The organism is Paraburkholderia sp. RL17-373-BIF-A (genome assembly GCF_046030175.1).
Taxonomy (GTDB): Bacteria; Pseudomonadota; Gammaproteobacteria; order Burkholderiales; family Burkholderiaceae; genus Paraburkholderia.
Genome location: NZ_JARESO010000059.1, coordinates 1 through 50,807, shown reverse-complemented (window position 1 = coordinate 50,807; position 50,807 = coordinate 1). Strand labels below are relative to the sequence as shown.

Genomic DNA, 50,807 nt, shown 5'->3' with positions numbered 1-50,807 from the left:
CAGAACGGTACCGCCAGGAAGATCGTGTCGGACGAGATTGCATCCTGCAGCGTCCCGGGGACAACGGTGCGGCCAATCGCTTGTGCCTGCTGCATCAACGTCTCGGGAGAGCGCCGGCTGGCGACGGTCACATCGATGTTCTTTCTTGCAAACGCTCGGGCGAGTGCCTGACCTACCGCGCCAAAGCCAATAATTGAATAGCTCATGCGAACTCTCCATTCCGTATTGACAAGGAATCCATATTTATCGACAAAAATCGGATCATCTTCGTCGAGTTGACAGGTCCATCTACACGCTTTTCGGCGCGATTTCAGATGGCCGAGAAGCCGCCGTCGACAGACAACTCCACCCCATTCACGAAGCTCGAATCGTCTGAAGCAAGAAACAGCGCGACCGTCGCAATTTCCTCAGGACGACCCATCTTTCCCCGCGGAATCAGGGATTCGAACATCCGCTTCGCCTCCTCGGTGAGAACCTGGTCCTGCATCGGTGTGGCGATCGGCCCCGGGCTCAGCACGTTCACCCGGATATTCCTACCCTTCAGTTCGTTAAGCCAGGTGCGTGCGAATGAGCGCAACGCCGCCTTGCTCGCCGAATACACGCCATAACCAGGAAAGCCTTTCACCGAAGCAACGGACCCGGTCATGAAGATCGATCCGCCATCGTTGAACAGCGGCAACGCCTTCTGAACCGCAAACAGCGTTCCGCGCGTATTCAGACCGAAGATCGCATCGAAGTGCTGCTCGGTAATCTCGCCCAGAGGGACAGCTTCGCCCGTGCCTGCGCTCGCGAACAGGATGTCGATCTTGCTCTTTTCCCGCTTGACTGTATCGAACAGGCGGTCGAGGTCGTCCAGATTGGCCGCGTCGCCGCGCACGCCGGTCACGTTCCGGCCAATCAGCTTGACGGCCTCGTCGAGCGCCTCCTGCCTGCGGCCCGTGATGAAAACATAGGCGCCTTCTTCAACGAACCGCTTGGCGCTCGCCAGCGCCATGCCGCTCGATCCACCCGTGACGACTGCAACCTTACCCTCAAGCTTTCCCATGACATCTCCTTTCGTGGTGTCGGACAGCGTCTCTGTTCCAATTTGCACAAATGCGCTGTATCTTATGGATCAGTGATCCATATCCTGATTCAAATATATGGATCACTGATCCATTTGTCAAGGAAAGTTATGCGGGCCGACGCCAGAAAAAATTACAATCACCTGCTTGCAGTCGCGCGTGACGTCGTCACTGAGAATGGCGCCGATGCGTCCATGCGTGACATCGCCCGCCGGGCCGAGGTCGGGTTGGCCACAGTGTTGCGTCATTTCCCGACGCGAGAAGCCTTGTTCGAAGCGTTGCTGCGTGCGAATCTGGACGCACTGACGCAAAAGGCAGGCGAACTCGAAACGTCGAATCCGCCGGGCGAAGCGCTCGTGTCCTGGTTTCGCGAAGGGGTCGCATTCGTTCATAGCTATAGCGGCGTTGTCGCCTTGATGGCGAGCGCCCACGCGGACCCGGACTCCGCGCTTTACGCTTCTTGCACAGCGGTGCATGAAGCGGGCGAGCGACTACTGCGCCGCGCTCAGGGCGACGGAACGGCACGCGCCGATATGGATGGGGTAGATCTGTTCGCCCTGATGTCGGCGCTCGGCTGGCTCGTTGACCAACCCTCATTCGCGTCACGGGCCGATCATCTCCTTCACGTTATTACGAGCGCCATCCTGACAAATCGGCCTGGCAACGATATCAAGAAGGCAACGTAACAGAGCGCAACGAATTGTTGTCTGCATTGAGTCGGATGGCGTCCTCTATGACCGGCGCCGGAGACTCTATGCACAAACGTCCTGGCAAAGGTGACGAATGCACTGATCGTGTCGGGCGTTTTGAGCGGCTGTTATCCGCCGGGCTGGACAGCAGGACCACGCGGGACTCAACCAGGCACGGCGTGTATAGGGGCCGACACAGCGTTGGCGTGCCCGGGACCGCCCGTGATCGCGGCCACGCCTACTCTGCCGGTCATCCGCGCCAGTGAGTCGGCCATGTGAACGGTGGCGGCCTTGTGCCTCGTATGTATCAGCTTGATTCCTGTCTCGAAGGACGCGCCGAAGACCGGCATGATGTGATTGCGCTAGACCGTGAGGATCAGCCTGACTCCATCCCGAAGCATAGTCTGCGGACTCAGGTCTGCGCCACGAGTCTCTGTCATTGATTACTCTCAAGTCACCCGGACCGGCGGCGTCGAAAATGTAGCATCCTCCTCCCGGATCACCGTTTCACCGGGCTTCACGATGACAAACTCCACTGGTTGCCTCGCGATCTTCACAGTTCCTCCTAAGAGCTTCGCCGTCGTAAAGACCGAAGATTCGAGATTCCCCGCCGCTGGGAAGTCTTCGCGGAAGTGAGCCCCGCGGGAATTTTCGCGCGCGAGCGCTGCTTCCGTGATCACGCGGCTGACGGAGATGAGATTTCTCAGGTTCAACCAGTCATGCCACTGAGCATTCAACGCGCGATCGCCATCGACGACGCCAGTATCCATCAGCTTCGCCTGCATATCAGAGAGGCTGTCTCGTGCTTTCACGAGCCCCTCTTCATTTCTGATGATCCCGACATCCTTCCACATGCATTCGAAGAGTGACTCGCGGATCGACTCAAGGTCCTTGCCCTTTCTGGCAAACGGTCGCTCTGCCTCGTTGATCGCGGCGAGAATCGACTGCTCGTCGGGTGCACGATAGCTAGTATTGACCTGCACCCAGCGCGCCATGCTGTCGCCCGCGATGCCTCCAAACACAGTCGAATTCGCAACACCATTACCGCCGAGACGATTCGCCCCATGCACGCCGCCCGTGTCCTCGCCTGCGGCAAAAAGCCCGGACAAGTCCGTCTGACAGTCCGCCTTGAACACCACGCCACCCATCATGTAGTGCGCGGTTGGAACGACTTCGACTTCGCCGCCTGCCAGATCGAATCCACAGTCAGCGCAGCGTTCTACCATGCCTTTAAATTGTTTGCGAACCTTTTCAGGGCCAAGATGATTCATCTTGATATACACACCGCCGTTGGGCGACGTACGGCCCGCACGCAACTCCGAATAGATCCCGCGCGAGACGATGTCACGCGTCGCGCGCTCGCCCCTGGAATCGTACGATTGCATGAAGCGCTCATGCTGACCGTTGAGAAGATGCCCTCCAGCCCCTCGCAGCCCTTCTTCGAGAACAGTGCCGGTCATTCGAGTATGGCTTCCTGCGAGAAGTCCGGTCGGATGAAACTGCACCATCTCCATGTCCCGCAGCGTCAGCCCCGCACGCAGTGCCATTGCGAGCCCGTCGCAACTCTTGTCACCGGACGGCGTGTGATATTTGTACATGGTCGGCCCACCGCCGGTCGCAAGCAATACCGCTTTGGCCTGCACGAACACGAACTCGCCGCTTCGCATATCAATCATGAGCACACCGGCTAAGCCATCGCCGCTCGGCGTCTTGATCAGTTCGATCGCGCGATGTTCTTCCAGTCGGTTGATCCCCCGACTCCAAACTTGTTCGGCCAGGCGATTGATGATCTCGATGCCGGTCAAGTCGCCCTTGTGAACAGTCCGATCGAAGGTCTGTCCAGCAAACGCCTTCTGATGTATAGACCCGTCGGGATTACGATCGAAGAAACAGCCGAGTTCGTTTTCCAACTCGCGCACTCGCTCGACCGCTGTGCTCACCAACGTCCACGCCAGTTCCTGATTCGACAGCCACTTGCTGCCTTCAATCGTGTCCATGAAATGACGTTCGATGGAGTCTCCGGGCGCCAGCGCGACGTTGTACCCGCCCTGAACCATCCGGGTGCAGCCGCACTTGCCCAAAAGACCTTTCACAGCGACGGTAATTGAACATTTTGGCGCGTTCTGATGCGCGTGCAGCGCGGCAAAGAGGCCAGCACCGCCCGAGCCCAGAATGAGGATATCGGTCTGGATTCGTTTGACGTTCATGATGCACGCACTCCGAGGCTTTCGAGGGCAGCCGCTCGACGCTTGGCGGTATCGTCCTTGACGGCATCATAGAGACTGGTGCCCTCACTATCCATCGCGACGAGCAAAGGCCCGAACTCCTTGATTTTGAATCGCCACAGCGATTCGGGGTTGAGATCGTCGAGATCCACCGCTTCGATGCTCTCGATCCAGGTCGTCTCGAGCGCCGCCGTACCGCCGATGATGGCAAGGTAGACACCGCCCAGCTCTTTGAAAGCGGCCTTCGATCCGTCGCGCAGGCCGCCTTTCCCGACGATCACCCTAACGCCGTACTGTTCCATGAGCGGCCTTGTAAAGCGCTCCATGCGATCCGAGGTGGTCGTCCCAATGCAGATAGGTTGATAGCCTGCGGGGTACTCCGGGCTTGGGGGGACCTTTCGAACATTGGGCGCCGTGTGAATGACCGCATGTCCGCGCAGGTCAAAGTCCGTCGTTCGCCCCTTGTCGAACAGGTGAATCTGCGTTGCGTCCCGGATGCCGTAAAGCGTTGTTTCAAGCGTGACCGTGTCGTTGACGCGCAGCTTGCGGATCGTGGCTTCGTCAACCGGAGTGGCGAGTTCATAATGGGCCATGGCGTCAGAATCCGTAAGTGATGCCTTCGTTCGAGAAAACCGCTTTTGCGCGGCGAGCCGAGTGACATTGCATGTTCACCGCGATTGGATTCATCGTGATATGCGTGGAAGCAAGTTCGATATGCACCGCGAACGCAGTGCTGTCGCCGCCCAGTCCCTGCGGTCCGATGCCAAGCTTGTTGACCGCCGCAGAGAGCTCTTTTTCGAGGGCCGCGCCCTCAGGATCCTCGCAATGGGTGCCCAGCTCTCGTGTCGCAGCGCGCTTGGCGAGCGCGACAGAAAGGTCGGACGTCCCACCAAGACCCACACCAACGATCGTCGGCGGGCAGGTCTTTCCGCCGGCCGAGACCGCACAGTCGATCACAAAGGTCTTGATCGCGTCGATACCGTCAGCGGGAACCGCCATCTTGAGAAACGAGTTGTTCTCGGAGCCGCTTCCCTTTGGCACCATTTCCAGCGACACATGGTCCGGCTCGGCCGAGAAATCGATATGAATCACCGGCACCTCTATGCCGCACGACGTATGGTTGTTTTTTCGTGAGAGAGGATGAACCACGGACGAGCGTAGCGGATGTTCTCTTGTCGCTCGCTCACAGCCACGGCGGATAGCTGCTTTCAACTCGAAGCCTTCGAATTCGACATTGCGGCCGATACTCACGTTGTAGATCGGAATTCCCGTGTCCTGACACAAGAGATTTTCAGTTTCTTCCGCCACCCGAATATTCGTTTTCATCGTCCCGAGCACGCGTTGAGCGATGGGCGACGTTTCATTCGATGCCAGCGTTTCGATTCCAGCCTTTACATCCGGAGGAAGGATCTTCAGCGCACGGATGTAAAGCTCCTTTGCCGTCTCCTCGACAGCGTTCAGGTCGAGCCTCATTTTCTCGTCTCCTACTCTGATTGTGGGGTGTAGTGTGTTGGACGAACTTCAATGAACCAGCGCCAAGAGAAAAGCCAAGCCGGTGCAGGCACTCGCTCCGGCGCCCAGTGCGAGCCAGTTCTTTCGCAGACCGCTCCAGGGCAGAAACTCGATGGCGAGCAAGCGCAAGCCGCCCATCAGATGAAGCGAAAGTAGGATGACCAGCCCCCATTCGGCGAACTTGAACAGTGGTCTGTCGGTGAAACGCAGAAAACCATCCAGTGAGCGGTCATGTGAAAGCGTTTTGCCGAGCGCCCAGAAATGCACTGGAATAAAGAAGGCAAGCGCAAGTCCTGACAAACGATGGACAATGAAGGCCCAGTACGCGGGGTGGGATTTCGCCCGGAAGTCGTTCTTTCTCATCACAGGATCACCCCCGTCACTGCTCGCATGCCGAGCGTGAGCAAGCCAAGCGTCACCACCGAACAGGCAAAATGAGCAGAACGACCACGCCATGCGAGCCACTCTTCCGCGATCCTTAAGAGGCCAATCGGCACATGAACTGCACATGCCAGGACAAAAAGCGTATAAAAGCCGGCAAAGAACCAATTCTTGTGTGTGCGTCCGAGGATCGCATGCTCGCTGAGCCCGCTGTGGACGGCATAAATAATGACGACGATGTGCAACACCACGCAGGCGGCGAGCACCATCGCGCTCATCCGCTGCCAGTACCACAAGCGAGCCTGCATTTTTAAAGAGAGTGTTTGCATCACAGTTTTCCCTCGATCGCGGCCTTCATCACGAGCCGCTTCAAACCTGCGATGCCTGCTGTCGGCGACAGCTGCTTTGGGCAACGCTCCGTGCAGGAGCCTTGCGTGTGACAAGAGTGACACCCGGCATCACCTGCGACAGCCCGCAGCCGCTCGACGCCTTCGACATCCCGTTCGTCGTTCATCAGCGTCCAAGCACGGTTCATCGCTGCAGGTCCAAGATAGTCACGCCTCCACGTCACGACGTCGCAGGACGAGTAACACACTCCGCAACCGATACATTCGATGCCGGCGTCGGCCGATGCGCGCTCCTTGCTTTGTGGCGACACCTTGCTAAAGTCGTCGGACCGTGTTCGTTCGCCTTTGAACCGTCCCTTCGCTTCCGCCCATTTATCGAAGAATTGCTCCATGTTCGTCGCCAGATCCTTGATCACGGGCAAATTGGACAGCGGCGCGATCTCCAGTTCTTCTTCGACTGCAACCTTCGATACGTGGGTCCTGCAAGTCCACCGAGCCTTGCCGTTTACGTTCATTGCGCATGATCCGCACATGCCGACCCGGCACGCATATCGGAAGGCCAGATCGGGCTGGAGATTGCGCTGGATGTACATGACCACATCCAGCACAGTCTGGTTTTCGAACCGTGGCACGTCGTAAGAAACCAACTCGCCGGAGGTCCGCCCCCTCCAAACCTTCACGCGGAATGTCTTGTTGCTCATGTCGTCTCTGGTGTAGTTGTGCATCGGCTAGAAAAAGTCTGCGCCCGCGCAATGCAAAGAAAAAGCGAATAATTCCTCGTTTTAGATAAAGCTCTTATCTACGTTTCCGCAGCGCGTCGCTTTTGTACGAATGCCATCTTTGTCTCGTCGCGCTCTTTCTCCAAGCCAGAGATGACAAGCGTCGCCACCGCATTGCCGATCATGTTCGTAACCGCCCGGATCTCCGAAATGAAGCGATCAACGCCGAGAATTAGTGCCGCCCCTTCTATTGGTATATGTTTGAATGCGGTCAATGTTGCGAGCAAGGTTACGAAACCCGCCCCTGACACGCCGGCGGCCCCCTTCGAACTGATCATGGAGAGAACCATGAGCGCAATCTGTTGTTCCCAGGACATCGGTACGCCATACGCCTGTGCGATGAACATTGCGCAAATCACCTGAGCGACGCAGGTACCGTCGAGATTGAAGGAGTATCCCATCGGCATCACAATACCCACGACCTGTTTCGGACAGCCGAGCGCTTCCAGCTTCCTGATGAGTTGAGGAAAGACGGATTCCGATGAGGTGGTCGCAAGCACCAACAATATCTCGCCCTTCAGATGACCCATCAGCCTCCAGAGACTGAAGCCGCTCATCCGACAGATCGTTCCAATGACTACAACTAAAAAGAAGATCGTTGCAACATAGACTGTGATCAACAACATGCCCAACGAGTGCAGTGCGGACAGCCCGTATTTTCCGACAGCGAATCCCATCGCACCGAGCGCACCGAGAGGCGCAAGACGCATGATTAGCGCGACAATGCGAAACAGGACATCGGAGACAGATTCAAAAAAGGAAAGCAGCAATTCGCCTTTCGGACCTAGATATGACAGCCCTATTGCAAATAGACACGCAATCACGACGATCTGCAGCATGTCCCCGGAAGCGAACGGACTCATAAAGCTGCTGGGAATCATGTGCAGCAAAAAGTCGACGAGACCACCGCTCCCGTGTTGCACCGAAGTCTGGTACTGGGCCAAGACGTGCGTATCGGTCGTACCGACCTGCAAGTTCAACCCCTCGCCCGGCGCAAGCAGGTTCACCATGAGCATGCCGACCAGCAGCGCCAACGTGGTGACCACCTCGAAGTAAATGAAAGTCTTTCCTGCGACTTTCCCCAACGACCGGAGGTCACCAATCTGCGACGCGCCACAAACGATCGTTGTAAAAATGAGCGGGGGCGTGATCATCTTCACGAGTCGGATAAAGGCATCCGACATCGGCTTCAACGACTGTCCGAAGGTGGGAAAGAAATGACCAATTAGAACGCCGATTACGATCGCGATAAGCACCTGCACGTAGATGTGTCTCAAGCTGCGGCCAAGCATGGTGTCTCCTTTGTCTCATCGCTCTCAATGCTTCCCAAGAGCCGATGAGATCGTTCTTTGGTGCCGCGCCTCATTCGCCTCTTTTAGGGCGGTGCAATACGTAGGCGCGCAGCCTTACCTGGGATGGTCCTCGTGAACAAGGTTGGTTACGCGCTTTCAAACAGACGCGTCAGTACGAACTCGCGATGGCCGAGCGCTTCCGCCGCGGTAAAGCGGCCGTTGATCGTGGCCAACATGCATTCGAGCAGTTTGTCGCCGCTCTGATCGAGATTCTGTTCGCGCTGCAGGATGCCCGACACGTCGACGTCGATGTGTTCGCTCATCGTGCGCACCGTGCGCGGGTTCGCGCAGATCTTGATGACTGGCACGATCGCGTTGCCGATCACGTTGCCTTGTCCCGTCGGGAAGAAGTGCACGGCGAAGCCCGAGGCCGCGCAGAGCGTGACCATCTCCGCCGCCGCCGATGACGAATCCATGAACCAGAGACCAGGGTGCGTCGGCGTTTCGGCCTTGTCCAGCACGCCGTCGACCATGCACTTCTTGCCGATCTTCTGGATGTTGCCAAGCGCCTTCTCCTCGATCGTCGTGAGGCCGCCCGCGATGTTGCCCTTGGTCGGCTGCGACTCGGAGAGATCGTCCGTCTTCCAGCGGTTGATCATGTCCTGATAGCGGTCGAACATGAAGTTGAAGCGTTCGCGCACGCCGTCGTTCGCGCAACGCGCAGCCACGATCTGCTCGCCGCCCGTCAGTTCCGATGTCTCGCCGAATACGAGTGTGGTGCCGTGTCCATAGAGCTTGTCGAACGCATTGCCGACAGTGGGATTCGCGCCGCAGCCGGAAGTCGTGTCCGACTCGCCGCATTTAGTCGAGACCCACAGTTCGCTCAGCGGGCACTCCTCCCGATCGAGCGACGTGGCGTACTGCACCATCTCTTTCGCGGCCTTCGAGGCGCGCATGATCGTGTCGTGATCGCCGTGCAGCTCGATGCCGAAGCCCATCACCGGCTTGCCCGACTTCGCGATGCCATCGACGACGCGCTTCGTCCAGCCTTCCTCGATGCCGATCACGATGACCGCCGCGACGTTCGGATTGCTGCCCGCTCCGATCAGCGTGCGAAAGTGCAGGTCGAGGTCGGCGCCGAATTGCAGGCGGCCGTACGGATGCGGCAGGGCCATCGTGCCCTTGATATTGTTTTCCACTGCCTGCGCCGACGCGTTGGACAGATCGTCGACCGGCAGGATGATCACAAGGTTACGAACGCCGACGCGGCCGTTGTCGCGACGAAAGCCGCGGAAAGTGGTGTCCAGACTGATCACGCTCATGATGTCTCTCTCAAGATGGGGAATGCGTTGATTGACTGATGCCGGGTGCGTGGCTTACCAGCGCTTCGTCTTGATGTTGTGCACGTGAGCGTGTTCGCCCGCCGTGATGGGCGCGACCACCTTGCCGATGTCGACGCCGTACTTGAACACCGTGTCGCCAACGGCCATGTCTTTCAGAGCGACCTTGTGACCGATGGGAATGTCCTGCTTTGCCGAGACTGTGACGATTTCATCCTCGTCCATGATCCAGGCGTTAAGGTTCGTCCCTGCGGTAATACCTTCGACAACGGCAACACCGACCGTATCTTTAGCTTCATGCAAAACGGCGTGAATCATTTTCCACTCCCTATCGTGAACATGTTTACTTAATCTATTTCTTGCTGGCACCAGCGAAGCACCGGGATCCTCGTTTCAAATTCGTCGCATGCTCAGCCTCTTAAAGGAAGAAACTCAATACGGTTCTCGTGCAGAGATTGATGCCGGATAAGAGCAACACGAACCAGAGCGCTTTGAGCAGCTTTCCCGCCGAGACTTTTCCTCGAAACCACGCGCCCAGACCCAGACCAACCGCACCGCAAGGAAACAGGCAGAGCGCGAGCGTCAACACCTCAGGATTTTTGTATAGGCCTGATGCACTGAACAACAGGAGCCTCAAGAGCGCTGTAATCGTGATAAGCGTGCTGATCGTTGCTCTGCGTTGTTCAGCGTCGTTGAGCCGGCCGGCCAGATAGATCGTGTAGAGAGGGCCACCAGTTCCAAATATCGCCGTCAAACAACCGCCGGCAAGCCCGAGCGGCACTGACCATGCTGTTCGGATCGTGCTGAATTCTTGCCGCGAAACTAGACGCCACACCGAATAAACCAGAAGGGTCGAACCCAATAGCAACTTCAGTGGCCTTTCGGGCACCGCCACTAGGACAAAGACGCCGACCAGTAATCCGATCGACAACCAGGGCATCAGACGGCTTAGTTCAGATTTCGACACGAGTCGAATGCCGCGCATGCCGACAAGGAGTCCGGCTGCGAGATCAAGGATCAGCAGCACGGGTGTCGCCGTTCTCAAGGCCACCACCTGCGTCAACACCGGTACCGCGACAATCGACGAGCCGAAGCCAGTTAATCCGTAGACGAAATACCCTGCGGCGACGCTCATCCCAGCTATGAGCAGATCGACCGATTGGAGGCCCACTCCCGTCGCCGCTATAAGCGAATCGGGCGTTTGCGAGAGGAAATCAATCACTGTCGTTACGCCAAAGAAAAGGCGCAAGCGAACGCCCGTTCGCGGACCTGAGTATCAAACGGGCCATGAATCGATGACCCGTCGTTGGTGCATGTTGATGCATGGACTTGCGTATCCATGGCGCTGTCTCCGTGTTTTATGGGGCTTTTCCTCTTCTGTTGGAACGATTATGATCGGGCTTCACATAAAGAAAAACCGAGTAATTATTGATCTAAGAGAAAGGTCTGCTTTCTAGCTGCCCCGATACCAAGGCCGATATGCCGTCGATCAGAACGCTCAAGATCTTTCTCACCGCTGCTCGCTGCGGGACTTTCGCGGCCGCAGGGGACGTCGTTGGCTTGACGCCGGCTGCGGTCGGACTGCAGATTCGATCGCTTGAGGATGAACTGGGTGTTCAACTTTTTGATCGCAGTGCGCGAGCCGTAGTGCTGAATCCTGTCGGTCGGTCGCTAGTCCGCCGCGCCGAGCAAGTCGTGAGTCAGTACGAACTGTTGGAGGCTTCCGTCAGTGGAGGAGAAATGTCCGGCACCGTCGTTATTGGGGCGCTGGTATCTGCGCTAATGGGCGCTTTTGCGGATGCGTTGTGGTCGATCAGGCGCCGCTACCCTAGCCTCGACGTGCATTTGTTGGCAGGAATGTCGAGCGACTTTGCACTAAAGGTCGAAAGTGGAGAGTTGGACGCTGCGGTGGTCACGCAGTCGCCAAGGCCGATTCCGTCAAGCCTGAAATGGTGTCCGCTGTACTCTGAGCCAATGGTTTTGATCGCGCCGAAATGTCCTCACTTCGAACTTCCGGAGGACCCGCGAGCGATGCTTGAAACGGCTCCGTTCATGAGATTCGAAAGAAGCACATGGACCGGCATTCTCGTCCAGGACGTACTAAAGCGTTGTGCTGTGCAATTGAACGAAGCCATGGAGTTGAACTCCATCGAGGCGATCATTGCACTTGTCCGTCAGGGCTTCGGAATATCGATCGTCCCCAAGTTGGCGAATGTCGCGTGGGAAAAGGATGATGCGCTGGCGCTATTTCCGCTCGAAGGCGTCGACGTTCGACGACATGTCGGCTTGCTCGAGCGCGCCAGTCATGGGCGGATGAACTTCACTGAAGCGATCAAGAAGTACTTTGATCAAGGCTGACGGCACTCACTCTCGCGTCTGATCGAGGATCCGCGCTTGATCAGCCTTGCGGAAAGCGGCCATCGCGACCTGCAGGTGCAGCAGGCCGATCTTGCCGCGGACGTCAGAGCCGTCGTCGAGGAATCGCACGAGGCGCGGCTATTGCGGGCAGGCATGAGGTGCGTCCGTTACTTGAATCCACGATATGCAACAACGCCGGAGCAAACCTGCTTCGATGAGAGCCAGCATCTGGCTGGCTGCCGCACCCGCACATTCAAGCTGCCTCCAATGATTCCACGGTTCGATTTGCAGTTTCCGGCGCGAAGATCGTCACGATCAGCATGCCGGCGATCATGATCGCGACTCCGATCATCATCGACACGTGCAGGCCGACGTTCGACAGCAACACTGGGAATACAGCGGTCCACACCACGCCGCCAAAGAAGCGCCCACCAAGGCCTTCGACCACGCTCTGTCCGGTTGCGCGGATCCGTGTGGGGTATTGCTCCGCGTACCACATCTTGAACGACGGCGACGCGCCAGACGACGAGAACATCACCATGCCCCACAGCACCATAGCCAGCGTGCTTTGAGCCAATGTGAATTCATACGTCGATATCGCAGCGAGCACCGTATAGACGAAGAACACTTTTTTGCGCCCGAAATGCTCGGCGGCAATGCCGTTCATGATCTTCCAGGGAATCTGCGTGGCCGTGGTGATCAGCGTCAGAAAGAGCGCGCTTTCGAGCACGACGTGCTTCTCGATGAAAATCGACGGCAGGTAGTTGACCGAAATGTAGAACATCGAGAAAAGGCTCGTTGCGCCGATCGTCATCACGATGGTGCGGAACAGATACGGCGGTGTCCACACCACGCCAAGCGACCACCAGAATTTCGGTGCAGCATGACCGCTCACGCTGGCGCTTTCGGTCACCTCGTCGACCACCGCCAACGGCAGACGCACGCCGAGCTTGCGTTCCGCGGTGGCCTCGAACCGGCAGATGATCCCGTCGGCCTCGTGATAGCGCCCAACGCGATGTAGCCAGCGCGGCGACTCTGGCAGGAATTTCCAGATCAGCACGACGTAGACGACGGGCAAGCCGCACAGGAAAGTGAACACGCGCCAGCCGACTTCGGGCGCGAAATGCGGAATCACGGCCATGCCGATAGTCGGCGGCAGCAGATAACCGATGCCGAGCGCTGTCTCCAGCAGTCCGGCGAACGCGGTGCGCGTGGTTGCCGAGACGATTTCGGAAGTGAGGGTGTAGGGCATGATGAATGCCGGCGCCATGCCGAAGCCGGTCAGTCCGCGCAGGATCACGAGCGTCGCGAAGTTCGGACTGAATGCGGATATCGCAGTGCCACCCGCGAACCACACGACACCGAAGATCAGCAGTCGTTTGCGGCCGAAGCGGTCGGCCATATAGCCGGTGGGGATCATCCCGACGACGATGCCGAGCGCCGACGATGCGGCGAGCATGCCGGTGTCGCGCGGCGTCAACGCCATGGTCTTCCGGATGATCGGCAACGTGATCGACAGACTGCCGATGTTAAGCGCTTCGATGACGAGCGCACCCGCAGCGAGCAGCACGATCACCCAGCTATGCCAGGTGGTGGGAATGCGCTGCAAACGCGCCAGCAAAAGTGCGGGTGACGGCGGCTGGTTATCCATTTTGTCTCCTCCCTGTATCCGACCTGGACGGCGACCGGTCGGAGATAGTTGTCGTAGGGACCTGCGTCTGCAGGACTCACTTCTCCTTCGCGTACCCGATGGGCGTCGTGCCGCGGATTTGCGTGCGGTGCATCACGCGCTCGTAGCGGTCGTCGAAACTGTCGCGCCGGTGCATCGCGCAGCGGTTGTCCCAGATCACGAGGTCGTGCTGCTGCCACTGCTGCGTCCAGCTGAAGCACTGTTGAGTCGCGTGAGCCCATAGATAATCGAGAAGACGTTCGCTCTCGTCGAGCGGCAACTCCGGGATATACGCGTTACGGCGGCGCCCGAGGAAAAGACACGCGCGTTCGGTGACGGGATGCACGCGCACCAGCGGATGCCGCGCGCCGATGGTCCGGGTTGGCTCGTCGTTATCGGCGAAGCCGCGGCGCAGCTCGCCCGAACTGTTGCGAGATGCGTCGTGCACGCAGGTGAGACTGCGCACGCGCTCGCGTGAGGTCTTGTCGAGCGTGTCATACGCGAGGTACATGTTGCAGAACGACGTGTCGCCACCTTCGGGCGGCACTTCGATGCCATACAGCAGGCTTGCGCTGGGCGGCGTGTCGTTGTACGACATATCGGTGTGCCAGTGCGCCTCGTAGTTACCGAGGCCGCCGATCGCCATTCCGTCCACTTTCACGTTCGAGATGATGGTGACGTATTCGCGTGCTTCCGGATCAATGGCGAGGCGCGGATCGGTGTGATCCATCACGTCGCTCGCGCGGATAGGCACCGGGTCCAGTGCACCGAGGCGGCGGCTGAATTGCATCAGATCGAGGTCGCTCAGCTGCTGCCGACGAAAACGCAGCACGAGGTGGTCGGCCCATGCGCGTTCGATCTGCACGAATGACGCATCGTCGAGCAGCGCCAGATTGACGCCTTCGATCTCCGCGCCGAGGACTTCACCAAGTGGCGTGACCTTGAGCGCGGTGCCTGCAAGCGTTGGAGCGGACATGATGTGTCTCCTGAACTGTTGCGACGAGCGCCGGAACGCGGCCCAAGCGGGTTTACTCACCCGTTTTATTCAACTTTTTCTGGCAGGCCGGCATGACGCTCCTGCAGGTCAGCGCGCTGACCGCGGATCGCGTAATCGCACTGGGCTTGGGTCATCGTGCAGCGTTCCATTGGACGAGGACACCATGACCATCACCATCTTTCATAATCCGGCTTGCAGCACGTCGCGCAAGGTGCTCGACATGCAGCTTTCGCCACGCGAGTCGTTGCGTATCCAGGAGCCTGCTTATACCGACCTTCGCCTCGACGATGACTTGCTATCGAACGCACGCATCGTCGAACTCATGGTGCCCAATCCGGTGCTGATGAACCGGCTCATCGTCCGCACGCCGCACGGCATCAAATTGTGCCGCCCGGCCGAAGAAGTGGCGCCGCTGCTTCAGCCCATCTGATTTATCCGGCGCGCGGTGCGTCTGACGCCCGCGCATGTATCACGTCGGTCACGCGTCGAACAGATAGCGCCGCACTTTCTCGTCATCCAGCGTCACGCCAAGCCCCGGCCCTTGTGGCACCGCAAGGTGGCCGCGCGTCAGATCGAGCTTGGCGGTCACGATGTCGTCCGCTGTTTTTAGCGGACCCACACATTCCAGCCCGTCGAGCACGTTGTCGCTGGTGCATGCGAGCATTATTTCGGCGGTCGTATTGATTCCGAGCCCGAAGCCGTGGCCGATCACTACGGGCATACCGGCTGCCGTCGCGGTTTCCAGCATCCGGCGGCAGCGTAGCAAGCCGCCTTGCTTCATCACCTTGAGCTTGACGATGTCGGCGCAGTCAGCGCGGATTACGTCGATCAGGCTGCGATAGTCGGTGATCGACTCGTCGGCCATCACCGGCATGCCGACCGCCTGCCGCACTTTCGCCATGCCGGCGAGATCTTCCGCAGCCACCGGCTGTTCGAGCAGTTGCAAACCCACCGGCTCGAGCAGTCGCCCGAGAGCGATCGCGTCTTCCACGCTATATCCCGCGTTGGCATCCGCTCGCAGCGCCATCCCGGAACCCACAGCTGCACGCACGGCCATCAGGCGGTCGCGATCGGCGTGAATGCCGCCGCCCACCTTGATCTTGGCCGAGCGGAAACCACCATCGAACCATTTCCGCGCCTCGGCAGCTGCCTCGTCCGGCGACACGATACCGACCCACGCATTGAAGCTGACCGTGTCCTTCACAGCACCGCCCAGGTATTGATGCGCGGGGATGCCCAGATGCCGCGCCAGAAGATCGACTGCGGCCATTTCGATGGCCGCTTTGGCGTCCAGATACGCGTCGATTGTGCGATCCATCGCATCGATCAGGCGATGCGGGTTACCGGCATTCATGCCTTTGACGCATGGCGCCAGCACTCGCCGGATGACCGTAAGCGACTCCTCGACGGTCTCAACGGAATATCCTGGCGACGGATCGATATTGCCGAGACCAATAGAGCCGTCTTCGGCCGTAAGACGCACGATCGCGCTTTTTTGCGTCGTCTTGGTCGTATAGGCGTTCTTGAACCCAGCGCCGACGAGCGGTACAGCGACGCCGAACACGTCGACGCTCTTGATGGGCAGATAAAGTTCGTCCATATGATCAGGATGCGACTGTGAGATTGGCCGGCTCATAGGGCGCAACTTTACCGCCCTTGATCTGCGTACGGTGCATCAATCGCGACGCTGAAGGATCGAACGAATCGCGTCGATGCAGCGTGCAGCGGTTGTCCCACATGATCAGATCGCCCTCCTGCCAGACCTGGCGGAACGTGAACGCTGGCTGCGTCGCGTGTGCCCAGAGCGTATCGAGCAGGGCATTGCTCGCGTCGAGATCCATGCCGACGATATAGCTGTTGCGCCGCCGCCCAAGAAACAGTGCCGGACGCTGCGTTTCAGGATGACGGATAACGAGCGGATGGTGCGCGCCGGGCGCATTGCGCGGATCGGTCACTTCCTGCATGCCCTTGCGCATCATCCCTGCGCTGTTGTACGTGGCGTCGTGAATCGCGCGCTTGCCGTCGATCTGCATTTTCATCGCGTCCGGCAGCGCGTCCCACGCGAGATACATGTTCGACCAGAACGTGTCGCCGCCTTCGGGTGGGATCTGCAGCGCATGGAGCAGCGCGCCACGGGGCGGCGATTCGATGTACGTCATGTCGCAGTGCCATACCGCTTCGCCGTCACCGAGGTTGCCCATCGGGACGCCGTCCTTCTTGATGTTGGAGATAACGTTGATCTCGGGAAATTCGGACAGAAACGGCTTGCCGTAAGGATTCGGCCCCGGTGGATCGAGCTCGCCGAAATGACGTGTAAATGCGAGCAGTTGTGGATCCGTCAAGATCCGACCGCGAAACCGGAGAACCAGATGGTCGGCCCATGCCTGTTTGATTCTGTCGATCACGTCTGCCGCCAGCGGTGCCGACAGATCGACGCCGGAGATTTCGGCCCCGAGCGCATCGCCGAGCGGAGTCACAGTGAAATGAGCCATCGATTTGCACTCCTTTTTCTACGGTTACCTTTCGAATGCAGATCAATATAGTCAGTACCTGTAATAGCGTAAATGAGATATTCAAGGCATCACGTGATACCTTTTTCATATCTCCTCATCAACCCTCGGATGGTGATGTCATGAAGCGATCTCCTGCGGCACTGCAACGAAGTCATATCGAAGCCCTGATCGCCATCGGTGATGGCGGCTCGGTACATCGCGCTGCGCGCAGTCTTGGCGTTGCGCAGCCGGTGCTCTCACGGTTGCTCGCCGATGCGGAAAGCCGGCTGGGAACACGACTCTTCGAACGGTCGAGCCAAGGAAGCCAGCCCACGTTGCTCGGCGAAACCGTGCTCGCGCAAGCGCGCTCCGTGATGCGCGCGATGGACCGGCTGAGCGCGAGCGCCGCGTCCGCGCGGTTGCCGGTCCGGCTCGGTTGCATACCCCGCGCAATGCATACGCTGATCCCGCCGCTCTATGCGCGGATGTACGCAGGGACGCACGCAGACGATCCAGCGGGCACCGACGACACGGCATTCCGCTGTAAGGTGATCGAGGGCAGCTCGACTATGCTGTTTGAACTACTGGAGGCAGGCGAACTCGATTTCGCGATCCTGCGCTGCGCCAGCACGGTGAAGAGCGACGAGGTGAAGATCGAACGTCTGTATGCGGAGCGCACCGTAATCGTCTGTTCAAACCACCATCCTGTGTTATCCGCGCGGCCGCTGCGGCTTGCCGACCTGGCTGCGCTCGACTGGACGCTCCCGCATGCCGACACGACCTCGCGTATCGCCTTCGATCTATTCTGGACGCGACGTCGTCTGCCGCCGATCGAGCCGGTGCTCGAGACACGCTCGTTCGAGTCGAATATCGAAGTGGTGGCACACACGCGGCTGCTGTCGATCGCGCCGGAGTCGATCGCCCGGCGCTACATGCGCTTCGGCATGCTGAGCATTCTGGAGATCGAGAGCGCGTTGCCATCGAGCCCGATCATGCTGGGCTCGCGGCTAACGGCGCGCGAAGAACCCGTGTTGAAGCGCTTTCGCAAGCTGCTGCAGGAAACGGCGGGCGAGTTGGCTTTGGGCTGAGTGGTGCTCGATTGCTTCCGTGATGGGACGTATCGTCTTTGAAACAGCGAACAGCAATCTGATCGTCCCCGCGCTGCCGCCGGCGACGCATCTTGTATTCCGCATGCCTTGAAAATCGCTATGGGGAGAGGTAGTACACGAAAGCGAAAGGCCGCGATGGGCCGGCCTACGGACGTTCAGCATCACACCGTTGGACGTCCGGCAGTTTCGGTCCCATACGGACGCCAACTGGAACAGCAGACACGATTCGCGCTACGGCTATCGACCGCACCGAAGAGTGAGCGGCAAGCTCGCCGCCTGGCGACGCCCGCTGCGGCCTCACACGTAGCGCACCCAACGTTGCGCGTCTCCCTGGTTTGACGTTTGCGCCGCCGCAGGACGCGGCGGCGCAGGTCTTTCAACTGAAGCTACTGCGCTGCCGGCGCGCCGACGCCATCGATGTCCGGTGCCCAACCCGAAGGGTTCGAGAAGATCAGCGCGTTCGCGTTGCCCGACTTGAATGTGCCCGTCACAGCGAGAGTCGAGATGGTGCTCCACCCACCGCTCGGCGGAAACGACACAGTGACAGGCGTTGAACCGTTAAAGCTGATGTCCGCGGAGCGCGGCGCCGAGTCGCCGTTCGCATAACCCACCAACACGGTGTAGGTGCCGTCCGCGGGAACACTAATGTTGTTGATCGTCAACGTCCCGCCGTTGCCAACATAGCCGACGTCCGAGCCGCCCGAACAAACGCTGCATGCCGAAATGCGCGCGCCACCGGCGAGTACGCTGCTCGACGCTTCTGCCTCGTAGGCAGCCTTGAACGGCGGAAGCGTCACCGGGCCGGCGACGACAAACACTGTGCCAATATCGGGCGCAGGCGCGGTGCTGTCCGCGCTCAACAGCGTCAGCGAGTTACCCCCGGGCTGCAGCGGCACATAGACCGTGACCGTGCCAACTCGCCCTTCGCCGCCGGTCGGCGGAAATGCCACTGTGGTCGTCTGGCCGCCGTTCGTCGAAAGCTGTGCTGTCAACGTGTCGCGAGAGCGGTTCGCATATGCAATCTCAACGTAGCCGCCGGTGCCGGTTGATGCGACGTTGCCGAAGGTTACCGTGCCAAGTCCCCGAACGATCCTGCCGCCGTCGCAGTCCGGGCAGTGCGTATACGATGCACCACCGCCAAGTGAAGTCGGCTGGTAGGTCTTCGCGGCGACGTCCTGTCCGCTTACCGAGAGCATCACGGCGCCGCCCGCGGGCACCGTCGGTGCTGTATACGAAGTGACAAACGAGCCGAGTTGCTTGCCGGCCCACAGATCACGCACGATCGCGCGCGCGTTTGGCACCAAGCCGAGTTGCTGCCACGTGATCGTCATCGGCGCGTCCGTCGTGCCGTTGTTGAACAGCACGACAGCACGCTGCCCCTGGCCGGCGAGAAGCTTCGCCCACACCTGCTGTGCGCCGGATTGTGCGACCTTTACACCTTGTGTGCCAAGCGGGTCCTGGTCGACCGCAATAACGTCGGTGTTGGTCGTCAACTGCGTGGTATCTGCGGTCAGCGGCTTCGACAGGTCGGCGCCGAGAATCAGCGGTGCGCCGGCGATCGCCCACAGGCTCATGTGCGCCTGATCGTGAACCGCCGTCATGCCCATACCGACCACCATCATGTCGGGGTCGTTGTAGAAGCCAGTGTGCTGGGCCTCGGGGTGATAGTTGCCAAGAAAGTTGCCGGTCACGCTGCCGAAGTTCGGCGCGCCGCTGTTCGGCCCATAGATGTCGCCCGTCGTTCTCCACATCCGGCCAACCCCGGCGGCCCACGCCCACGGTCCCTCGTTGAAGTCGGGGTACGTGCTGTTGCTGGCGATGGTTCCCCAGTCGCAGATGCTGAGCGTCACGCGGTGGCCGGTCTGCACGTATGCCTTGTCGATCGCATCGGCGATGGCCGTATAGGCTTGTTGCGGATCATAACCGGCTGCGCCGCCCCCGCAGAAGTCGACCTTCACGAAGTCGAATCCCCACTGCGCGAATTGCAGGAAGTCGTGATCGTAGTGCGCGAAGTCGCTACCGACGAAATGCGTGCCGTTGGTTCGCGTGCCGCAACCCTGCGGGCCGGCGTCGATGTAGATGCCCGCTTTCAGTCCCTTGCTGTGGATGTATTGCGCGATGGCCTGCATGCCGCCCGGCCATTGGGTGTTGTCGATGACGAAGTTGCCGTTGGCATCCCTCGCCCCTGAGGTCCACCAGCCTTCATCGGTGTTCACGTACTCGTATTGCGCGCCGGATTTTAGCTGCGCATTCAGTGCGGAAAGGCCATCGGCTTCGGCCTTGATCGTGTTGTAATTCACGTTCTCCGCAAGGCTATTCCATGACGACCATCCCATTGGCGGCGGCACCACGGCGATTTGACGCGAGGGGCGGCGGCTTTGCTGCGCCGCGGATTCGCTTTGCGCGGCAGAGGCCGCCGTGGCTTGTTGACTCTTCGCCGAGGCGACGGCGCCGCTACCGCCCGGCGCATCGCCGCCACAACCCGACAAGCCCAGCGACACACTCACGGTTAATGCGGTTAACAGCGAAACGGCACAACGTCTGTACACGAGCAGGTTCATGTCTGTCTCCTGGTTGAACGCTTGACTCTTGCGGCAGGGCTGTTTTCGGGAGTGACTATATTCAGGTCCGCTCAGGAACTCCAAAAACTTTTTTGTTATCCCAGCACGTGGGAATATTTAGGGTTACATAAATTTATGCGTAGAGGATAAAATCGAATGACCACTATAAACGAGCACACGGACTGCTGAAGCGTTTGCAGTTTCAAGCCTCAGTCCGTTGTTTCGGCAATGCGGAAGTGACCAGTTCGACCTGGCTATAGCAATCGAGAAGCGGTCGCGATAGTCTCCAGTGTGCGGGCCGCACGGACCGTCGCTGCCGAGCAAGTTCAGGAACATAACCGGGGGGCGTTCCACAATGTCTGACCAACGCGGTAGTCAATCTGTCACGATGTCTGACCGAACCGGTAGTAAATCTGCATTGCGTCAAGTTGCAGCTTCGAGGCTTTTTCTCGGCGCAACCATTGCGATGTTTTTGTCGGGTCTCGGCGCGTCGGCGGCTGCACCACAGATCGTTCTGTTCCTGGTGAAGGAACTCGGCGCCTCGCTGCCGTTGGCGGGATTCTATTACCTGACCAGCCTTGCAGCTCCAGTCGCGGGGTATTTCGTCGGCCGCTACTCTGATCACACAGGGAATCGCCTCGGTCTTTTTCGCATGTGTGCTGTGGCGGGCTTTGTGGGCTGGGCGGGGCTGGCCGTCTCTACTTCGGTCTGGATACCCTTCATCATTGCGGTCGCTTTGCTGGCCGTTTCCGGTGCTACCGCCTCGCAAATTTTTGCGGCCGTCCACGATGAACTCAGCGACAAGCCCGACGACGCAAATGAAAGTGTGGTTGCCATCATCCGTATGGCGCTTACCGGCGGATGGATCGTCGGGCCTGTGCTGGGAGCGTGGGTAGCGGCTGCCTATGGCCTGCGCCCCATGCTTTGGATGACCGCCATCTGCATGCTTTTACAGATCGCGCCTCTCGGAACGCTGAACCCAACCGTCAAGATCAAGCCGGCGTCGGCGAGCGAGCCCGCGCGTCACTCCAGCCTACGTGCCATGCTTCCACTGCTGACGTTCACAGGACTCTTCGTCATGCTCTACGCAGGGGAGCCAGTGAAGTACGGATTCCTGCTGATCTACATGGAAGAACACCTCAAGCTAGGCCCGGCTGTACGAGGAACGGTCATCGGGACACAGCCATTCATCGAGCTGATCATCATGCCTTTCAGCATCGGGCTGGGCCGCAAGCTTGGCAACGTGTGGTTGATGTGTATCGCGGCCGCCATGGGGGTGTTTGCCAATCTTTGCTTTGCGCTCTGGTCGTCTGCAGCGGGCATGTTCGCCGGACAGATCCTCATGGGTGGTGTTTGGGGCATATTTATGGTTCTGGGCATCATCGTCGCTCAACGCCTGCTTCCCAACGCGGTAGCGACGGCGTCGGCAATCTTCATGAGCTCGACGGCCCTCGCGTCGGCGTTGGGAGGCATCGCGAGCGGTTTCGGGGTCGCATTCCTGGGCCTTCCCCATGTCTTCCTGCTGCCAGCGCTCTTCGCGGGTATAGCAGTTATTGGACTGGCATTGATGGCACGCACCGAACGCTTCAAGATGTATTGATCTCGGGCCGGTCCCTTCGCGCGTTTCACCGTCCCGTTAAGGCCGTCCTTCGACGGCGCGGGCTGCTCTGCGGATATATGGCGCGGCACGCAGTATTTGCGCGTTTGGCTCCATTTGTGTCGCCAGCGCGTTGACTGCCCCAGGCAAGTTTGAAGGCGTTCCCCTTGCCGGCCAGTTCGCATACGCGCTCGAGCACAGATGCAGCCTCCGGTTCCGATCGAGAACCGGCCGTTGATTGCGAGGACAGGAACGTCTGAGTTGGATCGGGAGCGCTCATTCGCTGACGGTGAGACCTGACATTCGCGGCCATCGGTGTGCGAACGTCAACGCTGTCCACTGCGTCGTCGACAAACGTGGTGGCGCCCATGCGCTGGACGCCACCGTTCGCACACTTCGAGCGCTACATTCCTGAAGCAGTCTGAATTGCCAGGCTTGGGCAATAATGCGTTGCGCTGAGAAATGCCGCTTGCTGCGACCGGTTTCCAGCGGCGCTCGACGTGGGTGGATCGATAAAAACAGATGCGTTATTCGATCCCGCAGGCGCGGTGAAGGTCATCGTCACTTTCCACCACTTGCCCGCTCGCACCGCGCTCAGCGAGGTCGCTTGTCCGGCGCCCCATGTTCCCCTCACGACCTGCCCCGTATTCGTGTTGACGACCCATCCGAATTCCGTGCCGCTTGAGTCATCGGTCTGGATCGATCCGCCGGGAAAGACCGTCGCGTTGGAGGTAGCCATAACGTAGTCCGTGAAACTGTAGGTTTGGCCGCCCTGAACCCGGATGATTTCGCGGATATTCGCAACCGACGAGCCATTCGTACCGATGACCGTCGCCGCATGCTTGCTGTTCCCGCTGATATCAGTCGCAGGCACAGCGGTGCCACCATTTTGCTGGCTCCATGCATCTGGCATTGCAAGACTCAGCGGCGAATTCACCAGATTGTTCGCGTAGCAGGCGGCCGAAGTCTTATTGGCCGGCGGCCCGTAGAAGCTCGCAATGCTGGACTGGATCCCGTTGTCCGTCACGTCGGATGTCGCCTTGGTGATGATCGCGCCTTCGAAGAACTGAATCGGCGCAGCGCTGCCGTCGCCCCCTTCACCAAGTGAAAGACCGCCTTGCCATTGACCGTTGAAGGCATGGCCCGCATCGCCGCCAAAGTTAAGGGCTTCTGGCGGAGCCTGATCAAAGAGCGGGGTGAGCACGCTCTGCGAAGCAGAACCGCCTTTGACGACGAAAATATTCGATGCGTTCACCGGCGAATACTTGGAAAGTACCGTGACAAACTTTTCATTCTTGGGCTGCTGTGGGCCGTACAGATAGACCCCCGCCTCGGCATCGACGCCCGGCCAGTTGATATCCAGTCCGTTACATACCGGATCCTTCGCATTGGGTGGCTGATTCGAATCACCATCACAATAGCCGAACACCGCTGCATTGCCGTTTGAGAACGCCAGCGCAAACATCTCGCCCTCGATTTCGCCATGAGCAAAGGTGCTGGGGTTAGCGCTGTTCTCCATGTTTCCGTACGTGCCGCAACACGTAGAGGACTGGCTGTAATGTGCGCCGGCCACCATATACTCGGCGATCTCGGTATCGCCGATCGACTGGTTCACTGTGCCGAACCGGTTCCGATAGGCTTGTCCCCCCAACGTATTCAGCGCTGGAATCTGCGCGCCTTCGAGCGGTATGAAACCCAGCTTCGCCGGCGTGCCGTGCGCCGGCAAATCGTTACCGATCGATACCTGCAGAGTGGGCGACTGCGCGGTCAGCGCGGTGGGCGGCTGCGACAACTGCACAGTCAGTGTCCCACCCGTCCCTGGGAGCGTGATCGTCGCAAAGCCGTTGATGACCGGTACGGTCGTCGTCTTCTTCGATCCTGAAGCGCTACTCGCAAGGGTCAGTGATTCTGTGCCGTCCTGATTGAGTGTGAGAACGGCGGGCACGTTACCAAACGCGCCTCCCTTGAGGGCCGCAACTGAGTCGATCTGATCGTAAATGTATGAGACGGCGCAGGACGTATCGTTGCAGAACGCGTTTGCGCTTCTGACATTGGCCGAACCGATTTGCTGCCGATCGCCGCCGTTCGGCAAGGTGCTCGACGTATAAGGGTAGATGTCCTGCTTTGCATTGTCAGAGGCCCGTTGAAGCTGGAACAACGGGCCTCTATAACTCCTTGTCAGTAAGCGTGTCACGCTGTGAGCCGCGGAACACGGTGTGTTGGCCGCTGCGGCAGTGTCGCAAGGTAACGGAAGCGCATTCGCCGCTTCCGTTACTGCACTGCTATCTGGCTGCGATGCAATGTTCGCTGATGACGTCGGTGACGCACTCGTGTTCGCCACGCCTTGCGCCGCAGATGTGCCGGCGCTGTCTCCATTGCATGCAGCGAGTGCAACAGTCGCCGCCAGCAAAACAGAAATCAATCCAACTCCTCTGGACATCATGACCTCCTCCTATCAAACCGTGCTTCGGGTTAGACTTCATAAACTTAGTTATGCAAACTGATTTGCACAGAATCATCACCGATCAAGCAGATAGTGTGCGGAACCGTCACTCGTTCCCGGCGATTTGGAGAATGTTCTGCTGCGTGACGCGACTCGCCAGGCAGAGGGAGCACGATGCCGGCCAGGCGCCAGCAATCTCAACTATTAATAATATTAGTCAACAATATTGCCTCATCATCTCAGGATAATCCCCTAGCTGCAGCGCGGCAATTCGAGCTATCCGCCCGTTGAATCCTGATTTGCAATGGGCATAACAGGGTCCTGTGTCAATATTATTGCTAATAAAGAACCTTTCATAATTGAATGGTTTGGCGTCGTCCAACTCACTCGCGCCCGCTTCCGTGGTGCCATCGTGTCCCATGCGCAGCGCTGGTTTTCCCGGCTTACACGTCAGGGTACGTCGTGCGCGGCCGTGCTAGCGGATGCTGATGAAGCAGGGTCGGCTGTAAATGCAATTTACTATCAAGAGAAGCGATGCAGCATCGCAACGCAATTATTCTTAAAGTTGTCGGTCAACAAAAAACGTTCGCTTTAATCAATTTGTAACGTTCAATAACACATGACCACCGCGCGGCGCGTGTACTGTCACGTTGTTGATGGTCGAGCGGGCGAAGACTTTGAACATCAGCATTCCTGATTTGTGCGGCAAGGCGATCCAACGTTGCGTTGCCGGTCACGGTTTCCCACACTTTAAAACCTGTATGCGCGCCTGCCGCTTGTCTTGCGCGGATACTGTCACGTTCCTGGGATGTTGGCGGAAATGCAGCGACAATTGCGGGTATGAAACGGACTGCTCTCCAACACAGCGCACCTGCCAACGACGCTATGTCTATGCCGGCTAGCGATTTCCGCCCGACGCGATCAGTTATGCGGTGTGGCTGTACTACCGTTTTCAGTTGAGCCTGCGTATGGTTGAGGAGTTGCTGGCAGCTTGCGGCATTGACCTTATCTATGAAACGGTGCGAAGCTGGTCGGTGAAGTTCGGCCTGGGTATCGCCCGGCGCATCCGCTCTACATCGCTGACATGATCGCCAAGGGCAGATGACATGCCCCAAAGGCATTCGCTTGTCCGTCGCACAGCAATTCTACTCCCTGGTTTCATAAACCAGCGCAATTCATTCGCTGGTTTCGCCCAACCGTCCTTATTGCGACGAAACCAGTTTATGTACCGTGCCCGAAAAGATCCGCTCGATGACCCGCAAAAACTGGCAGCCAGTTGTGAGAAAGAAAATCACTCTATTTACGCATAGTGCAGACTGCGAAGTATTTTCAATCTCCGGTAATTTTTTGAGTAAAGCGAATGAGTGGGTCTTTAGTTTTCGGAAAAAAGTGCATACATCGAGAGGCTTTTTTTATAAAGGCACAAATTTCGGAAATCCGAATAACAATTTTCTTATACAACCCGTCGATCCGCATTTTTTTTCGCCACGTCTTGATTCACGTCTCTGACATATGCAAACGATAGATTTTTCTGGCTGAGGCTCAGAAACGCTCAGCACAAGCAGCTCCAATTTTAGATCAGGGGTAACAGAACAGATCTGAGACGTTCAGTTCAGGAGCAGAGATTTCAATTCTGTTTGTTTTCTGGAGATATGAAATGAAAAAATGCAGACTGGTTCAGTCTAGCATTACATTAGGATTGCTTACCGGCTCTATACTCTTCCCAACCCTTCAAGCAAGCGCAGCACCTCAAAGCAATATGGAACTGTTGCCGACCGGCCAGTTCATCTCCCCGAGAGCCATTCCGGGCGCCGTCCAGCAATTGCTGAATCCGCAGCTTTCGGCCAAGTCGACCCAAGTGGTCAGCGGTGCCATCAAGTCGCAGCTCAGCCCGGACGGCAACACGCTGGCCGTGATCACCGCTGGCTACAACACCGTCTACACGGGCGCCAACAACAGCACACTGGACAAGGCTGACTCGACCCAGTACATCTTCATCTACGACGTGTCGGGCGCGAACAAGGCCCGCCCGATGCTGGCGCAAGTCATTCACCAGAACAACGCGTTCGACGGTCTCGCCTGGAACGGCAACCAGACCCTGTACGGCACCGGCGGCGCCGACGACAAGGTCTATGTGTACAACCGCGCTTCGACTGCCCCGTCGGCACAATGGTCCCAGACCGCGGCCATCGCACTGAACCACACGACGGGTATCGGTTCGGGCGTCAAGCCGAACGCTGGCGGCCTCGCTGTCTCCGCTGACGGCCGGAACCTGGTCGTTGTCAACAACTACAACGACTCAATCTCCATCATCGATACGGGCTCGAACACGCTCGTTTCCGAATACGACCTGCGTCCGTTCAACACGTCGGGCCAGCAGGGTGTCGCCGGTGGCGAATACCCGTGGGCGGTTTCGCTGAAGGCCGACGGGACCGCGTTCATCTCGTCGGTGCGTGACCGTGAAGTCGTGGTGCTGAACCTGGCGAACCCGGCCGCGCCGCAATTCATCACGCGCATCCCGGTGAAGGGCAATGCATACGGCATGGCCTTCTCGCCCGATCAGTCTAAGCTCTACGTCGCCGTATCGAACACCGACCAGGTCGCCGTCATCGATACCGCCAGCCACAGGGTTGAGAAAACGATCGACATCGCCAGCCAGAATGGCGACGGCAACGACCGGGGTAGCGGCAATAACAAGAAATACAGCGGCCGCGATACGGTCAACGTGACCGTATCGAAGAACGGCAAGACCCTGTATGCGGTCAACAACGGCGACAACTCGATCGCTGTGATCTCGCTCACTGGCGAGAACGGCTACCACGTCAACGGTCTGATCCCGACCGCCTATGCGCCGAAGGACATCACGCTGAGCGCCGATGGCTCACAGATGTACCTCATCAACGGCAAGTCGGTCACGGGCCCGAACCCTCTCTATACCTCGGGTACCACGGCCCAGTACCAGTTCGGCCTGGAACAGAGCAGTCTCGTCAGCGCTCCGGTCCCGACGGGCGATGTGCTCGCCCAGCTGACCACCCAGGTGGACGAAAATAACCACTACTCGGAGAAGGAGTCGGATAGCGATCGCGAGACGATGCACTTCTTGCGCGCTCGCATCAGGCACGTGATCTACGTCGTGAAGGAAAACCGCACGTTCGACCAGATCCTCGGCGACCTCGGCAACGGCTCGAACGGCGATCCGACGCTGACGATGTACGGCAAGGCCACCACGCCGAACTTCCACAACATCGCCAGCAACTTCGTCACGCTCGACAACTTCACCGATCCCGGCGACGGTTCGATGGACGGCTGGTCGTGGGTGCAGCACGCGCACGTCACGCCGACCGAGGAAGTTTCGCAGCAGGAGAACTACGCTGGCGTCAGCCGCGGCATGGCGTATGAATCCGAAGGCTCCAACCGCGGTCTGCCGGTTGGCCTCCCCACCACCGCCATGCGCGACTTCGCCACGAATGGCAGCTTCACGAGCGCGACGTCGTCGCTGTCGGGCGGCACGGCCAACGCGCTGCCGGGCAGCGCTGACGTGTCGGTGCCGGATGCGCCGTTCGGCTATCAGAAAGCGAGCATCTACGACGCGGTTCTGCAAGCCGGCGGTGCGGTCCGCAACTACGGCGGCATGGTCAACAACGTTGGCTCGATCGGCACGATCGCCAGCCCGCTGCTCAATCCGGCCGGTGCCAACATCGTCCAGGCTCACCCGCTCAAGCCTTCGCTCGTCAACCTGACGGACCAGTACTACCGCGGCTTCGACCAGGCCTATCCCGACACCTTCCGCGAACTTGAATGGAACCGCGAGTTCCAGCAGTACGTCGCGAACGGCCAGCTCCCGTCGTTTGAAATGGTCCGCATGGGCTCCGACCACACCGGCAGCTTTGCCCAGAACGTCGGCCAGATGGGTTCGGCTGAGCAGGAAGAAGCCGATAACGACTTCGCAGTTGGCAAGCTGGTCGAAACCGTCGCGCACAGCCCGTATGCGCGGGACACGCTGATCGTGGTGGTCGAGGATGACTCGCAAGCCGGTTCCGATCACGTCGACTCGCACCGCTCGCCCGCTTACGTCGTCGGTGCGTACGTGAAGAAGCACGCCGTCGTCAGCACCGCCTACAGCCAGGTCAACGCGCTCCGTACCATGGAAGACCTGCTCGGTACCCAGCATATCGACCTGAACACGGCGTACGCGCGTCCAATGACCGACCTCTTCGACACGAAGTCGGACGGTTCGTGGACCTACACGGCCGTTGCTTCGACGATTCTGAAAAACACGAACGTGGGCAACGTGGCGAGCGGCACCGACGGCAACCAGTTTGCCCAAGGTGAGGACATTCATCCGCTGCATGACGCGACGTACTGGGCGAACGCGACGAAGGACTTCGACTTCTCCAAAGAAGATCGTATTCCGCCGGATCTGTTCAATCGCGTGCAGTGGAAGGGCGTGATGGGTGACAAGCCGTATCCCGTCCCGCACTCGATCTACTCGAAGGCCGCAGCCGACGGTTCGAAGTCGGTCGCCGCTGTCGACGACGACGACGATTAAGCAGGTCGTCGCGTGGTCCGGTTCCAGTGCATCGGGCGGCCTTGCACTGCCTGATGCGCGAGATCCGAAGTAGCCAGTCACGGCGGGTCGCTGTCCCAACGGACGGCCACCCGCCGACCTTCTCACTACCGTCTCCAACAATAGCCAGCACCGCGTGAAGCCAACGAACGTATCCAGGTCCCGAACCGCAATTGCCATATCGGCGCTATTTGCCACTTTGTCATTCCCCAATTTGGCGAAGGCTCAACAAGCTCAACAGGAACAGCCTCAGCAAGCACAAGGTCAACAGACGCCAACCCGGCAGACGCAACCCGCGAGCACGCTCGGCGAGATATCCGTCACCGCTGCGACGGCCGCGGCCGGGCGCGACCATAACGTCAACGACCCGTATCAGGTCACGGGCGTCAGCAAGACGGGTACCGCGCTCGGCGACCTGCCGATGAGCGTGCAGGTCATTCCGCGCGGAATTCTCGACGAACAAGGCGTCACGTCGTTGCAGGAAGCGATCCGGAACGGCAACGTGTCCGGCGTGAACTATGGCGGTACCGATTCGAAAGGCTTCACCGACCACTTCATGATCCGCGGCCTGCAGGCGCAGACCTATGACGACGGCTTCTCGGACGGCGACCAGGTCAACGGCCCGACGCATTCGCTGCTGGGCGTCGAGCGCATCGAAGTGCTCGAAGGACCGGGGTCGGCGCTGCTCGGCAGCGGCCCTCCGGGCGGCGCGATAAACCTGATCCACTACACGCCGTCGGCGCAGTTCCACTGGGGCGGCAATATCCAGGCCGGCTCGTTCGGTACCGTTAACGCCAGTGGCTACGTCACCGGTCCAACCGGCATCGACGGACTGAACTATCGCGTGGACGCCGGCGCCGGCCGCTCCGACGGCTACCGCGACCTCGCATCGTGGAACAAGGAAATCCGTCCCGATCTGCAATGGAAAATCGGCGACCACAAGATCGAGTTCTCGATCGACGCGCAGGACTATATGGCAACGCCCGACTCATACGGGATGATCTATTACAAGGGGGCGCCGATCCGCAATGTCCCGTTCGACGCCAAATATTCGACGCCGTTCGCGAACGCACACGGCAACGATGTACGCGCCACGCTCACGGACGAGTGGCGCATCAGCGACTACCTGACGATCAACAATCGTCTGTCGTACATGCACCACACGCTGGACTTCTACAGCAACGGCGACAGCACGCACGCGAAGGTCAAGGGCAACACATTCACCGGCCGCCAGTTGCGCGATCAGGACGATTCGCTCAACACGCTCGACTACCAGTTGGAGCCGGTCTGGAAATTCTCGACGGGCAGCATCCACCATACGCTGCTGACGGGCTTCGAATACCTGAACCAGGATCTCAACACGGTGAAGGCGACGGCAGACCTTCCGGACATCGAGGACATCTTCGCGCCGGTTCCGACGGAAACGTCCATCGCAAGCCTGCATTTCCAGTGCGCGCCCTCTCACTCGTGCCAGAACGACCATGTGTACGCGAACTTCTACAGCATTTACGCGACCGATCAGGTGGACGTGACGGACAAGTTCAAGATTCGCGCGGGCGTGCGCAAGGACTGGTTCGATACGTCGCTGACCCTGAACCCGCTCCCCGGCGAGCCGAACCGTACCGCCAACGACGGCATCACACTGGTTCAGGGCAATACGTATACGCGCAACGATGCGCCGACCAGCTGGAACGCCGGCGTGCTGTACAAGGTCACGCCCTGGATGACACCGTATTTCGGCGTATCGCGCAGCTACCTCGCGAATTTCAACTCGGAGAACGATGCGTTTTCCATCGGCCCGCCGGAATCGGCGCTGCAATACGAGCTAGGCGTAAAGTGGTCGCTCGACGACGGGCGCTACGTGCTCAACACCGCGCTGTTCGACGTGAAGCGGGAACACGTGGCGACCCCGTTCGGCGACGACCAGATCGCGTTCGATTCGCAGCGCACACGCGGCGCCGAGGCCTCGCTCGACGCGGATCTCACACCGAACTGGCACGTGTACGCGAATTTCACCGCGCAGCACGCGCGTATCACTTATAGCCCAGACACTCCTGGCGCAGTCGGTACGGTCCCGCAGGGCGTGCCCGCCTATATGGCGAACCTGTGGACGACGTATCGCTTCAGTCTCTTCGGCAGGGCGGGCTTTCATGCGGGTGCCGGCATCAATTACATGAGCCGGATGTCGAACGGCTTCGCCAACGGCTACGACTGGGCGCCTGCCTCTTTGATCGAGAACCTGCAGTTCGGTTACGCGGAACCTCACTGGGGGGTCGATCTGAACATCGACAACGTCACCAACCAGCGCTACTACATCGCCACCAACGTGGTCGGCGCCTACCTCGGCGCGCCGTTGGCCGCCTACGTTTCCCTGCATGCGGATTTTTGAGGAGGATCGATCATGTCGATGGACATCCTGTTACGCGTCGCCGATCATTCCGGCGGCGTGCTGTATGTGATCGCCGTGCTGCTGTTCGTCTCACTGACCGTCGTCATCGAGCGGCTGTGGTTCCTGCATCGTGTCGCGCGCGATGCGCACGCGGCGCTTGCCGAACTGGACCATCAGAAGACGCTGAACGCGAGCGCGCTCGCGGCCTGGGCCCAACGGCACGACGGGCTCCCGACGGGCCGCGTGATCGCAACCGCGGGCCGGCTCGCCGGACGCGCCGATCGCGACACGCTCGCCGCGAGCCTCGAGGAAGCAGTGATGCGCGAGGCTCCCCGCATCGACCGTTTCCTGTGGGTGCTCGATACCGCGGTCACGCTGGCGCCGCTGCTCGGCCTGTTCGGCACGATCGTCGGCATGTTCGACGCGTTTCAGGTGCTGTCGAATCCGGGCAACGCGCCGATCCAGGTGACGGGCGGCGTCGCCGAGGCGCTGATCGCGACTGCGTCGGGCCTGTTCGTCGCAATGATCGGACTCGTGTTCTTCAATGGCCTGCATAATCGCGTGCGACTCGTCGTGCATCAACTCGATACGCTGAAGACCGCGCTCGTCAATCGCCTGACGAGCGACATCCCGGATGTCCAGGTCGCGCGGGAGGCGGAAACTGAAACCCCGCACGGGGTGATCGGGTCGCTCGCCCGGCGGGGAGCATGACGTGAAGTACTTTGAGGCACGCAAGGCGCGCATCGAGATCATTCCGATGATCGACATCATGTTCTTCATGCTGGTGTTTTTCATCATGATCACGCTGCACATGATTCCGAAGGCGGGCCTGCGCACGCGGCTGCCGTCGGCCGCGAGCGCACAGAGCCTGCCGCCGCCGAAGGTGACGGTGACGCTCGCGGCCGACGGCAGCGTGTCGGTCGACGGCCGCACGCTCAGCACGGCCGATCTGACCGCGCTGCTCGCGAAGCGCCCCGATCCGGCGCATACGGTGGTGACCATCGCGGGCGCGAAGGACGTGCGGTTGCAGAAGCTCGTGAACGTGATGGACGCGTGCCGCGCGGCCGGCGTTACGCAGGTGTCGCTGGCCGCGCAACCGGAAAAGGTGGACTGACATGTCGTCGATGCCGACCGTCGCGCAGCATGCGCCGCACCCCGGCACGCGCAAGCCGCTCTATATGTCAGCCACGCTCGCGCTAGCCGTCGAGGCGCTCCTGCTCGCGGGCGTCGGCGCATGGCTGACTCATCCGCGCATCTCTGCGCCGAGGCGGCCCGAGCCGATGACGATCACGCTGGCGCCGCCGACGGCCCAGGCGCCGAAGCCCGCGCGCATCCCCGGGCGCGAAGTGTCGAAGCCGGTGCCGAAACCGGCCGTGGAGCCGCGTCGCGCTCCAGCGGTACATCAGGCGCGCGTCGCGCACGCGGCACCGGCGAAGCCGCAGCCGGTCACGCCGATTCCGGCGCCGAACACCGCGCCCGCTCAGAGCGCCGCGCCGGCCGAACCCGCGTCCCCTCCCGCACCGCGTCCCGCGCCAGCGCCCGTCCCCGCTCCGGCCCGCCCCGAAGCGAGTTTTGATGCCGCGCTGCGCGCCGCGATCGAAGCGGCGCTGCGCTATCCAGAATCGGCCCGCATGGAAGGGGTAACCGGGCGGACGCTCGTCCGGTTCGTCTATCGCGACGGCGCAGTGTCCGACACACACGTCGTGACGTCCAGCGGCATGGGCCTGCTCGACCATGCCGCGCTCGCGGCCGTGCGCGACGCCGTGTGCCCGCCTCCGCCCCATGGGCTCGAGGGCAAGAGCCTGCCCGAGCAGCTATGGGTCGATTTCACGCTCGACAGTAAGGGGTGAAGACTATTGTTAGGTCGTTGGACCAATGAGATCGCGCCGTTCGTCCACTGTGCATGACCGTATGCGGAATACAACGTCGGCCTCGAAAACACATCGATGAGAAAGAAATCGCATGGCATTGCGCCGCGAGACGCGCTAACGCCGGCGGCCGGGTCCGGTCCAGTTCGTCCTGCATCTTCTGGCGATCACTGGGCACAGCACCAAATTTGCTGCCAACGTCACGGGAGCAGATGGCCTTCTTGCGCCGACCAGGGAGAACCCGAATTTGGGTTGTGCCTCGGCGCGCCACATTTGTCAGTATGGTCTGGCGCGATAGGAACAACGCGCTGAGGCGACTGGGGGTGGTTGCGGCAGTCACCGGATTGGCTGACTCGAAAGTGGATTCGATCAGCGTAACGCGCTCCCGATGCTCCAGGAATTGGACCAAAGTTGCATTGCCGCTTTTTGTTCCGCAGCCTACATTATGAAAGGAACTCCGGAAAGTACCTGAACCCGGGACTCGCGAAGACAGGAATGGCGAATACAGAGGCGAAAAAAGACCGGTCCGTCATCGTGTTCATAGCGGCGGAAATGCCGGCCAGATTCGTTCGCGGCGCTTCGGTGGCGCCGACTTTCAATTCGCTCGACCCGGGGACTCTGAGCGAATTGCAGCCGCCCATCCATGATTTCTTCTGAAGGAACCGGAGAGTCACCTCAAAGGTCTTGAGGACCGGGACTAGTCAGTCGAATCTGAACGTGATCGTCCGCAATGGTCGACGACTCGACTAGCATGATCGTCGGGTTAAGGTCCGTTGTCAGATGCAGACCGGCGATTCCCGCCGGATCTATCGTGCCTCAACAGGAGCGAGAAATGAAAGCAATCAGGACATTCAAGCTGATGGGTGGCGCATTGATCGTCGTGGTATCCGTCAATGCGTGGTCGCAGACTAGCGAATCCGCTGCGCCGTCGACTCAGTCCAGTATGGCGCCGTCAAGCGGAGGAAGCGCGAAAGCCACCAGACAGGCGAATCGCGCACTCAGCAAGAAAGTGCTTGTCGCGCTCTCGAAGGGCGGTGTCGGCACGTCCAGAATCAACGTCGTTGCGAAAGGCAGTGCAGTGACGCTCGTGGGAGCCGTCACTGACGCGACCCAGATCGACAAGGCGGGAGAACTAGCGAAGGGGGTGTCCGGCGTCACGTCGGTGAAGAATTCCCTGACACTGAAAGAAGTGGGTCAGTGATCCTTCCTGATCAGGTCGGCCGGCGGGGGTTAATTTCGCAATAGTCAAGGCTGGACCGCCGTGCTCACCCATGCAGGGTTGATGGCTAACCTCGCACCGCAGGTGCACGAAGGTTAGCAAGCTCGATATCTGAAGTATTTTTGGGCACGTGCCCGGGGCCGGCAGGATCAGAGGATGCCGGCCTCCGCCATGCCAGAGTGAACTCCGCATCGCGAGCCGGTCAGGAGGAGGTGAGCATGGAAACCATGGTGAAGGTGCCTGGGAAAGCCAAGGTCAGGGTCAATAACGTCGCGGAGGATGTCCCGGCTCCTCGCTCCCGGTCAGAGCGACTTGCCGCCGGTCGGGCGTTGCGCGATCGGGTGCCGCGCAACAGCCACGCCGACTGGACACCATCGGCACAGCGCCGGGACCCCATCGAGATACTGGAAGAATCGAACCTGGATCGCTTGCCGGAATTGGTCCCGATCCGCTATGGCCGTATGCTCCGCAGTCCCTTCACGTTCCTGCGCGGCTCGGCGGCGCTCATGGCCCACGATCTTGCGACTACCCCAAGTACAGGTCTTCGAGTGCAAGCCTGTGGAGACTGCCACCTGTTGAATTTTGGCCTGTTTGCCACCCCGGAGCGCAATCTGGTCTTCGATCTGAACGACTTTGACGAAACGCTGCCAGCGCCTTGGGAATGGGATCTGAAACGGCTGGCCGTCAGTTTCGCGATTGCTGGGCGCGATAACGACTTGCCGGATGCGGATTCCCGGAAAGCCGTCCTCGAGTGCGTGCGCGCATATCGGGAACGCCTGCGGGAGTATTCCCGGACGAATCCTCTGGAAGTCTGGTACACCCGCCTGGACATGGAAACCCTCATTGCGATGGCGCCCGATGAAAAGGTCAAAAAATACCGGGAGCGACTGGCAGAAAAAGCCCGCCAGCGTGTTGTCGAAAACCTCTTTCCCAAGATCACCGGCGAAGTGGCTGGACGACGCCGCCTGGTCGATCAACCGCCGCTGCTCTACCACGTCAGTGACCCGGGCTTCGAGGAACGGGTTCGTGAGGCACTCGCCGACTATCGCCGGTCGCTGTCCGACGAGCGCCGTGTCCTCATGGATCGCTACCACCTGGAGGACTTCGCCCTGAAGGTCGTGGGTATTGGCAGCGTCGGCACCCGGTGCTTCATCGGGTTGTTTTTCGACGAGGAAGACCATCCCCTGATGCTCCAGTTCAAGGAACAGCGCCGGTCGGTGCTCGAACCCTATGCGGGAAAGAGCCATTATGAAAATCAGGGGCAGCGCGTCGTCATGGGACAACGGCTGATGCAGTCCTCCAGCGACATCTTTTTAGGGTGGTTGCGGGGACAGCGAGGCTATGACTTTTTTGTGCGGCAGTTGCGGGACATGAAGATGTCGGTTGTCCTCGATGAAATGACCGCCGCGCAGCTCAACCGCTATGCCCAGTTCTGCGGCTGGACCCTGGCCCGCGCCCATGCCAAGTCCGGGGACGCCACGACCATCAGTGGCTATCTGGGCAAGGGTGACACCTTTGACGAGGCCATCGGCGCGTTCTCCCTCGCCTATGCAGATCAGACGGAGCGCGACCACGCAGCGCTGGTGAAGGCGGTACGTGCAGGCCGACTGGAGGCTCTCGTTGAGGAGTAGCCGTCCTGCACCACTCACACGCGACAGAGCGTGGCGAAAGACTTGTCGTGGCAACTTGACCAGCCCGACGTGCCGCCGGCTCAATGCCTTTTCACAGTCCTTCATGGGCAGCTTGCGGTTGCTTCTCCCGGATCGGTCCAATGGATGCGGTGCGTAAGCGGCCGGCGATCTCGTCTTGAGTAACGTTGAAGGTCTTGGGAGCATCGTGTGCACTTAAATAGGTGGACACGTGAACACTATCGAAGAAGACGTGCCGGTTGGAAGGCGTCGGCGCCGGCGAGTCTCGCGATACCGCGATCGACATTGGGTGCGTGGGTCGGTACTCGCACGAACGCGAACGTGCGACACGTCTTGCCTTGCGCAGACAGTCGCCCTGTTAGCACCTCAAATCGAACATTCCGGTTTACGCCGGCCCGGACGAATCCCCCACCAATGGTCAGAGTCCATTCGGGGTCGCCGCCCATGCCGGTCTGCGTTACTGGTTACACGGCCTCTACACGAGTACCGATGCGAAGGCCGTGTTCAGAACAGTCACGTGATTCAGGCTGCTCTTTACAGGTAAGAACTCGCGTATTGTTGCGGCAGCCCGTCGATACGGCATCTGTGCCGAGAGCTTCGCTTCGAGCGCAATCAGCTCACCGGTCGCGCGCTCAGGAACATACTCTGTCATTGGACTATATCGCACATCCAACTTGCAGAAAGTCTCGCACAGGCACGATATGATCCGGCCACTTCGGAAAACGAACCGTGCCGAAGACGATAAGTTCGTCTATTGCGCGTAATTCACCTTCAGTGCCGGCAAAGTCGGCATAACCTCGAAATACAACTCTGCGCTAGAGCGGATAAGCAAAGCAAACGAATCCCTATGATAGTGTCCAAAGGTCATGTAGACAAAGCCAAAACGGTAGTCGACGACAAATCGGCACTCCACGTACAGATCGTCCTGACACGTGTATTCCATAAACTGCCCATTGGTAGTCGCGTTTGCTGCTGCCTGATTATGCGGGAGAGCACCAACCGTCTTCGCGGCGTATCGAATGAAAGGAGCACTGACCGCGGACGGGGCATCATCCTTGTGCGGCAAATAACCGTGCTCATTCTGATGTACGGACCGCGCATCTTCGACAAAAGGGAGAAAGGCATTATGTTGGATGCGCATCGCTTTGCGAACCTTTTGGAGGAGAGCGTATGTCTCTGGTTTATTCTCCAGACATTCATCATGGAAGATCGGTATTACCTTTTCGGCATGGTGGGCGTCAAGGAGCCTTAGCGATCCGTTGTAGTGCTTATTGCCACATTGATTGAATAAAGCCCTCAATCCAGATGGAAACTTGCCAGACGCGTTATCTTCCACTAAAGAAACCGGTTGAAATGGCACAAAACCCTCCTCTTTCAAATCAATAAAGTTGATTGTGATCTTGCGAAGCGTCTTATAGGCATGGACCTTCGAGGCTGCCGCTGGTGCCGCGTACAACAGGTTTCCTTTGTGACCCGCACGAGCGCATTTCCGTTTTCCGTTTTAACGCCGTGATGGTGAGTACTTACGCTCGATGGGCCGAACAAGATGCCTACGACCACAACCACAAGGACAGCTGGCACGCCGACCCACCAGGACAAGCCGAAGTCGTGGCACTTCCATAGGATCGTCAGTGCGGCCAACCGTCCAGGCACAGAAACCAGCAACGTCCATGCGGGCAGTTTGCTCGCGTCTGTGTTTTGGTTCATGTGTTCCTTGTTGCGCGGCGGGCCGCTTTTCCGATTACCCGGATTTCTTTATTGACTCTCGCTCCGGGGCGGGCTTGACTGCAACAGTGGATCTAAAGGGGACATCAAAGGAAAATTCGTAGCCCGTCGCCGCCTTCAACGACGCAGTGATGCCCGTTCCAGGCGCACCCTTCCGAAAAATTGCGACGCGCCATACAGATCCCGTGGATCGGCAACGGACCTCATGAATGTCCTGTTCAACCTTGGCGTTGTCGTGCATTACGCCAGGGAGAATATGGCGAGTGTACGATGCGCAACCAGTGAGCTCGACATCCATGCGATTCCCATTCGAGTAGTCGTACACAAGCGAGCCGATTGTTCCGTCCGAACTGAAAGAGGTGGTCAGGCGAGAAAATCCCGCTCTGCTATCGCTCATTTCCACCACATTGAACGCGCCGGTCATCTCGGGCGCAAAGTTCTGTCCCGATGGTGTCGGAGAGGAAGGGTCGATCGCGCAGCTCGCCGCGAGCATAGAGAGGGCAAGCATCGCCCCAACCCGGAGGAAACCCGTTTTAGCCTTCTGCATGTCCTAATTTCTCTTTAATGTGTCGTCGAGTAATTCAATCGATTTGATACAGCGAACTCTGCGCATTTCCGGCCCACGACCGTCTATTTGGCTAATCATGCGAATTGCATGAATCTGCTTCGAACGTGGAATCTGCATCCAACGATAGTTAACGGCATCCACGCATCAATCTTTATCAAAGACCCTGTCGAATGTCGCGATGGCTTCCCATCGCTCCCGCCGAGTCACCTCCAGATACGGGGCAACGTGATCCAGATCGGAATGCCCAAGCAGGAACTGCACCGTGTCGAGCGAGTCGCCCTGCGCAACCAGGCGGCTTACAAATGTCCTTCGTCCACTGGGGCTGCCATGACCAGCACCGAGGCCAGCGGCACGGTACCGTCTCTCGCAGAGCGTGGCGCACACACCGCAATGCTCATCGCATGAGGCATCATTCACTTATGCAAGGAATATGGCAGACCGGTGCGCCTCGGCTTCGTACAGACGTCATCAGGCTTTGACCTCTTCTCCTGTCACCTTCTGCGTGATCGACGGAGCCTTTAGCGCGCTGACCGGCTTCAGCAGATTCAACACCTCGATAAGCCGTTTATGGATGTCGGGATCGTTGTGCGCCGCCTGGGTGATCGCCATGTGATGCCCGATCGATTCTTCCAGATCGGCTGGACGTTTGCCCCGCGCATCGGGATAGGCCAGATCGGGCAGCGCCGCCAGCGACCACGGATTCTCGATGATCGATTCGATCGTGGATAGAAACTCACTGCTCAGTGTGGCAAGCGGATCGGCATCACTGGCGTGCGCCGCGAGCAGATTTCGCAGCACGACGGCCTCCTGAGCCGCGGCGCTCATGCCCTGTCCGTAGACCGGATTGAAGCGGCAAACCGAATCGGCGATCGGAATCAGTCCGCGCGGAAAATCGCCGGTGGTGTTGAAGTGACGTCGACAGCTCTCAGGGAACGCAAACTGTTCGATGTGGCCGTGCAACGTTGCGTCTTTGATCGCGTCGTACACGCTGGAAGTCGGCAGGCTTGCGGCGTAGGCGGTGAATGCATCGCCGTCGGCGGGCGGCGTATCCGCGCCCCGTCCTCCGAGCGCCGCGAACCAGTTGCCGTCTTCACGCAGCAGCAAAAGACCCATGCGGCTTTCTTGCGGCGCACTGGGCATGGTGATCACGACTTTCCTCGCGGGAGTCGCGTCGGGCGGAATCGTACAGACGGCAGTCGAGTAACCGAAGTCCACGCCGATCACGGTCTCCTCCGGCATCGGGCGGGCGGTGGATTTAAGGAAGTCTAACGTAGGCTTTCCGCGACCGGATGCGTCGACGACGAGGTCAGCGGGCAATACTTCGAGCTTGCCGTCGCGGTCTTGTACGCCACCGAGGCGACCGCGTTGCCATCAGGCGTGGCGCCGATGGCAACGACACGGCATTCATCGCGAAAGACGACGTTTGCGCGTTCCCGCACACGACGGCGCACGGCAAGCTCGAGCAACGGGCGCGTCATCGTAAAGGTGGCGACACCGAGACTGCGCACCGGCAACGGTTCCTGCCCCGGATACTCATGGCATACCTCGAGACCGGAGTCGAGCGAGTTGGCGCCGGCCTGCACGAGTGTGGAGGAAAAATCCGGAAACAGATCGCACAGCGCCTTGAGCCCGCCGGCAAGCAAGCCATGCGGATGCTTACCCTGCGGTACACCGGGCCGCGGTGTCGCGTCCGCGGGAAGGACATCCCTTTCAAGCACGACGACTTCCCTGAAATAGTCGGCCAGAACCTGTGCGGCGGGCAGTCCGCCCATTCCCGCGCCAATGACAACTGCTCGTTCACCTGAATAACGATTCGACATCGTAGCTCCTGCAACGGTAATCGGAGATAAGGCACCACCTCGGCGGAACGCTGCATCACGGAAATTCTTGCGAGCAGGTAGTCCGCAATCGGCGACATGACTTGAAAACAGCCGTGGAAGAGCGTTTATTCCGAATGCCGCCAAGGGCTCGATGGGGCTGACCGCACCCGCTCGTCGGCGCACTATCGCGGATAGCCGTCTCTTTCGAGCAAGCGCATGCGCAGTTCGAGATCAACCAGGTCTCGCGCACTCGCAAGGTACTCATCCCTGCGGTGTCGTTCAGCGCGCTCGAACGAGAGGCCAATGTGCTCGAGAAGGAGGGCAAAGTACATGACAATGAACATGACAATCTCCGTGAAATTGTGTTTGAGTCGACGCCGCGCTGCGGCAGCGTCGATGAAATCGGAATCGCGTGGCGCATGGATGTGCGACGAAGCGCGGTTCGTTGATGGGGGCATTGAAAATGCCAAGAAGGAGCCGAAAGTGATCATGATCACCTCCGGCCCAATGGCTAGTCGTTTTGGGCAAACCGGACGGCGTCGACGACAAGTGTTCTGGGCGTTCTGTTCGTGTTCGGATAGTGATCCGTTTGTCGCGTGCCCCTAACGGTGTCGACGAAAACAGGTTTCGATTACTCCTTCGGCATACTATCGATCGAGTATCGAAGGAAAGTTATTACACATCACGTCTGGGTTGACGTCTGTGCAACATCCGATTGAATCCCAGTCCGTCCGCGTCGCCCGTCAATTCCAGCTGCAACGCCGTCAGTAGACGTTGGACAAGGCATCCAACAGTTCCGCGGTCATCTGATCCAGCAGGCCCTTGATCGGGGCGTAGCTCGTGTGGGCGAGATGCAATCGGTCGTTGAATGTCGCAGCGCCAATCACCTGCTCGCCTACCAGACCGACGGCGATCGACGGTCCCCAGATTGCATCGAGGACCAGCGAGCCAAACACTTTCGGCAGAGTGACGACACCCAGATTTGTCACGGCAGCGTCACCAGCGAACACATTCACAAAGATTGTTTTCGCTTCGGCGGTCTCTTCGACGCTGGCCAGCGCATCATATTTTGCAAGCACTTCTTCCGCCAGCGTCGACGGCGATTCAAGGCCGGCGAAACCTTGCCCCAGGTGACGCGCCCGGCTCCACAAATCAGCGTTCGCAGGACCGTCATCGGCGAGAACGACGGCGCTTGCGCACATGCCCAGGTGGTCGCTGTTATCAAGCAATCGACGTCGCAGATCAACGGGCGATACTATGCGCATCGGCTCTCCGCGTGCCTCGGGAGCCAAACGATAACTCGCTCCAACCAGTGCCGCCACCAGCGCCGATTGCACGGACGTTCGCTCGGTCCTCGCCCGTTCCCTAAGTTTGCGCGTTGTATCAGAACTCAGGCGAAGCATCTCAACGTGCGGGGTGGATCCGTCCTGGTATCTGAATACTTTCGGCTGCCGCGCAACCGCCGTTGCTTGTTCGGTCGCTTGTTCGGTCGCGTGCGTGAGCGCACGGCGATACCTGAATTCTACGAGTCGCTCAACGGATTCGCTCTCCCGGCTACGCAACAGGTCCTGTCCGGACACTGCGCGCAAGAGGTCGCCCAACAGAAACGTGAGTGACACCCCGTCGCTGATCGAGTGGTGCGCAACCAGCACGACAATCGAACGTTCCGCGCTGTGCAGCAACGTGGCTCGCAAAAGTGGTGGATTCGTTTCGTCAAACGGCTGCGCGAGTTGCGCCGCGACCTCATCGGTCCATCCGGATCCGTCATACGAAACCACCTTCAACGGAATAGACCCGTGTGGTGATGGACGGAACACGGGAACGCCACCACTATCACGCTCGATTCGCGACCACACCAGCGGCGAATGGTGTCCCACCAGATCCAGTCCGTTGCGCCATTGGTCGATACGCGTTGGTCCGGTCACCTCACCTGTGATAGCGAAGTGATTCGGGTGATCCTGGTTCAGCAGGTAGAAGAACTTTTCCATCGCGCCTAACGGACGTTCGATGCCGGATGCAACTGGTTTCATCAATGAATTCATACGGGTCTTCCATTTGGTGGTCGGTGGTCGGTTGCCGCCACCCCTTGCGCCATTCAGAGAGACGGTAGAGTCAGCAGGCCACGCCTGCATAAAGAGCTGATTTGCTATCTGGCGCTGCATATGAAAGAACAGTTAACCCGTCTCTCTTATTTCATGCTCTTGGCAAATAGCAGCACGCGAAGCAGATCGGTCACCGGTGACACCATCAGGACACGATTCGCCGCTGCTGAAGCAGGCGTTCACTGGAATGAAAGCCCTGGCTTCTCGCCGAACAGATGCCGGGGCAACGCGGTAATCACCGGCAAGCCGCGGCGGTCCGAGAGGACAAGGCGCGATGCGAGCCGAACAGCTAATCCTTCGCTTCGCGACATCGGCAACGCCGGTCTCGCATGTGCGCGCTGCGACATTGCATAACGCCTCGCGCGCAATCCGATGCACGCCAGATCATGGGTGTGTGCTGTTTGAGAGTTCCAATACGTGGCCTTTCTCACTGACGCGACGGTCGAGCGATTCCGCGTATGCACCGGAACGTGAGACCAGCAAAGGATCACTGGACCGCGCGATTCCGTCGGTAAGGATCAACGGGTTAAAACTGATGTCGCGGAAGGATTGGTCCGGCAAGAGGGGCAATTAGCGCCAATAGCTTTGATCGCCATTTCCTTCAGCGATCTGTCGAGCCTGTACGCAGTTCTTATGGCGCGCGGTGCGTCGAGAAACGCCGGTAGTTACTTGAATTCGCGTGCGGAATAGATCCGCGCTCTCGCCTGTTATTCAATAAGCAGACTCTTCGAAGTGAGTCGGCGGCACAAAGCACCACAACAGAATGCCGACGCGCCGCCGCACCTCACGGCAAGGTTGTGTTTTCCCCATGTTCGATCAAATGTTTGGAAAGGATGAAGATTGAAAACAGATCCAGGAATAGTGATTCCCTATAGACGCGGGCCACCAGGTTCTCAGACAGTTCGCGCACCTTTTCCTCATTCGCGAGTTACCTGGTGCTCGTCGTCCGATGTTAACGGGCACGTCGATGCCGTTCGCTTCTGACCGTTCGTTGCGGACAGATCGGCTTGTCGACGAAATTCACGCGGCTAACGCGTCACCGCGCCGGCGGAGCGCCTATTACGAAAGGCATATAGGCGAAGGTGCTTCCACACACCATGAAGCGCAGTCCACCGTAGTCGAACCGAATCTTTCTGTATTCGTCATGCAACCTTAGATGCGTTCCTGTCGAACGTGGCGAGACTCTCGCCGGTCCGACGCAACCGAAACTGCGCCAATACTTCCGCAAGGGGATTCACATGAAGACAGCACTGTTACTTGTCGGTGGAGCGATCTGTATGTCTGCCTGGCAGGCGAACGCCGCAGACACCAACTCGAATCCGTCGCCCGCAACGTCAGAGACCTTGATCACTTCACAAGGTCCGGATTTCTCTGGCCACTCCATGTCGGGCGGCGCTGCCGTTCCCCTTGCAAAAAGCCGGGCCGACATTTATCAAGACCTCGTGCGCTCGAAAAATAACGGCGAAGCGGCGCACATCCAACAGCTTTACAGAGGAACTCATTGAATCTACGACACTCCCCCCGGCTGTCCGACACAACGAGGACCGAAGGCCGATTACTACCTGACCTTGCACGCCAAAAGCGCGCTTGGCAAACGGGTACTAGTCTTTCGGCCCCAAGTTTGTCGGCTCCCAGTCGGCGGGTGATGAGCTGAATCAGGTACGTTGCAAACTCCGGTCCTGGTAGTCGCGTTAAGTCGGCGCAGAGGCCGAAAGGAGTTCGCAGTCGCTCCGGCAGCGTGCCGTGCAGGTCCGCCGGTGGTCGGGCGAAAACAGGCCGATCTCCTCCAGCATCGTGCCGGCCCCTACCTCAATTCCGATCTCCAGCAGTCTTCCGCTCGTCGCCATGGAACGTGCGTCTGGATCGCAAGCGCACGATCTTGTCCTGCAGTCGGATTGCCTTTACTTTCAGCTCAGCGAGTTGCGTATGGTCAGCAGTCTCCAGCGCGTTCAGATACCGCCGGATGCTCTTCATGGACAGTCCGTGTCGCGGGGGCATCACAGCCAAGCGGGTGACATTCAAGTGTTATGTAAAACATGACAAGCAATACGTAATAAATATGATGCCAACCGATTACTTTTTTTTGCGGTAATATTCGTCCCTTCGTTTTACACATAAAAATAATTGATGTGCTCTCCGAGGGAATATAACGATCCATTTATCTCGATCCTGGAGGGGGTGCCATGCAGTTTGGAAGAAACTTCAAGGTAGTAACGCAGTTGATCGCGGGATTTTCTCTCGTGATCTTTCTGATGGCTTGTCTTGGTGGGTTTTCCCTTTACAAGATGAATCAGGAGAACACTCACGTTGCCGCCCTGCGCGACAACGCATTGCCTAGCGTACGCACCAATCTGGAGATGCAGTTGGCTATTCGCGGCATCCGGGCAAGTCAGCTTCTTGCCGCCACCGCAACGACGCCTGATGAATCCCATACTGCAGAAGATCGCATCAATACAGCGCTGGCCCACTACCAGAAGGCATCTTCGGAATACGCAACTCTGGTAGATAGTCCCGAGGAAAAAACCGCCTACGCCGACATTCAGATGCTGATGCCGAAGTTTCTCGATCTCAACAATCAGGTTCTGGAACTCGTCAGACAGGATCGGCAGGCCGATGCGATGAGCCTGCTGCGCAAGAAGTCGGACTCGATTCGAAATGCAATCGAAAAAGACATCCAGACCATCGTGGATGCCAATACGGCCAGCGCAAACGACGAAGGCAAACAGGCCGGTCAGGATTATGCGCAGGCGAAAACGCTAGTTTACAGCTTGATGCTGGCAGCGGCCGTGGTCGCCATCGTGGTTGCCCTCGTCATCGCCTTTGGTGTGGCAAAGCAACTTGGTGGTGAGCCTCGCGACGCAATGGCACTGGCCAGCGAGATCGCGGCGGGTAACCTGCGCGCCACCGTACAGCTTAAGCCGGGCGACCACTCAAGCCTCATGTACTCGCTGAGCACAATGAGAGACCAGCTTGCGGCCCTCGTCCGGCGGATCAAGACCGCCAGCGAGTCGATTACGGTCTCCTCAGGCGAGATCGCGCAGGGCAATACCGATCTCTCACAGCGGACCGAAGAGCAGGCCGCCTCTCTGGAGGAGACCGCATCGAGCATGGAACAGCTGACCAGCGCCGTGCGCCAGAACGCAGACAATGCGATTCAGGCGAGCCAGCTGGCCAGTACAGGCTCGGGCGTCGCGCGACGGGGAGGGGAAGAGATTAGCCGTGTTGTCACGACGATGCACGAGATCGCCGAAAGCTCCGGGCGGGTTGCCGAGATCATCAGCGTGATCGAGGGGATTGCGTTCCAGACCAACATCCTCGCGCTCAATGCGGCGGTCGAGGCCGCCCGTGCCGGCGAGCAGGGGCGAGGGTTTGCCGTCGTCGCGGGAGAAGTCCGCACGCTTGCACAGCGCAGTGCCACTGCCGCGAAGGAGATCAAGGATCTGATCACCGAATCGGTCAGACGCATTGATACCGGATCGAAGCTCGTTGAAGACGCGGGTCGGACCATGACTGAGATCGTGCGGGCAGCCGTGCGCACGACGGACATCATGAGTGAGATCGCGGCGGCTTCCGAGGAGCAGAGCACCGGTATCGGACAGGTCAATACGGCCATTACCCGGATGGATGAAGTGACCCAGCAAAACGCCGCACTCGTCGAGCAAGCCTCGGCCGCGGCCCAGTCTCTGGCGCAACAGGCGGAGGGTCTGCGTGACGCGGTGTCCGTCTTCAGCGTAGACGACCATGAAGCATCCCATGCGACTGTCCAGCCACTCGAACGGCCCCGAACGGTAGCCAGAAGGGCGCCATCCATCGCAAAGACTACGTCATCACAAAAGCTCGTGCGAGCCGAGCGTACCGGCGGCAACACGGCTCTGGCCGATAGCGCCGCCGATGACTGGCAAACGTTCTGAGCGAGGCCTGAAAATGGCAAGCGATACGGGCGTTCTAGGAGAAATGACCAGGGTCGTCACCTCCAACACAACAGCTATCAGCAGGCTGGGGGCACAGGCGATGGTTTTTGGAACGTTTCTCGACTCTGCCTTGTCGCGACTGACCGGGTCGCTTCGTGCCGAAGTCACCCGGTCGTCCGGCTGGGCATTGAAGATGCCCTCTCGATGATGGACGACCTGCCCTTGCCCGCCGAATATCACTCATGAGCGCTGGCCTGATGGCTGTCGCCCTCCTCGCGATTGCATGCAGCGCATTCGTCATCCGCCGAACCAAGAGCGTTCGACACAACGGGGAATCAATCTCCGTCAGCCAAAGACGCTCTTCCGGACTTGAGACCGGCAGTCGATGGGTTCACGCGGACACCTTACGCTTGCCCGCCATCCTGATGATTCGGAGCACTTTCTGCATTCAGTGCGCGCCTGAATGCATCCCTTGCGCGCAGCCGTTCGAGATACGCAAACACTTCCGGTGGAAAATCGTCCTCTAGCCCGTTCATAGCAGCAAATATGAGCGCATATCCAACCGAGATATCGGCTGCCGTAAAGCGGCCACCGCACACGTAATCGTCTTTGGAAAGAATTGCGCTGATTGCCCGAAGCCGCCCGAAGAAAAAACGCCGGTAATCGTTAGCCACCCGAGGCGCTCGAGTTTCCTCGGATTCGAGGCGCGTGTATCGCATGTAAATGGCGATCGGAAACGTCAGTGTGGCTTCACCGAAACTCAAAAAATTAAGGTATCGCGCGTACGTTGGATCCGACGACAAAACGGAGAAGCCATGGGTTTCGTCCCGATCTGCCAGATACTGGCAGATCGCGCTGGACTCCGTCATGATCACGTCTCCGTCAATGAAACACGGGACGGTTCCTAGCGGATTCAATCCCAGGTACTCCCGCGCCTTTACCCGCGGAGGAAATGGCAGGACGTGCAACCGATAAGGCAACCGTAGTTCCTCAAGCATCCACAGCGGGCGAAACGATCGCGATCGGGCGCAGTGATAGAGGTCGATCATGGTCAGAGATTATTCGTTGCGAAGCATTGGTCCAGGCGCGTCCGCTCGAGTCGTGCCCGTGCGCGTCGAGGGCGCCGCTGCGGCCCATTCGCGTAAGATAGCCTTTGCAATCTTCCCGATTCCGATGCGCGGTAGGCTCTCGATAAGCAGAACCTCACTCGGCCCTTTGAATCTTGCCAGGTTTTGCGCACAATGCTCACGCACCGCTTCTGGTAACAGTCGGGTCTGCTCCGGATCAAGGTCCGGACTTGCGACAACGTATGCGACGACCACCTCGTTATACATTGCACAAGGCTTACCGACGACCGCGACCTCTTTCACAGAAGGCAGCCTTGCGATGGTCGCCTCGACTTCCGCTGCTGAGACATTCTCGCCGCCAACCTTAATGATGTCTTTCTGCCTGTCGGCAAATTCCATCCAGCCATCGTTGTCGAGCCTGACCCGGTCTCCTGTTCTAAAATAGCCTGCCGAATCGAACGACTCTTCCGTCGTGCGCTCGTCGCCATCGTACTCGCTGAAAATTGAGAGGCCGCGACGGCCGCCAACGAGGAGACTTCCTGTTTCACCCGCTTTAACATGGCGCCCCTCGTCGTCCACCACTCGCACCTGGTATGCTTGACTCGGTCGCCCGATTCCGCCCGTCAATTTTCCGTGACTGGGCGTCGACACGATGACCTGGGTCAAGACCTCCGTCATGCCCCATCCGGCCACCATCGAAACACGGTAAAAGGATGACAAGGCGTGGTCGTGTCGGGAAGTTACCCAGACCCGAAAGTTGTGGTCGGGTACCGGCTCGGCTTTCAACGCTGCCATGGTGAAATGCACCTGAGAGCCTACGCTCGCCCTATACCGCAGCGCGCTGTCCCAATAGCGGCTTCGGGAGAATTTTGGCTGAAGGACGACTGTGCCACCTGCCCACATCGTCGAAAAAAAGCACCAGGACAGGCCAACGACATGAAAGAGCGGAAGAAAGAGCAGGTGAATATCGCCGTCCTGCAAGCGCTGTTGCCGGGCGTTCAGTTCCGCTGCCCAAAGGATATTGGCATGCGTCCAAACAACACCCTTTGGTCGAGAAGTAGAACCTGTGGTGTACATCACCGATGCTTGCGCCAAAGGATCGGCCCGCCTGCGAAGCAGAGGCCCGGCATACAGTCTTGAGAAGTCAACCACCCTCTGAGCCGCTACCGCGCTCTCACCGCCTTCGGCCTCAGCATTCACTACAGCAATCCAGGCAAGTTGGGGGCAATGCTCTGCGAGAAGTGAAGCGAGATGAGACTGGGTCACGGCGCAAACAGCGCGCGCAGCGGTAACCAGGTATGCGAGTTCGGGTCCCGCCGCTAGCGCATTCGTTGCGACGCACACCGCGCCAAGCCAGGCGCACGCAAAGCGAACCAGCACGGCTTCGGGACAGTTCTCCATGTGGACAACGACGCGATCACCTGCGCGCACTCCACGGGCAGCCATACCGCCCGCGAGACGCTGTACGTGGTCAAGAAGATCCGCATAGCTGTACGTACGACCTTGACCTTCGAAGGGATCCCATATGAGGAAGGGATGATCTCCTCGACGTGCAGCAAGCTCGACCAGCCATGTGGCGATGTCATAACCGGCATAAGGGTTCGTAACGACGTCTTCAGTATCGGAGATGCTGGATGGGGCCATACTGCTTTCTCTCTGTCATCGGGTGGTTGTGACGGTAAGTTCGCAAGTTGTCAGACGCTGCGCAGGCTTGATTCCGGAAATGCCAATCGTGATTGCGCCTGGTCATACTCGTGCCTCAGCCGCTCTATCAGTTTTGCTGCAGGTACGATCTGCTTTACAGCACCGATTCCCTGGCCTGCGCCCCACACGTCCCGCCACGCTTTGGCCTTTGCATTGCTTCCCGATCCAAAATTCATAGTTGACGGGTCTGACTCAGGCAGGCCATCTGGATCAAGTCCTGCTGCAACAATGCTTTTGCGCAGATAGTTGCCATGCACACCCGTAAACAGATTCGTATAAACAATATCTGACGCCTCGCCTTCGACAATGGCATCCTTGTAGCCTTCGACGGCGTTGGCCTCCTCCGTGGCGATGAAAGCACTGCCGACATAGGCAAGGTCGGCACCGCTCGCCTGCGCCGCCAGGATCGAGTTGCCGTTGGCAATTGCGCCTGACAACAATAGCGGGCCATCGAACCATTCTCGAATTTCCTGCACAAGAGCGAACGGCGAAAGCACGCCGGCATGACCACCCGCGCCGGTTGCAACTGCGATCAGTCCGTCTGCGCCCTTCTCGATTGCCTTACGTGCAAACACGTTGTTGATGACATCGTGAAAAACAATTCCTCCCCACCCGTGAACTGCGTCATTGATCTCTTTCCTCGCTCCGAGTGAAGTGATGACAATCGGGACCCGATATTTCTTGCAGACTTCCATATCCGTGTCGAGACGATTGTTTGATCGATGGACAATCTGATTGACCGCGAACGGTGCCGATGGTCGCTCCGGATGATTCCTGTCATGCTCCGCCAACTCGGTTGTGATGCGATCGAGCCATTGCTCAAGCACCCCTTCAGGTCGTGCATTGAGCGCAGGAAAGGAGCCGACAATCCCGGCTTTGCATTGTGCAATGACGAGATCAGGGTTCGAAATGATGAACAAAGGCGAACCGACGACTGGAACGGAAAGCCTGTTATGCAAAATGCTGGGAATAGCCATACACATACTCCGTCGTAAAACGATTTTGGAAAAATACCGATGCAAGCGAACCCTGCCGGGTGCTGCTTCTACCCGTTGGGCACTTCTTTCACGCCTGAGGTGCAGTCAACCTGATGATTTCTTCTTCGACATCGCGCAGCTGGTCTTTGCCGAAGTACATTTCGTCGTTAACAAAGAAAGTCGGTGAGCCAAATGCTCCTCGGTCAAAAGCTTCCTGGGTATTGTCGATCAGCCGCTGTTTGACCTCCGGGACGTCGATCCGCTGTGCAAATCCTTTGCCGTCCAGACCGGCCTTATCGAGTGCCGCGGAAAGCACGACAGAGTCGCCCATGTCGAGCTCGTCTTCCCACATGAACCGGTACACAGACGTCACGTACAGGTCGAAC

Annotated in this window: 44 protein-coding genes and 3 pseudogenes; 15 read left to right on the top strand and 32 right to left on the bottom strand. The window is 59.0% G+C overall.

The annotated features are described in order from the left end of the window. The coding region (locus P0D80_RS40235) for an NAD(P)-binding domain-containing protein (RefSeq protein ID WP_408292042.1) at nucleotides 1-206 on the bottom strand (206 nt) is incomplete at its 3' end. Between the two features lie 104 nt (nucleotides 207-310). Further along, nucleotides 311-1,045, bottom strand: a complete 735-nt coding sequence (locus P0D80_RS40230; protein WP_408292040.1) for an SDR family NAD(P)-dependent oxidoreductase — start codon at nucleotides 1,043-1,045, stop codon at nucleotides 311-313. A 129-nt stretch (nucleotides 1,046-1,174) separates the two neighbouring features. On the opposite strand from P0D80_RS40230, the gene P0D80_RS40225 reads away from it, so the two are divergent. Continuing rightward, nucleotides 1,175-1,750: a TetR/AcrR family transcriptional regulator gene (locus P0D80_RS40225; protein ID WP_408292046.1), complete on the top strand. Its 576-nt coding sequence runs from the start codon at nucleotides 1,175-1,177 to the stop codon at nucleotides 1,748-1,750. A gap of 167 nt (nucleotides 1,751-1,917) precedes the next feature. On the opposite strand, the gene P0D80_RS40220 is transcribed toward P0D80_RS40225, so the two are convergent. The 11 genes from P0D80_RS40220 to P0D80_RS40170 form a co-directional block, all read right to left on the bottom strand. Then, nucleotides 1,918-2,103 carry a thiamine pyrophosphate-binding protein gene (locus tag P0D80_RS40220; RefSeq protein WP_408292038.1) on the bottom strand — a complete coding sequence of 62 codons (186 nt, stop codon included), beginning with the start codon at nucleotides 2,101-2,103 and terminating at the stop codon, nucleotides 1,918-1,920. A 99-nt stretch (nucleotides 2,104-2,202) separates the two neighbouring features. Beyond that, a complete protein-coding gene (locus P0D80_RS40215) occupies nucleotides 2,203-3,960 on the bottom strand; it encodes an L-aspartate oxidase (protein ID WP_408292036.1) in 1,758 nt (585 codons plus the stop codon). Further along, entirely contained in the window at nucleotides 3,957-4,571 is a 615-nt protein-coding gene (locus P0D80_RS40210) for a fumarate hydratase C-terminal domain-containing protein (RefSeq protein ID WP_408178652.1), read from the bottom strand. The genes P0D80_RS40215 and P0D80_RS40210 overlap by 4 nt, the downstream gene beginning before the upstream one ends. Before the next feature lie 4 nt (nucleotides 4,572-4,575). Further along, entirely contained in the window at nucleotides 4,576-5,451 is an 876-nt protein-coding gene (locus P0D80_RS40205) for a fumarate hydratase (protein ID WP_408178651.1), read from the bottom strand. A gap of 48 nt (nucleotides 5,452-5,499) precedes the next feature. Next, complete coding sequence (sdhC, locus tag P0D80_RS40200) at nucleotides 5,500-5,853, bottom strand: succinate dehydrogenase, cytochrome b556 subunit (RefSeq protein ID WP_408178650.1); 354 nt, start codon at nucleotides 5,851-5,853, stop codon at nucleotides 5,500-5,502. Next, complete coding sequence (locus tag P0D80_RS40195; protein ID WP_408178649.1) at nucleotides 5,853-6,200, bottom strand: succinate dehydrogenase/fumarate reductase transmembrane subunit; 348 nt, start codon at nucleotides 6,198-6,200, stop codon at nucleotides 5,853-5,855. Before P0D80_RS40195 ends, sdhC begins: the two co-directional genes overlap by 1 nt. Beyond that, nucleotides 6,200-6,919: a succinate dehydrogenase/fumarate reductase iron-sulfur subunit gene (locus tag P0D80_RS40190; RefSeq protein WP_408178648.1), complete on the bottom strand. Its 720-nt coding sequence runs from the start codon at nucleotides 6,917-6,919 to the stop codon at nucleotides 6,200-6,202. Before P0D80_RS40190 ends, P0D80_RS40195 begins: the two co-directional genes overlap by 1 nt. Nucleotides 6,920-7,017: 98 nt before the next feature. After that, entirely contained in the window at nucleotides 7,018-8,289 is a 1,272-nt protein-coding gene (dctA, locus tag P0D80_RS40185; RefSeq protein ID WP_408292032.1) for a C4-dicarboxylate transporter DctA, read from the bottom strand. A 146-nt stretch (nucleotides 8,290-8,435) separates the two neighbouring features. Next, the gene (locus P0D80_RS40180; protein ID WP_408292030.1) at nucleotides 8,436-9,611 is read right to left on the bottom strand and encodes a UxaA family hydrolase; all 1,176 of its coding nucleotides are present in this window, start codon (nucleotides 9,609-9,611) and stop codon (nucleotides 8,436-8,438) included. Between the two features lie 54 nt (nucleotides 9,612-9,665). Next, nucleotides 9,666-9,947: a UxaA family hydrolase gene (locus P0D80_RS40175; RefSeq protein WP_408292028.1), complete on the bottom strand. Its 282-nt coding sequence runs from the start codon at nucleotides 9,945-9,947 to the stop codon at nucleotides 9,666-9,668. Between the two features lie 100 nt (nucleotides 9,948-10,047). Further along, nucleotides 10,048-10,851, bottom strand: a complete 804-nt coding sequence (locus tag P0D80_RS40170; RefSeq protein WP_408292026.1) for a sulfite exporter TauE/SafE family protein — start codon at nucleotides 10,849-10,851, stop codon at nucleotides 10,048-10,050. A gap of 257 nt (nucleotides 10,852-11,108) precedes the next feature. Here P0D80_RS40170 and P0D80_RS40165 point away from each other — a divergent pair, with 257 nt between their 5' ends. Further along, the gene (locus P0D80_RS40165) at nucleotides 11,109-11,987 is read left to right on the top strand and encodes a LysR family transcriptional regulator (protein ID WP_408178643.1); all 879 of its coding nucleotides are present in this window, start codon (nucleotides 11,109-11,111) and stop codon (nucleotides 11,985-11,987) included. Nucleotides 11,988-11,993: 6 nt separating this feature from the next. Here P0D80_RS40165 and P0D80_RS40160 read toward each other — a convergent pair whose 3' ends face one another. From P0D80_RS40160 to P0D80_RS40150, 3 genes are all read right to left on the bottom strand, one after another. Then, nucleotides 11,994-12,116: a hypothetical protein gene (locus P0D80_RS40160; RefSeq protein ID WP_408292023.1), complete on the bottom strand. Its 123-nt coding sequence runs from the start codon at nucleotides 12,114-12,116 to the stop codon at nucleotides 11,994-11,996. A 124-nt stretch (nucleotides 12,117-12,240) separates the two neighbouring features. After that, nucleotides 12,241-13,638, bottom strand: a complete 1,398-nt coding sequence (locus P0D80_RS40155; RefSeq protein WP_408292021.1) for an MFS transporter — start codon at nucleotides 13,636-13,638, stop codon at nucleotides 12,241-12,243. Nucleotides 13,639-13,714: 76 nt separating this feature from the next. Next, a complete protein-coding gene (locus P0D80_RS40150; protein WP_408292019.1) occupies nucleotides 13,715-14,632 on the bottom strand; it encodes a TauD/TfdA dioxygenase family protein in 918 nt (305 codons plus the stop codon). A gap of 184 nt (nucleotides 14,633-14,816) precedes the next feature. Here P0D80_RS40150 and P0D80_RS40145 point away from each other — a divergent pair, with 184 nt between their 5' ends. Then, entirely contained in the window at nucleotides 14,817-15,083 is a 267-nt protein-coding gene (locus tag P0D80_RS40145) for an ArsC/Spx/MgsR family protein (RefSeq protein WP_408178638.1), read from the top strand. 48 nt (nucleotides 15,084-15,131) lie between these two features. Here the strand turns inward: P0D80_RS40145 and P0D80_RS40140 are convergent, their stop codons facing one another. After that, nucleotides 15,132-16,253: a mandelate racemase/muconate lactonizing enzyme family protein gene (locus P0D80_RS40140; protein WP_408292017.1), complete on the bottom strand. Its 1,122-nt coding sequence runs from the start codon at nucleotides 16,251-16,253 to the stop codon at nucleotides 15,132-15,134. Nucleotides 16,254-16,257: 4 nt separating this feature from the next. After that, entirely contained in the window at nucleotides 16,258-17,145 is an 888-nt protein-coding gene (locus P0D80_RS40135; protein WP_408292015.1) for a TauD/TfdA dioxygenase family protein, read from the bottom strand. A 140-nt stretch (nucleotides 17,146-17,285) separates the two neighbouring features. Here P0D80_RS40135 and P0D80_RS40130 point away from each other — a divergent pair, with 140 nt between their 5' ends. After that, nucleotides 17,286-18,233, top strand: coding sequence for a LysR family transcriptional regulator (locus tag P0D80_RS40130; RefSeq protein WP_408178635.1), 948 nt, complete (start codon nucleotides 17,286-17,288; stop codon nucleotides 18,231-18,233). 407 nt (nucleotides 18,234-18,640) lie between these two features. Here the strand turns inward: P0D80_RS40130 and P0D80_RS40125 are convergent, their stop codons facing one another. Then, nucleotides 18,641-20,815: an alpha-galactosidase gene (locus tag P0D80_RS40125; RefSeq protein ID WP_408292012.1), complete on the bottom strand. Its 2,175-nt coding sequence runs from the start codon at nucleotides 20,813-20,815 to the stop codon at nucleotides 18,641-18,643. 355 nt (nucleotides 20,816-21,170) lie between these two features. On the opposite strand from P0D80_RS40125, the gene P0D80_RS40120 reads away from it, so the two are divergent. Continuing rightward, nucleotides 21,171-22,415: an MFS transporter gene (locus P0D80_RS40120; RefSeq protein WP_408292010.1), complete on the top strand. Its 1,245-nt coding sequence runs from the start codon at nucleotides 21,171-21,173 to the stop codon at nucleotides 22,413-22,415. A gap of 400 nt (nucleotides 22,416-22,815) precedes the next feature. Here P0D80_RS40120 and P0D80_RS40115 read toward each other — a convergent pair whose 3' ends face one another. Next, nucleotides 22,816-24,852: an arabinofuranosidase catalytic domain-containing protein gene (locus P0D80_RS40115; RefSeq protein ID WP_408292044.1), complete on the bottom strand. Its 2,037-nt coding sequence runs from the start codon at nucleotides 24,850-24,852 to the stop codon at nucleotides 22,816-22,818. Nucleotides 24,853-25,775: 923 nt separating this feature from the next. On the opposite strand from P0D80_RS40115, the pseudogene P0D80_RS40110 reads away from it, so the two are divergent. The 8 genes and pseudogenes from P0D80_RS40110 to P0D80_RS40075 all read left to right on the top strand — a co-directional run. Beyond that, nucleotides 25,776-25,925: pseudogene (locus P0D80_RS40110) on the top strand (IS6 family transposase); the annotation flags it as partial. Between the two features lie 689 nt (nucleotides 25,926-26,614). Then, nucleotides 26,615-29,404, top strand: a complete 2,790-nt coding sequence (locus P0D80_RS40105; protein WP_408292008.1) for a bifunctional YncE family protein/alkaline phosphatase family protein — start codon at nucleotides 26,615-26,617, stop codon at nucleotides 29,402-29,404. Between the two features lie 217 nt (nucleotides 29,405-29,621). Continuing rightward, the gene (locus P0D80_RS40100; protein WP_408292006.1) at nucleotides 29,622-31,811 is read left to right on the top strand and encodes a TonB-dependent receptor; all 2,190 of its coding nucleotides are present in this window, start codon (nucleotides 29,622-29,624) and stop codon (nucleotides 31,809-31,811) included. Nucleotides 31,812-31,823: 12 nt separating this feature from the next. Next, entirely contained in the window at nucleotides 31,824-32,522 is a 699-nt protein-coding gene (locus tag P0D80_RS40095; RefSeq protein WP_408292004.1) for a MotA/TolQ/ExbB proton channel family protein, read from the top strand. Between the two features lies 1 nt (nucleotide 32,523). Further along, on the top strand, nucleotides 32,524-32,925 hold the full coding sequence (locus P0D80_RS40090; protein ID WP_408292002.1) for an ExbD/TolR family protein: 402 nt from the start codon (nucleotides 32,524-32,526) through the stop codon (nucleotides 32,923-32,925). A gap of 1 nt (nucleotide 32,926) precedes the next feature. Next, nucleotides 32,927-33,661, top strand: coding sequence for an energy transducer TonB (locus P0D80_RS40085; RefSeq protein WP_408292000.1), 735 nt, complete (start codon nucleotides 32,927-32,929; stop codon nucleotides 33,659-33,661). Nucleotides 33,662-34,511: 850 nt separating this feature from the next. Next, complete coding sequence (locus P0D80_RS40080) at nucleotides 34,512-34,880, top strand: BON domain-containing protein (RefSeq protein WP_408291998.1); 369 nt, start codon at nucleotides 34,512-34,514, stop codon at nucleotides 34,878-34,880. A 236-nt stretch (nucleotides 34,881-35,116) separates the two neighbouring features. Beyond that, nucleotides 35,117-36,529, top strand: coding sequence for a DUF2252 domain-containing protein (locus P0D80_RS40075; RefSeq protein ID WP_408291996.1), 1,413 nt, complete (start codon nucleotides 35,117-35,119; stop codon nucleotides 36,527-36,529). Nucleotides 36,530-36,852: 323 nt separating this feature from the next. Here the strand turns inward: P0D80_RS40075 and P0D80_RS40070 are convergent. From P0D80_RS40070 to P0D80_RS40040, 7 genes and pseudogenes are all read right to left on the bottom strand, one after another. After that, nucleotides 36,853-37,311: pseudogene (locus tag P0D80_RS40070) on the bottom strand (ISKra4-like element ISBte2 family transposase); the annotation flags it as partial. Beyond that, nucleotides 37,299-38,003: a hypothetical protein gene (locus P0D80_RS40065; RefSeq protein ID WP_408291994.1), complete on the bottom strand. Its 705-nt coding sequence runs from the start codon at nucleotides 38,001-38,003 to the stop codon at nucleotides 37,299-37,301. The gene P0D80_RS40065 and the pseudogene P0D80_RS40070, both read right to left, overlap by 13 nt. A gap of 285 nt (nucleotides 38,004-38,288) precedes the next feature. Continuing rightward, complete coding sequence (locus tag P0D80_RS40060; RefSeq protein WP_408182950.1) at nucleotides 38,289-38,819, bottom strand: hypothetical protein; 531 nt, start codon at nucleotides 38,817-38,819, stop codon at nucleotides 38,289-38,291. A gap of 489 nt (nucleotides 38,820-39,308) precedes the next feature. Beyond that, the gene (locus P0D80_RS40055; RefSeq protein ID WP_408291992.1) at nucleotides 39,309-40,064 is read right to left on the bottom strand and encodes a hypothetical protein; all 756 of its coding nucleotides are present in this window, start codon (nucleotides 40,062-40,064) and stop codon (nucleotides 39,309-39,311) included. Between the two features lie 41 nt (nucleotides 40,065-40,105). After that, nucleotides 40,106-40,660 (bottom strand): hypothetical protein, encoded by a 555-nt coding sequence (locus tag P0D80_RS40050; RefSeq protein ID WP_408182946.1) that lies wholly within the window; start codon nucleotides 40,658-40,660, stop codon nucleotides 40,106-40,108. Nucleotides 40,661-40,842: 182 nt separating this feature from the next. Continuing rightward, a complete protein-coding gene (locus tag P0D80_RS40045) occupies nucleotides 40,843-41,151 on the bottom strand; it encodes a DUF3563 family protein (protein ID WP_408291990.1) in 309 nt (102 codons plus the stop codon). A 273-nt stretch (nucleotides 41,152-41,424) separates the two neighbouring features. Further along, nucleotides 41,425-42,702 carry a phthiocerol/phthiodiolone dimycocerosyl transferase family protein gene (locus P0D80_RS40040; RefSeq protein WP_408291988.1) on the bottom strand — a complete coding sequence of 426 codons (1,278 nt, stop codon included), beginning with the start codon at nucleotides 42,700-42,702 and terminating at the stop codon, nucleotides 41,425-41,427. A gap of 1,298 nt (nucleotides 42,703-44,000) precedes the next feature. Between P0D80_RS40040 and P0D80_RS40035 the strand changes: the two genes are divergently transcribed. Next, complete coding sequence (locus P0D80_RS40035) at nucleotides 44,001-44,267, top strand: hypothetical protein (protein ID WP_408182940.1); 267 nt, start codon at nucleotides 44,001-44,003, stop codon at nucleotides 44,265-44,267. Between the two features lie 324 nt (nucleotides 44,268-44,591). On the opposite strand, the pseudogene P0D80_RS51945 reads toward P0D80_RS40035, so the two are convergent. Further along, a pseudogene (locus tag P0D80_RS51945) lies at nucleotides 44,592-44,733 on the bottom strand (IS5/IS1182 family transposase); the annotation flags it as partial. Nucleotides 44,734-44,945: 212 nt separating this feature from the next. Here P0D80_RS51945 and P0D80_RS40030 point away from each other — a divergent pair. After that, nucleotides 44,946-46,673, top strand: coding sequence for a methyl-accepting chemotaxis protein (locus P0D80_RS40030; RefSeq protein WP_408291985.1), 1,728 nt, complete (start codon nucleotides 44,946-44,948; stop codon nucleotides 46,671-46,673). A 404-nt stretch (nucleotides 46,674-47,077) separates the two neighbouring features. On the opposite strand, the gene P0D80_RS40025 is transcribed toward P0D80_RS40030, so the two are convergent. The 4 genes from P0D80_RS40025 to P0D80_RS40010 form a co-directional block, all read right to left on the bottom strand. After that, the gene (locus P0D80_RS40025) at nucleotides 47,078-47,722 is read right to left on the bottom strand and encodes a glutathione S-transferase family protein (protein ID WP_408291983.1); all 645 of its coding nucleotides are present in this window, start codon (nucleotides 47,720-47,722) and stop codon (nucleotides 47,078-47,080) included. A 9-nt stretch (nucleotides 47,723-47,731) separates the two neighbouring features. Beyond that, the gene (locus P0D80_RS40020; RefSeq protein ID WP_408291981.1) at nucleotides 47,732-49,384 is read right to left on the bottom strand and encodes a class I adenylate-forming enzyme family protein; all 1,653 of its coding nucleotides are present in this window, start codon (nucleotides 49,382-49,384) and stop codon (nucleotides 47,732-47,734) included. A gap of 50 nt (nucleotides 49,385-49,434) precedes the next feature. Then, complete coding sequence (locus tag P0D80_RS40015) at nucleotides 49,435-50,421, bottom strand: NAD(P)H-dependent flavin oxidoreductase (protein ID WP_408182932.1); 987 nt, start codon at nucleotides 50,419-50,421, stop codon at nucleotides 49,435-49,437. Nucleotides 50,422-50,509: 88 nt separating this feature from the next. Next, a partial coding sequence (locus P0D80_RS40010) for a DsbA family protein (RefSeq protein ID WP_408291979.1) occupies nucleotides 50,510-50,807 on the bottom strand: 298 nt, incomplete at its 5' end.

Bases quoted from the DNA above. Each gene is read 5' to 3' on its own strand.
- P0D80_RS40230 (WP_408292040.1), bottom strand. From the start codon at position 1,045: ATGGGAAAGCTTGAGGGTAAGGTTGCAGTCGTCACGGGTGGATCGAGC.
- P0D80_RS40225 (WP_408292046.1), top strand. From the start codon at position 1,175: ATGCGGGCCGACGCCAGAAAAAATTACAATCACCTGCTTGCAGTCGCG.
- P0D80_RS40220 (WP_408292038.1), bottom strand. From the start codon at position 2,103: ATGCCGGTCTTCGGCGCGTCCTTCGAGACAGGAATCAAGCTGATACAT.
- P0D80_RS40215 (WP_408292036.1), bottom strand. From the start codon at position 3,960: ATGAACGTCAAACGAATCCAGACCGATATCCTCATTCTGGGCTCGGGC.
- P0D80_RS40210 (WP_408178652.1), bottom strand. From the start codon at position 4,571: ATGGCCCATTATGAACTCGCCACTCCGGTTGACGAAGCCACGATCCGC.
- P0D80_RS40205 (WP_408178651.1), bottom strand. From the start codon at position 5,451: ATGAGGCTCGACCTGAACGCTGTCGAGGAGACGGCAAAGGAGCTTTAC.
- sdhC (WP_408178650.1), bottom strand. From the start codon at position 5,853: ATGAGAAAGAACGACTTCCGGGCGAAATCCCACCCCGCGTACTGGGCC.
- P0D80_RS40195 (WP_408178649.1), bottom strand. From the start codon at position 6,200: ATGCAAACACTCTCTTTAAAAATGCAGGCTCGCTTGTGGTACTGGCAG.
- P0D80_RS40190 (WP_408178648.1), bottom strand. From the start codon at position 6,919: ATGAGCAACAAGACATTCCGCGTGAAGGTTTGGAGGGGGCGGACCTCC.
- dctA (WP_408292032.1), bottom strand. From the start codon at position 8,289: ATGCTTGGCCGCAGCTTGAGACACATCTACGTGCAGGTGCTTATCGCG.
- P0D80_RS40180 (WP_408292030.1), bottom strand. From the start codon at position 9,611: ATGAGCGTGATCAGTCTGGACACCACTTTCCGCGGCTTTCGTCGCGAC.
- P0D80_RS40175 (WP_408292028.1), bottom strand. From the start codon at position 9,947: ATGATTCACGCCGTTTTGCATGAAGCTAAAGATACGGTCGGTGTTGCC.
- P0D80_RS40165 (WP_408178643.1), top strand. From the start codon at position 11,109: ATGCCGTCGATCAGAACGCTCAAGATCTTTCTCACCGCTGCTCGCTGC.
- P0D80_RS40155 (WP_408292021.1), bottom strand. From the start codon at position 13,638: ATGGATAACCAGCCGCCGTCACCCGCACTTTTGCTGGCGCGTTTGCAG.
- P0D80_RS40150 (WP_408292019.1), bottom strand. From the start codon at position 14,632: ATGTCCGCTCCAACGCTTGCAGGCACCGCGCTCAAGGTCACGCCACTT.
- P0D80_RS40145 (WP_408178638.1), top strand. From the start codon at position 14,817: ATGACCATCACCATCTTTCATAATCCGGCTTGCAGCACGTCGCGCAAG.
- P0D80_RS40140 (WP_408292017.1), bottom strand. From the start codon at position 16,253: ATGGACGAACTTTATCTGCCCATCAAGAGCGTCGACGTGTTCGGCGTC.
- P0D80_RS40135 (WP_408292015.1), bottom strand. From the start codon at position 17,145: ATGGCTCATTTCACTGTGACTCCGCTCGGCGATGCGCTCGGGGCCGAA.
- P0D80_RS40130 (WP_408178635.1), top strand. From the start codon at position 17,286: ATGAAGCGATCTCCTGCGGCACTGCAACGAAGTCATATCGAAGCCCTG.
- P0D80_RS40125 (WP_408292012.1), bottom strand. From the start codon at position 20,815: ATGAACCTGCTCGTGTACAGACGTTGTGCCGTTTCGCTGTTAACCGCA.
- P0D80_RS40120 (WP_408292010.1), top strand. From the start codon at position 21,171: ATGTCTGACCAACGCGGTAGTCAATCTGTCACGATGTCTGACCGAACC.
- P0D80_RS40115 (WP_408292044.1), bottom strand. From the start codon at position 24,852: ATGTCCAGAGGAGTTGGATTGATTTCTGTTTTGCTGGCGGCGACTGTT.
- P0D80_RS40105 (WP_408292008.1), top strand. From the start codon at position 26,615: ATGGAACTGTTGCCGACCGGCCAGTTCATCTCCCCGAGAGCCATTCCG.
- P0D80_RS40095 (WP_408292004.1), top strand. From the start codon at position 31,824: ATGTCGATGGACATCCTGTTACGCGTCGCCGATCATTCCGGCGGCGTG.
- P0D80_RS40085 (WP_408292000.1), top strand. From the start codon at position 32,927: ATGTCGTCGATGCCGACCGTCGCGCAGCATGCGCCGCACCCCGGCACG.
- P0D80_RS40080 (WP_408291998.1), top strand. From the start codon at position 34,512: ATGAAAGCAATCAGGACATTCAAGCTGATGGGTGGCGCATTGATCGTC.
- P0D80_RS40075 (WP_408291996.1), top strand. From the start codon at position 35,117: ATGGAAACCATGGTGAAGGTGCCTGGGAAAGCCAAGGTCAGGGTCAAT.
- P0D80_RS40060 (WP_408182950.1), bottom strand. From the start codon at position 38,819: ATGCAGAAGGCTAAAACGGGTTTCCTCCGGGTTGGGGCGATGCTTGCC.
- P0D80_RS40050 (WP_408182946.1), bottom strand. From the start codon at position 40,660: ATGTCGAATCGTTATTCAGGTGAACGAGCAGTTGTCATTGGCGCGGGA.
- P0D80_RS40045 (WP_408291990.1), bottom strand. From the start codon at position 41,151: ATGATCACTTTCGGCTCCTTCTTGGCATTTTCAATGCCCCCATCAACG.
- P0D80_RS40040 (WP_408291988.1), bottom strand. From the start codon at position 42,702: ATGAATTCATTGATGAAACCAGTTGCATCCGGCATCGAACGTCCGTTA.
- P0D80_RS40035 (WP_408182940.1), top strand. From the start codon at position 44,001: ATGAAGACAGCACTGTTACTTGTCGGTGGAGCGATCTGTATGTCTGCC.
- P0D80_RS40030 (WP_408291985.1), top strand. From the start codon at position 44,946: ATGCAGTTTGGAAGAAACTTCAAGGTAGTAACGCAGTTGATCGCGGGA.
- P0D80_RS40025 (WP_408291983.1), bottom strand. From the start codon at position 47,722: ATGATCGACCTCTATCACTGCGCCCGATCGCGATCGTTTCGCCCGCTG.
- P0D80_RS40020 (WP_408291981.1), bottom strand. From the start codon at position 49,384: ATGGCCCCATCCAGCATCTCCGATACTGAAGACGTCGTTACGAACCCT.
- P0D80_RS40015 (WP_408182932.1), bottom strand. From the start codon at position 50,421: ATGGCTATTCCCAGCATTTTGCATAACAGGCTTTCCGTTCCAGTCGTC.